The organism is Streptomyces sp. NPDC004658 (genome assembly GCF_040609555.1).
Classification (GTDB): domain Bacteria; phylum Actinomycetota; class Actinomycetes; order Streptomycetales; family Streptomycetaceae; genus Streptomyces.
The window spans coordinates 1-57,271 of record NZ_JBEXKG010000029.1 but is presented as its reverse complement, the minus strand read 5'-3'; the positions used below and the strand labels follow the sequence as shown (position 1 = coordinate 57,271).

46 protein-coding genes and 1 pseudogene (1 of these 47 cut by a window edge) are annotated in these 57,271 nt (G+C 71.6%); 30 read left to right on the top strand and 17 right to left on the bottom strand.

The genetic code is table 11. The features are described 5' to 3' along the window. The 3 genes from pcaC to ABZV94_RS13540 form a co-directional block, all read right to left on the bottom strand. A protein-coding gene (gene pcaC, locus ABZV94_RS13550; protein WP_356340388.1) for a 4-carboxymuconolactone decarboxylase crosses the window boundary here: on the bottom strand, positions 1–141 show its beginning. It extends 1,149 nt beyond the left edge of the window; the window shows 141 of its 1,290 coding nt (coding positions 1–141); its start codon is at positions 139–141; its stop codon lies off the left edge, out of view. A 344-nt stretch (positions 142–485) separates the two neighbouring features. Then, positions 486–2,924: a SpoIIE family protein phosphatase gene (locus ABZV94_RS13545; RefSeq protein WP_356340386.1), complete on the bottom strand. Its 2,439-nt coding sequence runs from the start codon at positions 2,922–2,924 to the stop codon at positions 486–488. Between the two features lie 67 nt (positions 2,925–2,991). Beyond that, entirely contained in the window at positions 2,992–5,454 is a 2,463-nt protein-coding gene (locus ABZV94_RS13540) for a SpoIIE family protein phosphatase (RefSeq protein WP_356340385.1), read from the bottom strand. Between the two features lie 470 nt (positions 5,455–5,924). On the opposite strand from ABZV94_RS13540, the gene ABZV94_RS13535 reads away from it, so the two are divergent. The 3 genes from ABZV94_RS13535 to ABZV94_RS13525 all read left to right on the top strand — a co-directional run bounded on the left by ABZV94_RS13535 (position 5,925) and on the right by ABZV94_RS13525 (position 7,375). After that, on the top strand, positions 5,925–6,338 hold the full coding sequence (locus ABZV94_RS13535) for a hypothetical protein (RefSeq protein WP_356340384.1): 414 nt from the start codon (positions 5,925–5,927) through the stop codon (positions 6,336–6,338). A gap of 244 nt (positions 6,339–6,582) precedes the next feature. Further along, complete coding sequence (locus ABZV94_RS13530; RefSeq protein WP_356340383.1) at positions 6,583–7,005, top strand: SsgA family sporulation/cell division regulator; 423 nt, start codon at positions 6,583–6,585, stop codon at positions 7,003–7,005. Between the two features lie 40 nt (positions 7,006–7,045). Next, complete coding sequence (locus ABZV94_RS13525; RefSeq protein ID WP_356340381.1) at positions 7,046–7,375, top strand: NIPSNAP family protein; 330 nt, start codon at positions 7,046–7,048, stop codon at positions 7,373–7,375. Positions 7,376–8,015: 640 nt separating this feature from the next. On the opposite strand, the gene ABZV94_RS13520 is transcribed toward ABZV94_RS13525, so the two are convergent. Continuing rightward, positions 8,016–8,669, bottom strand: coding sequence for a TetR family transcriptional regulator (locus tag ABZV94_RS13520; RefSeq protein WP_356340379.1), 654 nt, complete (start codon positions 8,667–8,669; stop codon positions 8,016–8,018). A gap of 243 nt (positions 8,670–8,912) precedes the next feature. Here ABZV94_RS13520 and ABZV94_RS13515 point away from each other — a divergent pair, with 243 nt between their 5' ends. The 3 genes from ABZV94_RS13515 to ABZV94_RS13505 all read left to right on the top strand — a co-directional run bounded on the left by ABZV94_RS13515 (position 8,913) and on the right by ABZV94_RS13505 (position 14,098). Beyond that, on the top strand, positions 8,913–12,134 hold the full coding sequence (locus ABZV94_RS13515; RefSeq protein WP_356340377.1) for a cytochrome P450: 3,222 nt from the start codon (positions 8,913–8,915) through the stop codon (positions 12,132–12,134). A gap of 159 nt (positions 12,135–12,293) precedes the next feature. Further along, positions 12,294–13,340 (top strand): zinc-binding dehydrogenase, encoded by a 1,047-nt coding sequence (locus ABZV94_RS13510; protein WP_356340376.1) that lies wholly within the window; start codon positions 12,294–12,296, stop codon positions 13,338–13,340. Between the two features lie 107 nt (positions 13,341–13,447). Then, positions 13,448–14,098 (top strand): TetR/AcrR family transcriptional regulator, encoded by a 651-nt coding sequence (locus ABZV94_RS13505; RefSeq protein WP_356340375.1) that lies wholly within the window; start codon positions 13,448–13,450, stop codon positions 14,096–14,098. Here ABZV94_RS13505 and ABZV94_RS13500 read toward each other — a convergent pair. Continuing rightward, positions 14,064–14,702: a TetR/AcrR family transcriptional regulator gene (locus tag ABZV94_RS13500; protein ID WP_356340373.1), complete on the bottom strand. Its 639-nt coding sequence runs from the start codon at positions 14,700–14,702 to the stop codon at positions 14,064–14,066. The two genes, ABZV94_RS13505 and ABZV94_RS13500, sit on opposite strands and share 35 nt — an antisense overlap. A gap of 138 nt (positions 14,703–14,840) precedes the next feature. Here ABZV94_RS13500 and ABZV94_RS13495 point away from each other — a divergent pair, with 138 nt between their 5' ends. The 7 genes from ABZV94_RS13495 to ABZV94_RS13465 all read left to right on the top strand — a co-directional run bounded on the left by ABZV94_RS13495 (position 14,841) and on the right by ABZV94_RS13465 (position 23,011). Next, the gene (locus tag ABZV94_RS13495) at positions 14,841–15,986 is read left to right on the top strand and encodes a VOC family protein (protein ID WP_356340372.1); all 1,146 of its coding nucleotides are present in this window, start codon (positions 14,841–14,843) and stop codon (positions 15,984–15,986) included. Beyond that, on the top strand, positions 15,983–16,957 hold the full coding sequence (locus ABZV94_RS13490) for a fumarylacetoacetate hydrolase family protein (protein ID WP_356340371.1): 975 nt from the start codon (positions 15,983–15,985) through the stop codon (positions 16,955–16,957). Before ABZV94_RS13495 ends, ABZV94_RS13490 begins: the two co-directional genes overlap by 4 nt. Then, positions 16,954–18,561: a bifunctional 3-(3-hydroxy-phenyl)propionate/3-hydroxycinnamic acid hydroxylase gene (locus tag ABZV94_RS13485; RefSeq protein WP_356340370.1), complete on the top strand. Its 1,608-nt coding sequence runs from the start codon at positions 16,954–16,956 to the stop codon at positions 18,559–18,561. The genes ABZV94_RS13490 and ABZV94_RS13485 overlap by 4 nt, the downstream gene beginning before the upstream one ends. A 16-nt stretch (positions 18,562–18,577) precedes the next feature. Further along, on the top strand, positions 18,578–20,611 hold the full coding sequence (locus tag ABZV94_RS13480; RefSeq protein ID WP_356340368.1) for an acetoacetate--CoA ligase: 2,034 nt from the start codon (positions 18,578–18,580) through the stop codon (positions 20,609–20,611). Beyond that, positions 20,608–20,955, top strand: coding sequence for a DoxX family protein (locus ABZV94_RS13475; RefSeq protein WP_356340367.1), 348 nt, complete (start codon positions 20,608–20,610; stop codon positions 20,953–20,955). The genes ABZV94_RS13480 and ABZV94_RS13475 overlap by 4 nt, the downstream gene beginning before the upstream one ends. A gap of 72 nt (positions 20,956–21,027) precedes the next feature. After that, positions 21,028–21,732, top strand: a complete 705-nt coding sequence (locus ABZV94_RS13470; protein ID WP_356340366.1) for a hypothetical protein — start codon at positions 21,028–21,030, stop codon at positions 21,730–21,732. A 220-nt stretch (positions 21,733–21,952) separates the two neighbouring features. After that, positions 21,953–23,011: a zinc-dependent alcohol dehydrogenase family protein gene (locus ABZV94_RS13465; protein ID WP_356340365.1), complete on the top strand. Its 1,059-nt coding sequence runs from the start codon at positions 21,953–21,955 to the stop codon at positions 23,009–23,011. 44 nt (positions 23,012–23,055) lie between these two features. Here ABZV94_RS13465 and ABZV94_RS13460 read toward each other — a convergent pair whose 3' ends face one another. Continuing rightward, on the bottom strand, positions 23,056–23,775 hold the full coding sequence (locus ABZV94_RS13460) for a hypothetical protein (RefSeq protein WP_356340364.1): 720 nt from the start codon (positions 23,773–23,775) through the stop codon (positions 23,056–23,058). A 110-nt stretch (positions 23,776–23,885) separates the two neighbouring features. Beyond that, positions 23,886–24,182, bottom strand: a complete 297-nt coding sequence (locus ABZV94_RS13455) for a type II toxin-antitoxin system Phd/YefM family antitoxin (RefSeq protein WP_356340363.1) — start codon at positions 24,180–24,182, stop codon at positions 23,886–23,888. 109 nt (positions 24,183–24,291) lie between these two features. Between ABZV94_RS13455 and ABZV94_RS13450 the strand changes: the two genes are divergently transcribed. From ABZV94_RS13450 to ABZV94_RS13405, 10 genes are all read left to right on the top strand, one after another. Next, positions 24,292–25,083, top strand: a complete 792-nt coding sequence (locus ABZV94_RS13450; protein ID WP_356340361.1) for an alpha/beta fold hydrolase — start codon at positions 24,292–24,294, stop codon at positions 25,081–25,083. 73 nt (positions 25,084–25,156) lie between these two features. Further along, positions 25,157–25,816, top strand: coding sequence for an ATP-dependent Clp protease proteolytic subunit (locus ABZV94_RS13445; protein WP_356340360.1), 660 nt, complete (start codon positions 25,157–25,159; stop codon positions 25,814–25,816). After that, entirely contained in the window at positions 25,813–26,142 is a 330-nt protein-coding gene (locus tag ABZV94_RS13440) for a hypothetical protein (protein ID WP_356340359.1), read from the top strand. The genes ABZV94_RS13445 and ABZV94_RS13440 overlap by 4 nt, the downstream gene beginning before the upstream one ends. A 372-nt stretch (positions 26,143–26,514) precedes the next feature. Then, a complete protein-coding gene (locus ABZV94_RS13435; protein ID WP_356340358.1) occupies positions 26,515–32,895 on the top strand; it encodes an SDR family NAD(P)-dependent oxidoreductase in 6,381 nt (2,126 codons plus the stop codon). After that, a complete protein-coding gene (locus tag ABZV94_RS13430; protein ID WP_356340356.1) occupies positions 32,888–38,581 on the top strand; it encodes an SDR family NAD(P)-dependent oxidoreductase in 5,694 nt (1,897 codons plus the stop codon). Before ABZV94_RS13435 ends, ABZV94_RS13430 begins: the two co-directional genes overlap by 8 nt. Continuing rightward, positions 38,578–41,754, top strand: a complete 3,177-nt coding sequence (locus ABZV94_RS13425) for an amino acid adenylation domain-containing protein (RefSeq protein WP_356340355.1) — start codon at positions 38,578–38,580, stop codon at positions 41,752–41,754. The genes ABZV94_RS13430 and ABZV94_RS13425 overlap by 4 nt, the downstream gene beginning before the upstream one ends. Before the next feature lie 94 nt (positions 41,755–41,848). After that, positions 41,849–42,613: an alpha/beta fold hydrolase gene (locus ABZV94_RS13420; RefSeq protein ID WP_356340353.1), complete on the top strand. Its 765-nt coding sequence runs from the start codon at positions 41,849–41,851 to the stop codon at positions 42,611–42,613. Positions 42,614–42,645: 32 nt separating this feature from the next. Next, entirely contained in the window at positions 42,646–42,870 is a 225-nt protein-coding gene (locus tag ABZV94_RS13415; protein ID WP_356340352.1) for an MbtH family NRPS accessory protein, read from the top strand. Further along, positions 42,867–43,856, top strand: a complete 990-nt coding sequence (locus tag ABZV94_RS13410; protein WP_356340350.1) for a class I SAM-dependent methyltransferase — start codon at positions 42,867–42,869, stop codon at positions 43,854–43,856. The genes ABZV94_RS13415 and ABZV94_RS13410 overlap by 4 nt, the downstream gene beginning before the upstream one ends. A 255-nt stretch (positions 43,857–44,111) precedes the next feature. Continuing rightward, on the top strand, positions 44,112–45,206 hold the full coding sequence (locus tag ABZV94_RS13405; protein ID WP_356340349.1) for a glutamate--cysteine ligase: 1,095 nt from the start codon (positions 44,112–44,114) through the stop codon (positions 45,204–45,206). Positions 45,207–45,245: 39 nt separating this feature from the next. Here ABZV94_RS13405 and ABZV94_RS13400 read toward each other — a convergent pair whose 3' ends face one another. Continuing rightward, positions 45,246–46,172 (bottom strand): Rieske (2Fe-2S) protein, encoded by a 927-nt coding sequence (locus ABZV94_RS13400; protein ID WP_356340401.1) that lies wholly within the window; start codon positions 46,170–46,172, stop codon positions 45,246–45,248. 91 nt (positions 46,173–46,263) lie between these two features. Further along, positions 46,264–46,398 (bottom strand): hypothetical protein, encoded by a 135-nt coding sequence (locus ABZV94_RS13395; RefSeq protein WP_356340347.1) that lies wholly within the window; start codon positions 46,396–46,398, stop codon positions 46,264–46,266. A 117-nt stretch (positions 46,399–46,515) separates the two neighbouring features. Here ABZV94_RS13395 and ABZV94_RS13390 point away from each other — a divergent pair, with 117 nt between their 5' ends. Continuing rightward, positions 46,516–46,689 (top strand): hypothetical protein, encoded by a 174-nt coding sequence (locus tag ABZV94_RS13390; protein WP_356340346.1) that lies wholly within the window; start codon positions 46,516–46,518, stop codon positions 46,687–46,689. A gap of 78 nt (positions 46,690–46,767) precedes the next feature. On the opposite strand, the gene ABZV94_RS13385 is transcribed toward ABZV94_RS13390, so the two are convergent. Continuing rightward, a complete protein-coding gene (locus ABZV94_RS13385) occupies positions 46,768–47,310 on the bottom strand; it encodes a hypothetical protein (RefSeq protein ID WP_356340344.1) in 543 nt (180 codons plus the stop codon). Between the two features lie 140 nt (positions 47,311–47,450). Between ABZV94_RS13385 and ABZV94_RS13380 the strand changes: the two genes are divergently transcribed. Next, positions 47,451–47,645, top strand: a complete 195-nt coding sequence (locus ABZV94_RS13380) for a hypothetical protein (RefSeq protein ID WP_356340343.1) — start codon at positions 47,451–47,453, stop codon at positions 47,643–47,645. Between the two features lie 7 nt (positions 47,646–47,652). On the opposite strand, the gene ABZV94_RS13375 is transcribed toward ABZV94_RS13380, so the two are convergent. The 4 genes from ABZV94_RS13375 to ABZV94_RS13360 are packed head-to-tail and all read right to left on the bottom strand — an operon-like array spanning position 47,653 to position 50,284. Then, entirely contained in the window at positions 47,653–48,123 is a 471-nt protein-coding gene (locus ABZV94_RS13375; RefSeq protein WP_356340341.1) for a carboxymuconolactone decarboxylase family protein, read from the bottom strand. Positions 48,124–48,171: 48 nt separating this feature from the next. Beyond that, entirely contained in the window at positions 48,172–48,654 is a 483-nt protein-coding gene (locus ABZV94_RS13370; protein ID WP_356340340.1) for a cupin domain-containing protein, read from the bottom strand. Next, the gene (locus ABZV94_RS13365; RefSeq protein ID WP_356340339.1) at positions 48,651–49,589 is read right to left on the bottom strand and encodes an NADP-dependent oxidoreductase; all 939 of its coding nucleotides are present in this window, start codon (positions 49,587–49,589) and stop codon (positions 48,651–48,653) included. The genes ABZV94_RS13370 and ABZV94_RS13365 overlap by 4 nt, the downstream gene beginning before the upstream one ends. 56 nt (positions 49,590–49,645) lie before the next feature. Beyond that, entirely contained in the window at positions 49,646–50,284 is a 639-nt protein-coding gene (locus ABZV94_RS13360; protein WP_356340337.1) for an HD domain-containing protein, read from the bottom strand. A gap of 456 nt (positions 50,285–50,740) precedes the next feature. Between ABZV94_RS13360 and ABZV94_RS13355 the strand changes: the two genes are divergently transcribed. After that, positions 50,741–52,693 carry a SpoIIE family protein phosphatase gene (locus tag ABZV94_RS13355; protein ID WP_356340336.1) on the top strand — a complete coding sequence of 651 codons (1,953 nt, stop codon included), beginning with the start codon at positions 50,741–50,743 and terminating at the stop codon, positions 52,691–52,693. Between the two features lie 69 nt (positions 52,694–52,762). Here ABZV94_RS13355 and ABZV94_RS13350 read toward each other — a convergent pair whose 3' ends face one another. After that, on the bottom strand, positions 52,763–53,515 hold the full coding sequence (locus ABZV94_RS13350) for a helix-turn-helix domain-containing protein (protein WP_356340335.1): 753 nt from the start codon (positions 53,513–53,515) through the stop codon (positions 52,763–52,765). A 122-nt stretch (positions 53,516–53,637) separates the two neighbouring features. Between ABZV94_RS13350 and ABZV94_RS13345 the strand changes: the two genes are divergently transcribed. The 4 genes from ABZV94_RS13345 (at position 53,638) to ABZV94_RS13330 (ending at position 56,014) form a co-directional block, all read left to right on the top strand. Further along, positions 53,638–54,180 carry a DUF2231 domain-containing protein gene (locus ABZV94_RS13345; protein ID WP_356340334.1) on the top strand — a complete coding sequence of 181 codons (543 nt, stop codon included), beginning with the start codon at positions 53,638–53,640 and terminating at the stop codon, positions 54,178–54,180. Between the two features lie 98 nt (positions 54,181–54,278). Further along, positions 54,279–54,734: a hypothetical protein gene (locus ABZV94_RS13340; RefSeq protein WP_356340333.1), complete on the top strand. Its 456-nt coding sequence runs from the start codon at positions 54,279–54,281 to the stop codon at positions 54,732–54,734. Position 54,735: 1 nt separating this feature from the next. Next, complete coding sequence (gene folE, locus ABZV94_RS13335; RefSeq protein WP_356340332.1) at positions 54,736–55,392, top strand: GTP cyclohydrolase I FolE; 657 nt, start codon at positions 54,736–54,738, stop codon at positions 55,390–55,392. Between the two features lie 133 nt (positions 55,393–55,525). Continuing rightward, positions 55,526–56,014, top strand: coding sequence for an SPW repeat protein (locus ABZV94_RS13330; RefSeq protein WP_356340331.1), 489 nt, complete (start codon positions 55,526–55,528; stop codon positions 56,012–56,014). A gap of 266 nt (positions 56,015–56,280) precedes the next feature. Here ABZV94_RS13330 and ABZV94_RS13325 read toward each other — a convergent pair. Together ABZV94_RS13325 and ABZV94_RS13320 are read right to left on the bottom strand one after the other, a co-directional pair. Then, positions 56,281–56,970, bottom strand: a pseudogene (locus ABZV94_RS13325) (DEAD/DEAH box helicase); the annotation flags it as partial. 116 nt (positions 56,971–57,086) lie between these two features. After that, positions 57,087–57,271: hypothetical protein (locus tag ABZV94_RS13320; RefSeq protein ID WP_356340329.1), on the bottom strand; the 185-nt coding region annotated here is incomplete at its 5' end.

Genomic DNA, 57,271 nt, shown 5'->3' with positions numbered 1-57,271 from the left:
CCGCCACTGCTTGGCCAGCTCCGGAACCTGGCGGTCCCACATGTGCCATGTGGTACCCAGTGAGGGACCCAGGATCAGGACCGGTGCGTCTTCTGGCCCGTCGAAGCGGTATTGCAAGGTGTTCGGGGGTGTCTCACTCACGCCCAGACCCTCTCACGACTCACGACTGCCCCTCCAACGAGGGTTGCGAGTGCACAGGTGCGACCAGGTGGAAGACCTCCCGGGCCGGGTCTTGCCCTCCTTGCTGCGGCGTTCGCGGTACTCCTGGGCGCGCGGGTCGACGCGCAACGCCCTGGGCCGGCAGGTGGCGGGACAGGGCCGCCCCGAAGGAACCGGTCCCTTCCACTCCGGCCGCCGCACCGCGAAGAGCAGCTCGCCAAGATCGCGCAGGAGGTCGGCCTGCCGAAATACGGCGGCAGCGCGCCTGCCACCGTAATCAGCGGCGCGGGAACCCAGCCGAATTCTGAGACGGCCACAGGGCGTGATCAGTGGGCGCGCGTGATCGGCTGTTCGGACCAGATGGTCTTGTGGTTCCGGCCGTGGCGGCAGCCCCAGCGCTCCGCGAGTTGGGCGACGAGGAACAGTCCGCGTCCACCCTCGTCGGTGGTGCGAGCGCGGCGCAGACGGGGTTGGGCGGTGTTGGAGTCGGTGACCTCGCAGACCAGGACGTGGTGCCGAATCAGTCGCAGCTCCGCAGGCGGACGACCGTGGCGGATCGCGTTGGTGACCAGTTCACTGACGATGAGCTCGGTGGAGAGGAGGAGGTCGTCCAGGCCCCACGCGGTGAGTTGGCGGGTCGCCCATCCCCGGGCGTCCGAGACGGCAGCCGGATCGGCCGGTATCTGCCAGTGAGCGGTGTCCTCGGCCGGTACGGCGCGGGTGCGTGCCAGCAGCAGGGTCGCATCGTCCCGTGGCGCTTCGTCCACCAGATGGTCGAGGAGGGTCCTGCCGGTCTCCTCCAGCGCGCGGTCCGGGCGGCAGGAGGCGGCGAGGGCATCGGTCAGCCGCTGGAGCCCGTCGCAGCCGTCGTGTGTGGCTTGCTGGACCAGGCCGTCGGTGTAGAGCACGAGGACGCTGCCCGGCTCGAGGTCGATCGTGGTTGTCTCGTACGGCATGCCGGAGACGGCGAGGGGCGGCCCCGGGAGTATGCCGACGGCTTCGGCACTCCCGTCGGGCCGCACGAGCACGGGCGGCGGGTGCCCGGCACTGGCCATGGCGCAGCGTCGGGTGACCGGGTCGTAGACCGCGTACAGACAGGTGGCGCCCATGACGTCGTGGTCGCCAGGGGGTGCTTCCGCCGCGAGGCGCTGGACCAGGTCGGCGAGACGCGTGAGCAGTTCGTCCGGCTCCAGTTCGAGGTCGGCGAGGGTCTGGATGGCAGCGCGCAGACGGCCCATGGTGGCACTGGCGGGTATGCCGCGGCCGATCACGTCTCCGGCGACGAGGGCCAGCCGGAGAGCCGGCAGGGGTATGGCGTCGTACCAGTCGCCGCTGGTGCCGCCCCCACGGTTTGTGGGCAGGTAGACGCCGGCGGTCTCGGCTGCCGGAGTGTCCGTCGTGGCCGGGGGAAGGAGTCTTTGCTGCAGGGCCATGGCCGCTCTGTGCTCGCGTGCGTAGCGGCGGGCGTTGTCGATGGCGAGTGCTCCCCGTGAGGCGATCTGCCTCATGAGATCCACCTCGTCCCCGGTGAACGGTTCGGAGGGGCCGGTTCGCCAGACCACGATCGCTCCGAGGGTGAGGCCGCGGGCGTGCAGCGGTGCCACCATCACCGCCTGGACGTCGTACGGGAGGAACTGCTCGGCCGCACGTGGGCCGCCGATCAGGGCGATGTAGTCGTCCCGGTCGTAGACGACCGTCTCGCCGTGCTGGAAGCGGCGCAGGAGGGGGTGGTCGGACAGGGATGGGACGAGGTTGCCGCGCTGGATGCCGGGCGGCCAGTCCGCGGTGGCCGGCGCCAGGGCGGCGTTGCGCAGATGCGGATCTCCGCCACCCAGCCGCTCTGCGGGTTCGCCACCGTCGAAGACGGCGTCCGCAAGGTCGACTGCTGCGAGATCACCGAAGGCGGGTACAAGGGCGTCCGCGAGGTCGTGGGCGGTCCGCACGGCATCCAGGGAGCCCCCCACCCGCTCGGCGACCGCGTGGGCAAGATCCAGCTGTCGGCGGGCACGCAGTTGGCCGGTGTCGTCTATGTACAGGGCTGCGACTCCCGCAGGGCGTCCTCGCGCGTCCTCCAGACGGAAGGCGGACAGCGACAGCGGGTGTCGCCGCGCCGGATGGTGTCGCCGGCTCACTCGCTGGTGCCTGTGGATCACCGGGACGCCCGTCTCGAGCACCTGCCGCAGTACCGCTTCGATGGTCTCGGCGTCCTCGGCGCACAGCACGTCGCTCAGTCGGGCGCCGGGCTGTACGGGACGGCCCTCGGGAGTGTCCGGCATGGCGTTCGTCTGCACAGTGGTGAGATCCGTGTCGTGCAGGGCGATCGTGATCCTGTTCTGCGCGGTCAGTGCGCGCAGGAGGGCTGCGCCGTGCCGGTGGTCGGCGACGTGAGGAGTGGGGGCCGCGAGCACGAGGAAGTCCGCCGAGCCGCTCACCCGTGTGGTCCGGAATGTGACGTCGATCGTGTTCCCGCGCTGGTGACGCAGTCGTACCCGACCGGTCGCCGGCACGTGTGCGGCCCCGCGCGGGTCGTGCGGGAGGTCTGCCACGAGCTCCCGCACGGGGCGGCCGTGGACCTCGTCGGCGCAGAACCCGGTCAGGTCCTGTGCTGTGTCGGTCCACCCCACCACCGTGCCCCGATCGTCGAGCACTGCCGCGGCCAGACCGTCGAAGGCGTGCGGCCGGCCGCCGGGGTCGGCGCCGAAGACGCTCGTCGCACCTCGAAAGGCGCCTGCCGGGTCGGCGTTTTCAACATCCGATGGGCCCATGTCTCTGGCTTTCATTACTAGGTGCCGCGACTACGGCAGATGGGGATCCTGTGGCGGCTGTCGGCGCTCAGCGGGCACCTGTTGGGGATCGCAGGTCCTGTTCGGCCCAGACGACCTTGCCGTCTGCCACGGAGCGGAAACCGCACCTGCGCGACAGCCGACCGACCAGGTGAAGGCCGCGGCCGTGCTCGTCGAGATTGCCGGGATGGCGGGAGCGTGGCTGACCGGTGTTGGTGTCGGAGACTTCGCAGGTAAGCACCCGGTGCTGGATGAGCCGTAGGCCGATCGGGCCGTCGCCGTGGCGGATCGCGTTGGTGACCAGTTCACTGACGAGCGACTCCACGTCCGTCACCAGCGGCTCCAGACCCCATTCACGGAGTTGACGGGCAGCCAGACGCCGGGCGGTCGGGACGGTGACGAGTTCGTTCGGCAGATCCCAGGACGCGACTTGGGCGGGTGGCAGGGCGCGCGTCCGCGCAAGGAGCAGGGTGACGTCGTCGGCCGGTGCCTGCGCCGACAAGGTCTCCATCGCCCGCGAGCACAGGTCCTCCAGGGCGGCACCGGGCTGTGCCAGGGCGGCGCCCAGACGCCGCAGGCCGACGTCGATGTCCTCGCCGCGGGACTCCACCAGGCCGTCGGAGTAGAGGGCGAGCACGCTTCCTTCGGGCAGTTCCAGTTCCACGGACTCGAAAGGCACCAGGCCGAGACCGAGGCCCAGCGGGGCTCCGGCCGGCAGGTCGGGGACGGTGACCCGGCCCTGTGCGTCGACGACCAGGGGCGGTGGATGCCCGGCCCGTGCCAGCGTGCACCGTCGGGACACCGGGTCGTAGACGGCGTACAGGCAGGTGGCACCGACGACCGAGGGAAGCCGGTCTGTGTCGTCGGCGTCCTCGTCGTTCAGTCGCCGGACCGTGTCGTCGAGGCGCGCCAGCAGTTCGTCCGGGGGCAGGTCGAGGTCCGCGAGCGTGCGCACGGCGGTGCGCAACCTGCCCATGGTCGCCGCGGCGTTGATGCCGTGTCCCACCACGTCGCCGACGACCAGGGCCACCCGTGCGCCGGACAGCTCGACCACATCGAACCAGTCGCCCCCCACACCGTGGTCCATGTCGGCGGGCACATAGCGCGAGGCGACCTCGACGGCAGCACCGCCCTGCACCCGGTGAGGGAGCAGGTCGCGCTGCAGCGCGAGAGCGGCGGTGCGCTCGCGCGCGTACTGGAGCGCGTTGTCCAAACAGAGCGCGGCCCTGGTGACCAGCTCCTCGGCGAGGAGCAGGTCGTCCTCCTGGAACGGCGTCTGTTCCGTGGAACGGCCGAACAGCGCCAGTCCCAGCACGCGGCGCCGGGCACGGATGGGTACGACCATCAAGGAGTGGACGCCGCTGTCGCGTACTTTCTGCGCCCTCACCGCGTCATGGTCGACCCATGGGCCGGAACGGGTGTCCAGCATCGGCTCCAGGTACGACCGTCCCGTGCGCATGGCAGCGGAGAACGGCGAGTCGGGGTGGGGGTGGACCACTTCTTCACGTACCCACGGCAACTCGAGGAGACCCAGGTCGACGGAGGCCAGACCGGCACGGCGCAGCAGCGGCGGTCGGCCACTGGTCGTGCCGGTTCGTGCAGGCGGCTCGACGCCGAACGGAACGAACTCCACGAGATCGACCAGCGCGTGGTCGGCCAGCAGGGGCACGGTGAGCTCTGCCAGTTCCTGGGCGGTCTGCATCACGTCGAGGGTGCTGCCGATGTGCGTGCTGGCCTCGCTGAGGATGGCGAGGCGCTCGCGCGCCCGCTTGTTTCCGGTGACGTCCACGGTCATGGAGCACACGCCCAACGGGGTGCCGTCCGCGCCCTGCAGACAGAAGAAGGAGGCGGAGAACGCATGTTCACGGGGCCGGTCCGCAGGCGGCCACGCACGGTACTCGTGCACCGTCGTCGTGCCGCTCTCCAGCACCTGTCGCATCACGACCTTGAGCGCTTCGGCCTCGACGGCGGGCAGTGAGTCTTTCAGACAGCGCCCGAAGCGTCGGTGACGAGGCACGCCGTCGTGCCGCTCCATGGCGTCGTTCACCCAGACACAGCGCAGCTGCGCGTCATAAACGACGATGCCGATCGGGGCTCGGGCAAGGAGCGACTCCCGCACCGGTCCCCCGGTCGCCCCCGAGGACAGGGAACCTATGTCCGTCACGGACGCCAGCCACCGGGTGTCGTCGCCCTGTCCCCGTAGCAGCGAGACCCGCAGCGTCATCCTGAGCGTGTGGCCGTCGCGGTGGCCTATCGCGACGGTGCCGGACCAGCCGCCCCGCGCACGGCACTGCTCGGCGAACGCCAACGCCCTCCGGGCGTCCTCGGGAGGCGGCAGCACGTGTGCGGCGGACCGGCCCACCACTTCCCCGGCCGCATAACCGACGAGCTGCTGAGCGGCGTGCGTCCAGCCCACGACGATGCCCTCGGCATCCATCATCGCTATCGCCGCATCGGGCGCCTCCGGGAGGCTCACCGGCTCGGCGAGGAGGGTGTGGTCAGTGTTGGTCATCGCGGTCCATCCCATCGGTGCGGAAGTAGGAGCGTCGGCGTGTGGTCCGGCGACCCTGTGTGCAGCGGTGGTGAACAGCGATGTCCCGGTGAGCGGCACACGGTGCGATATGTGTCCATATCAGAGCAATTCGCCTCTTCTGATGAAATCATCAGATGTAATGGCTTGGGCGTCAAGACCCTCATAGGTGATGGAACAGTCAGATACAGGCGCACACGCCTGCCGAGTCCGGCGCGCCAACAGATGTCGCTCTTCCGCGCGAGCCGCCACCCGTACCAAGCGGATGACCCCTATGCCAGCCGGTCCACGGTCGCCTTCGTCACTTCGACATTTCCATACGACGTATGGTAACAATGAAAACGCGCTTCCATACGACGTATGGAACCGCTCGCTCGGACCACACCGGGCGTCATGCATCGCCTGGCAGAACCGCCGTTGGCCCAGATCACCCCCCTCGGGAAGGAAAGATCATGAACAAGCTTGCGAAGCGCATCGCCCTCACTGTCTCCTCCGTCGCGGTCGCCGGTGCCGCCTGCCTCGGTACCGGTGGCACCGCTTCGGCCGCACCCCTTGCGTCCACGCACGCCCAGCACCCGACCGGCGGGGCCGTGGCCGCCGATCACAGCTGGGACCACGGTGTCGGCTACCTGCTCGAGCGGGGCTACTCCTGCGACGAGACCCGCGGCTGGCACCAGGACCGCCACGGCAGCGATGCGACCCGGCACGACTGCGACGGGCTCTACTACCGCGATGGCGACTTCTACCGCTGGGAGGACGAGGGACACGGCTGGACGTCCGACAGGTCCTACCGCCACGACGCAGACCGCTGCGAGCACGCCGGCGGGGGCAGGCATTACGACGACCTGGGCCGCGACGACCGGTGAGACGGGTATCGGCCATGTGCGCAAGCAGTTCCCCTCGGCGCTGTCCCTGCCGACGGCGGAGATCCGTCTGGCGGTCCGGGGGCGGCGTCCCCGACCGCCGGCCGGGTGAGTGCAGCGCCACTCCTCATGCGGTGCGCCGGTGCCGTCCGGCGCCCGCGCCCCGCTGTACCGCCTCCGCCCGCGCTGCCTCTTCGCCGCAGCCCGGTGTGAGGCACCGCCGAGCCCTGCCCGGGAGCGGAAGCCGATGAAGAAGTCCTTGAGGGTCGTGGAGCGGCGGGTGGCCGTACGGCTGGTCGTCTCGCACGTCTCCTCGTTGCCCCTGTGCGTACGTCTGCGCTACGAGCCCGCTGATCCCTATGTCGTCCGTGCCGCCTTCTTCGTCGACTGTGACAAGCCGGTCGAATGGGTCCTGGGGCGCGACCTTCTGGCTGACGGTCTGGAGGGTGCCGCAGGCCACGCGGACGTCCGGATCTGGCCGGCCGCGGGGCGGGGTGACGAGTCGATCCACATCGCCCTCGGTTCTTCCGCAGGCACCGCCTTGCTCGAGGTCCCCGTGCAGGACGTCTCGTCCTTCCTCCAGGACACCCAGGCTCTGGTGCCACGGGGGACCGAGTCCGGACTCATCGACTGGGATGCCGAACTGGCACACCTCCTCCCCCGAGGCTGACCGCCGACCATCCATGTTCAGAAGTGAAGGAACCACTGTCATGTCCCAGTACCAGCTTCGCGTCTACACCCTGCGCAGCTCCGACGCGCTCACCGCCTACGAGAAGATCTGGGCCCGGCACGTTCCCGGTATGGCCGAACACCGGATCACCACCCACGGCGTGTGGACGGTGCCCGCGGCGCCTGGAAGCGACACTCCCCGGCTGTACGCCCTCGTTTCCTACAAGGACACCGACGACGTGCGGGAGCGGCTGGAGGCGTATCTGGCGAGTCCTGAATTCCGCGCGGACATGGAGGGCTTCGACATCAGCCAGATCGTCGGCCTCGACGAGACCCTCCTGACGCCCACCGTGGACTCACCCTTGCGCTGACGGCCGGCCTGCGACGAGTGACGCGGCCAGATGGGCCGGTAGCCGGCAACCGTTGGCCACATCTCCCTGATGGCCCCGGCCGGCAGTGGTGGCCTCGCCTGCTCCCGTCGGCCGGACGCCCTTGCGACGGCGCGAAGAACCGCTCCTGCGGGTGTCCTCGTGCTGGCCGTCCCCGGTCCTCGCAGTAACCGCGTCTCTGTACAGTCTTTTTGAATCCGACGACGCCCTTCCGGTGGCCCTCCCCGGATGACTCGAAGCACCAGGAGTAAGAGGTGCGACCTGAGGCAGGAACACGGACGTCTGCGCCTCGGTGTTCACCACCGTGGTGAGTGGATGCCCGCAGCCGTGGCGTCGAGGGCGGCCGGGTCGATGCCGGCCTCGGTCGGGATGTTCGCCGCGACTCCGCGGCCGACGGGCGCCACCTCGCGCTCACGGCGGTAGTACCGGGCGGCATCGCCGCCTCGGACGTGGTCATTTCATGGGTCAGCGTCACGCGGCTGCCGTGCAGAGGCTGCGGAACCACCCCGCCGGGTGGTGTGCCCCGATGTGACGGGGGTGGCTCCCGCATGTCGCAGCCTGAGATCACCCGACTGCGGGCGCGGCTCAGGGCCAGTGCCTGCGGCGCCTCAGTAGGTGTTGCTCAAAGGCCGGCGCCTCGGCCGTCACGATCGCCGGTGAGCCGGCTTTCCAGACCTGTGATCAGCGTGTCCATCACGAGGCGGAACATGCGGTCCTGGTCAGGGCCTTCAGGAACGGCGTCCGCGGCATCAGGGTCAGCACCCCCGTCACCGTCCTCGCCCTCGTCGAAGCCGGGGGGCTTGAGGGTGGACCACTGGTGGAGCGAACCGTTGAGTTCGGCGGTGAGGACACCTGTGACGACGGCGACCATCAGCGCCGCGATCTCCGACACCTCTGACCGCGGAACCCCGGCGGCCTCCACGATCGCGGTGAGCGCGGTCCAGAACGGGTCGTCGGCCTGGATGAAGTCGGGCTGGTGGCTGAACGAGTAGGCCATCAGCTCGGGGTGACGGTGCGCCAGGGTCCGGAAGTCCGTGGCGAGCAGGCGGATGCGCTCCTGCCAGGGGGCGTCCTCAAGCGTCACGGTGCGGAACCGGGCGCCGACCATTCTCGTCACGCCACGCAGCACCGCTTCCTTGTTCGGCACGTGGTGGTACAGCGACATCGGGTTCGCGTCGAGCTCGGTGGCGAGTTTGCGCATGGTGAGCGCCTCGACACCGTCCGCGTCGATCAGCCGCAGGGCGGCGGCGTAGATCCCGGCCTCGGTCAGAGGCACGTCCCTCTTCCTCGTTCCCCGCGGGGGACGCCTCACCTTCTTTTCCATACCTCGTACGGTATCAGTTTCGTACGCCGTATGGAAATGACCCGGATCACAGCACTCACCGGGACGGCGGGGCTTGCTTCACATTTCCATACGTCGTACGGTACCAATTCCATACGGCGTATGTTTCCGTACGGCGCCACGGCATCGACCTACGCGGCGCGCCCTTGCCCATCCCCCTCCGCAGAGGAGCAAGACATGACCACGCACTCCGCGAACGACCTTCGCCCCATCCGGTCCCCGCGCGGGATCCCCCTCCTCGGCAACACGCCGCAGATCCCCGACACCAATCCGGTGGAGTACTTCGGTGAGCTGTCCAAGCAGTTCCCCGAGGGCATCTACGGCATGGACATCGCCGGCATCGAGCAGGTCTTCGTCTACGACCCGGACCTGGTGGCCGAGGTCTGCGACGAGACGCGGTTCTTCAAGCAGATCGACAAGACGCCGCTGAGCCATGTGCGGGACTACACGGGGGCGGGCCTGTTCACGGCCCACCAGCACGAAGAGGAATGGGCCATGGCCCACCGGATCCTGCTGCCGGCCTTCAGCCAGCGGGCCATGAAGACCTACTTCGGTCAGATGCTGGAGATCGCCCAGAACCTCGTCGGCAAGTGGGAGAGCCGGGAGGGTCAGCCGGTCGCCATCACCGACGACTACACCCGGCTCACCCTGGACACCATCGCCCTGTCCGGCTTCGGCTACCGGTTCAAGTCCTTCGACAAGGAGGAACTGCACCCCTTCCTCAACTCGCTGCTGGAGGCGCTGATCGAGTCGATGCGGCGCTCCCAGGAGCTGCCGGTGATGACCAAGCTCCGCAAGGCGGACGACAGGAAGTACCGCCAGAACATCCAGCTGATGCGCGACCTGGTCGAGAGCGTGATCAAGGAGCGCCGCGAGGGGAAGGGCACCGGCGAGGAGGACCTGCTCGGCCTGATGCTTCAGGCCACCGACCCTGAGACCGGCAAGCTGCTGGCGGACGACAACGTCCGCGACCAGGTGGTGACCTTCCTGATCGCCGGTCACGAGACCACCAGTGGCCTGCTGTCGTTCGCCACGTACTCGCTGATGCGCAACCCGCACGTCCTGGCGCAGGCGTACGCCGAGGTCGACCGCCTGCTGCCCGGTGACACGGTCCCGGACTACGACACGATCATGCGGCTCGACGTGATCCCGCGGATCCTGGAGGAGACCCTGCGCCTGTGGGCTCCCATCCCGCTGATCGCCAAGGCGCCCATCGACGACACCGTCATCGGCGACCGGTACGAGCTGAAGAAGGGAACCAGGGCCAACATCCTCATGGGCGCGCTGCACTCCCACCCCAAGGCGTGGGACCGGCCGGAGGAGTTCGACATCGACCGGTGGCTGCCGGAGAACCGCGCCCAGCAGCACCCGCACGCCTACAAGCCGTTCGGCAACGGTGTGCGTGCCTGTATCGGCCGGCAGTTCGCGCTCACCGAGGCCCGCCTGGCGCTTGCGCTCGTGCTGCAGAAGTTCAGGTTCTCCGACACCACCGACTACAAGATGGACGTCCGCGAGGCGCTGACGCGCAAGCCCGGCGACTTCCAGTTGGTCGTCCGTAAGCGTCAGGACCACCAGCGGACCGTCTTCGGCGCCGCGGACCTGCAGACCGGCCACACACAGGCGCAGGCAGCGGTCAGCGGTGTCGGGGTGAACCTGACCGTCGCCTACGGCTCCAGCCTCGGCTCGTGCGAGGACCTGGCCCGCACCATCGCCGACCGCGGCGAGCGCTCCGGCTTCGGCACCACCCTCGTCAGCCTGGACGAGCTGGGTGACAACCTGCCCACCGAGGGCCTGCTCGCCGTCGTCGCCGCCAGCTACAACGGCAAGGCCCCCGACAACGCCCAGCGCTTCGACGACCTGCTCGCCGCCGGACTGCCCGAGGGCTCACTGTCCAACGTGCGGTACGCCCTGCTCGGCGCGGGCAACACCCAGTGGGTGGCCACCTACCAGGCATTCCCCAAGCGGATCGAGGAAGGACTGCTCGCCGCCGGCGCCACCCCCGTCGTCGAGCGCGGCATCGCGGACGCCGCCGGTGACTTCGACGGCATGGCCACCCGCTGGATGGACAACCTGTGGGCCACCCTGGCCGAGGAGTACGCCGCCGACACCTCCCAGGCGAGCGGCCCCCGCTACGAGGTCCAGCTGCTCACCGAGTCCGACGTACGCCCCGCCATCGTCTCCGAGCAGGCGTACCCGCTCACCGTGGTGACCAACGACGAACTCGTGGCCGACGCGACCGGCCTGTGGGACTTCCAGATCGAGCCGCCGCGCCCGTCCGCGAAGTCCATCACCTTCGAGCTGCCCGAGGGCGTCACCTACGACACCGGCAACCACCTGGCCGTCTTCGCCAAGAACGAACTCGCCCTGGTGGAGCGCGCGCTGAGGCGGCTCGGCGTCGACTACGACCAGGTGCTCCGGCTCGACCAGCCGGCCGGTGGCCGCACCCACCTGCCGGTAGGCACCCCGGTCACCGCCGGCATCCTGCTCACCGAGTTCCTGGAGCTGCAGGACGTGGCCACCCGCTCCCAGATCCAGACGCTCGCCGAGCACACCGAGTGCCCGTGGACCCGGCCGCAGCTCCAGGCGTACACCGCCGACACCGAGGAGGCCGAGGAGCGCTACCAGAAGGAGATCCTCGGCAAGCGCGTCTCGGTGCTGGGCCTGCTGGAGCGCTTCGAGGCGGTCGAGCTGCCGCTGGCGGTCTTCCTGGAGATGATGGGCCCGATCCGGCCGCGCTTCTACTCCATCTCCTCCGCCCCGTCCGCCAACCCGCGCCACGTCCGGCTGACCGTCGGCCTGCTGGAGGGGCCGGCCCTGTCCGGCGACGGCCAGTACCGCGGCACCTGCTCCTCCTACATCGCGGCCCTTGAGCCCGGTGACGTCGTCTACGGCTACGTCCGCGTGCCCTCCCCCACCTTCGCACCGCCCGCCGACCCCGCCACGCCGCTGATCCTCATCGGCCCCGGCACCGGCATCGCGCCGCTGCGCGGCTTCCTGGAGGAGCGGGCGACACAGCACGCGAGCGGCACCCAGGTGGGCCTGTCCCAGGTGTTCGTCGGCTGCCGTCACCCGGAGCACGACTACTTCTACCGCCAGGAGATGCGGGACTGGGAGCAGTCCGGCATCGCCCAGGTGCACACCGCCTACTCGGCGGTGACCGGCCACCCGGCCCGGTTCGTGCAGAACGCCATCGCCAACGCCGCCGACACGGTGTGGCAGGCCATCGAGGACGGCGCGTACATCTACGTCTGCGGTGACGGCCGCCGCATGGCCCCCGCCGTCCGCGAGGCACTCGCCGCCATCCACCGCCAGAAGACCGGCAGCGACGACGAGACCGCCCAGCAGTGGCTCGCCCGGCTCGAAGCGGACGAGCGCTACCAGCAGGACGTCTTCGCCTGACCGTCGCCCGCCGTCAAGGCGCGCTGCCCCCAGCCGCCGGGAGGCGTGCGGACGTCCTGCCTCCCCCGCACGCCTCCCGGCCCCACCAGCCGTTCAGACACCCCATGGCACCCCTGGCCCGGACCACCGGGCCGTGCCGCTCACAGAAAGCAGATCACCATGGACACCATGCTCGCCGGACGCTTCCACCTGGACAGCAAGAAGTTCGCCGTGGAGGAAGTCCCCATCCCCGTGCCGGGGCCGGGCGAGGTCCTCATCGAGGTGAAGGCCGCCGGCGTCTGCCTCTCCGACGTCCACCTGCTCGACGGCTCCCTGGTCCCGCTGTTCGCCACCTCCGACACGGTCACCGTCGGCCACGAGGTCTCCGGTGTGATCCACACACTCGGCCCCGGCCTCAAGCGCGGCCTGCCCGTCGGCACCCGCGTGACCCTGGAGGCCGGCAAGACCTGCGGCACCTGCGCCGGATGCGTGCGCCACCGCCCCTGCACCCGGATGCTCACCGCCGGCATCGACTACGACGGCGGCTGGGCCGAGTACGTCGTCGCCCGCGAGGACACCCTCATCCCCATCCCCGACAGCCTCCCCTTCGACCAGGCCGCGATCATTCCCGACGCGGTCTCCACCCCCTACGCCGCCGTCGTCGCCACCGCGGGCGTCCGGGCCGCCCAGTCCGTCGGCGTCTGGGGCGTGGGCGGAGTCGGCGCCCACAACGTACGCCTCGCCCGCCTGGTCGGCGCCGCCCCGATCATCGCCGTCGACCCGCTGCCCGGCGCCCGCGAGCGCGCCCTCGCCTTCGGCGCGGACCTCGCGCTCGACCCGGCCGCCCCCGACTTCGCCGACCAGGTCCGCGCAGCCACCGGCGGACGCGGCCTCGACTTCGCCTTCGACTGCGCCGGCGTACCCGCCGTCCGCGACCAGGCAGCCTCCGTGCTCGGCCTGGGCGGCTCCCTGATCCTGGTCGGCATCACCCCCCGGCCACTGACCATCACCGAGGGCCTGACCTTCAACTACCTGCAGAAGCAGGTGCGCGGCCACTACGGCGGCTTCCCCGAGTCCGTCTCCGAGCTGGTGCGGCTGACCGCCGCCGGACGCCTGGACCTGGCTCCCTCGATCACCGACCACATCCCGCTCGTCGAGGCCGCCGACGCCGTCCACCGGCTGGAGCACAAGATCGGGGACCCGATCCGCCTCGTCCTCGTCCCCTGACGCCCTCAGCGGGACGACAAGCCACCCTGGGCAGGGGTGAGTGGGCGCCGGTGCGTGAGGGAGCACCGGTGCCCACGGCTTTCCGGCAACCGTGGAGAGAAAGACCCATGCAGACGACCGACACCCCGGGACGTGCTTCGCGACGCAAGGACGCTCACTCCAACCGCCGACGCATCCTCGCGACCGCCCGGCGGACACTGCGGGAGGACCCGGACGCGAGCCTCGACAGCATCGCTCAGGCGGCCGGCGTCGCCCGGCGCACCCTCTACGGACACTTCCCCAGCCGGCAGGCGCTGATCGCCGACCTGGCGCGGGAAGCGGGCCATGAGCTCCGGCAGGCGTTCGCCGCGGCGCGGACCACGGATGCCGACCCGACGGAAACGATGACACGGATGGTGCTGGCGGCATGGACGGTGGGCGACCACTACCGGACGCTCATCACCTTGGGACGGCGCCATCTGGGAGAGGACGAGATCCGCGCCACCCTCGCACCGGCCCGCGCCGAGGCCGTCGCAACCCTACGGCGCGGTCAGCGCGAAGGCGTCTTCGCGGACCACCTTCCCGCACCCGTGCTCGCCCAAGCTCTGGAGGCACTGATGCTGGCCCTCGCCGAGGAGAACGCCGCATGCCGGTGGGCGGACCCCCTCGGTGAGGCGGCGGCAACCGCGTTCCTCGTCGCCGCCGGCGTAGCACCGCGCAGGGCCGCGCTTCAGGTGCGGCAGGTCATCGGGCGAGGTCGGGCAGCGGCCGACGGGTGACCTCGTGGGCGTCGTCGGCAGGGAGGCCGAGCATGCGCAGGACCATCTCGGCCAGGTCGGAGGCGGCCTGGTCGCCGTCGAGGTCCGGGCGGTCCAGCCGCAGAGCCACCAGGGACAGCAGGGTGCCGCCCAGGGCGGACAGGGCGGTGGTGGCGTTGCCGCAGGTGAAGCGGCCTGAGGCGATGCCGATCTCCAGGTCGCGCAGGGCGCGTGGGGCGAGGCCGCTGTCGGAGTGGATGTGGGCCAGGCCGCGGTCGCGCAGGATGCGCATGAGTTCCGGGTGGGAGTCGGCCATCCGGGCGGTGAGCCGGAAGCCGGCCGCGACCAGCTCGGCCGGGTCGTCGATGCCTTCCACGCGCTCGTCGATGACCTGCCCGAACTCCTCCAGGGCGTCCGACACCGCCGCGTCGAACAGCTCCGTCTTCGACTCGAAGTGGTTGTAGAAGGACCCGAAGCCGACGTCGGCGCGCTCCGCGATGGCCTGGATGCTCGCGCTGGTGTCCCCGGTCTCCGCGAGGATCTGCCGGGCCGCGCGGACGAGCGCCTGGCGGGTCTCGGCACGGCGTCGCTCGAAGCGGTTCTTGGGCGGGGCTGACGTCGGCATGCGACCCAGTGTAACCGTCGCCACGATGACTCTGCCATTACTGATGAGATCCTCAATTATTTGGGCTGCACCCATTGACGATGAGAAACCGCAGAGTTGATGATTTCCTCATTACGGCAGCGTTACTTGGAGGACACCATGTCCCACATCCCCGTTGACAAGGGCGGTCCTCTGACGCCCCACCAAGACCTCCACAGTGAGCAGGGCGCCCTGCGCGGTGAACACCCCGGACGAGCCCGGAATCCCGTGATCAAAGTGGCGGATCTGGCCTGGCTGGAGTTCGAGAAGCCGGACCTGGACCGGGCCGAGGTGTTCGCCCGCGACTTCGGCTTCGCGACCGCCGCCCGCACCGATCAGGAGCTGTGGCTGCGCGGCACGTTCGCGGGCTCGCCCTGCATGGTCATCCGGCGTGGTCGCGCCTCCCGCTTCCTCGGGCCGGCGTTCCGCGCGGCCGAGCGGACCGATGTGGACCGGCTCGCCGCCGCCGTCGGACACACCGTCCGGGACATCGACGTCCCCGGCGGCGGCCGGTCGGTCGCCCTGTTCGATCCCTCGGGACTCCCGGTCCGGGTGGTGCACTGCGCCGAACCGCTTCCCGCGCTGCCCGGGCAGCAGCCGCTCATCCTCAACACCGGCATCGAAGGCCGTCGTACGAACACCACCCAGCGCCCGCCCCGTGAGCCGTCCCGCATCCAGCGCCTCGGCCATGTGGTGCTGGAGACACGGACGTTCACCCGCACCCTGGACTGGTACCTGGACACCCTTGGCATGATCGTGTCCGACTTCCTGTTCCTGGACGGGCAGCGCGAGCGCGGGCCGACCATGGCGTTCATCCGCTGCGACCAGGGCAGCGTGCCCGTGGACCACCACACCCTCGCCCTGCACCTCGGGCCGGGAACCGGCTACGTCCACTCCGCCTACCAGGTCACCGACCTCGACGCGATCGCCGCCGGCGGCGAGTACCTGGCCGAGCGCGGCTACCAGCGCAGCTGGGGCATCGGCCGGCACATCCAGGGCAGCCAGCTCTTCGACTACTGGCGCGACCCCGACCGCTTCATGCTGGAGCACTTCGCCGACGGCGACCTGTTCTCCTGCGACCTCGAACCCGGCTGGGCGCCGATGTCGGCGAGCGGCCTGGCCCAGTGGGGCCCGCCCGTCACCCGCGACTTCCTGGGCGCCAACCCCTCCCCCGCCAAGCTGCGCGAGGTCATGACGGCCCTGCGCGACGACAACGAACTCGACCCCGCCCGCCTGCTGGGCCTGATGAAAGCGATGAACTCATGAGCATCAACGTGCTGCGCGCCCGTGGGGGCACCTCCCGCTCGAGCGGAGCCGAGAGTGGGGGAGGCTGGTGGGCCGTCCGGGACGACCGCGCCGTCCGCATCGAGACCAAGGCGGTCACGACCGCCGAACTGCTCGCCGACCGGGCCGCCGTCCGGGAGGCCGCCGCCTCCGGCGAGCGCGGCACGCCCGTCGCCGACCTGGTGGCGCTGCCCCCGGTCACCACCCCCTGCCGGGTGGTCGCCCAGATGGTCAACTACCGCAGCCACGCCAAGGACTCGGGCTTCACCGGTGACATACCGCCCACCTTCTTCCGCAAGGCGTCCGGCTCGGTCAGCGGCCCGCACGACACGATCGTCCGCCCCACGCACGTGAACTTCCTCGACTACGAGGTCGAACTCGGCCTCGTCATGGGCGCGACGCTCCCGGTGGGCACGGTTGTGGAGGAGCAGGACCTTCCTTCGTACGTCGCCGGGCTCGTCCTCACCAACGACGTCAGCGCCCGCGACGTCCAGCTGACCAAGACCCAGTTCTACGAGAGCAAGTCCTACCCGACCTTCACGCCGACGGGTCCGTACCTGGCCCTGCTGGAGCCGGAGGACTTCGACCGTCTGATCGACCTGCGACTGCGGCTGTCGGTGAACGGCGTGACGCGTCAGGACCGCACCCTGGCCGACATGATCGTGCGGCCAGCGCAGGCGCTCACCCTGCTCGCCCGTTTCCAGACCCTCGACCCGGGCGACCTGCTGCTGACCGGTACGCCCGGCGGCACCGCCCTGAAGGCCCCGCCCAAGCCGGTCGAGAAGATCGCCGCGCTGCTGCCGCCCGCGCTGAAGTGGAAGGCGTTCTTCAACGGCCAGGCCAAGAACCCCCGGTATCTGCGCGACGGCGACCTCGTCACCGCCACCATCGCCACCCCCGACGGGCGGATCGACCTGGGCGAGCAGCGGACCGCCGTGGCGGACGCGACGTGAGCGCCACCACCCGCAGACCGGTAGTGATCATCGGCGCGGGACCCGTCGGCGTCACGGCCGCGCTCCTGCTCGCCCGGCACGGAGTGCCCAGCCTGCTCCTCGAACGCCACCGGGACCCTTACCCCCTGCCGCGCGCCGTCGTCGTGGACGACGAGGTTCGCCGGATCCTGCAGAGCGTCGGCGTCCACGAGGAGTTCGCCACCATCGCCCGGCCGGCGCCCGGGTTGCGGCTGCTGGACGCCCGGCGCCGCGTGATCGCCGAGTTCCCACGGTCCCTGCACGGCCACCACGGCTTCCCGCAGACCAGCATGTTCGACCAGCCACAGCTGGAACGGCTGCTGCGCGACGCCCTGGCCCGTCGCCCCGAGTGCGAGCTGCGAGGCGGGGTGGAGGTCGTGTCCGTCAGCCAGGACACCGACCGAACGGCTCCGGTCCGGGTCACCTTCCGCCGCGACGGCAGCGACGAGGACGAGCACGTGTGGGCCGACGCCGTCCTCGGCTGCGACGGCGCGGGCGGCATCACCCGCGACGCCATCGGCGCCGTATGGGAGGACCTGCATTTCGAGGAGAGCTGGCGGGTCATCGACGTGCGCACCAGCCTCCCGGTGCGCACCTGGGAAGGCGCCGAGCAGATCTGCAGCCCCACCCGCCCGGCCACCTTCATGCGAGTCGGCGAGGACCGCTACCGCTGGGAGTTCCGGCTGGCCGAGGGTGAGCCCTTGGACGGCCCGGAAGGACTGGAGCGGCTGCACGAGCTGGTGGCCCCCTGGGTCGACCTGCCGTCCGCCGCCCACGGGGGCGGGGACGACGACTTCGAGGTGATCCGGCAGGCGCAGTACACCTTCCGGGCCCGCCTCGCCGACCGGTGGCGCCGTGGACGCGTCTTCCTGCTGGGCGACGCGGCCCACCTCACCCCGCCCTTCATCGGGCAGGGCCTGTGCGCGGGCCTGCGCGACGCCCGCAACCTCACCTGGAAACTCGCCCGCGTCCTTCGGCAGGGCGCGGACGACCGACTGCTGGACACCTACCAGCAGGAGCGCAAGCCGCACGCCCGCCACGTGATCCGTGTCGCGGTCGCCGTCGGCTGGGCCATGACCGGCGGACAGGACCGCGGTGCGGCCCTCCGCCGGGCCGTGGTGGGCGCGGCCTGCCGCATCCCCGGTGTGGCCGCGGCGGTGAGCCGCGACCTCAGCCCCGCACTGACCGCCAATCCGCTGGTACGACGCCGCCCCCGGCTGACCGGCCGCTCACTGGCCGGCACCTTCTGCCCGCAACCGTGGGTGACCGTCGACGGCAGGCGAGAGCGCCTCGACGACATCCTCGGGGACTCCTTCACCGTGCTGACCGCCCTGCCGCCCACGGCACGGATGACGGGCGTGGGCGCGGCCCTGGGCGCGTCCGTGATCCATGTCGGCGACCTGGACGACGACGGCACGCTGGCCGCCTGGCTGTCACGCGGCCGGGCGGACGCCGTCCTGCTGCGCCCCGACCGCGTCGTGATGGACACCGTCCCCACCGGCACCGGCGACTTCACCGACGCCGCCGCCTGGGCTCGCCTGCTGCACACGGCCCGCCGCCCCGCCGAAGCCCGGCCCGCACCCTGACGAGGAACACAACACCATGACCACCCCGCACTCCACGCCCCGTCCGGAGCCCTTCCTGCCGCCCGACCCGAAAGCGGCCGCCGGCAGCCGCATCGTGGACTTCGCCCGCTGGGCCACCCGGCACCAGGGCGCCGAAGGGATATCGGACCCGACCGACTACCAGGCCCTGCACCACTGGTCCGTCACGGACCTGGAAGGATTCTGGGCGGCGGTGTGGGAGTACTTCGGCATCGACGCCACCACTCCGTACGAGCGGGTGCTGGCCGAGGAGACCATGCCCGGCGCCCGCTGGTTCCCCGGCGCCACCCTCAACTACGCCCACCACGCACTGCGCAACCTGCACCCGGACTCCCCCGCGATCACCGCACTGGACGAGACCGGAGCCGCCTACGAGATCACGGGCCGGCAGCTGCGCGCCCAGGTCGCCTCCGTCGCGGCCACCCTGCGCGACCTGGGCGTCGGACAGGGCGACCGGGTGGTCGGCTACCTGCCCAACACCCCCCACGCCGTCATCGCCTTCCTCGCCACCGTCAGCCTGGGCGCGGTGTGGTCCGTGTGCGGCCAGGACTACGCGCCCAAGGCCGCCGCCGACCGCTTCGCCCAGCTCGAACCCACGGTGCTCATCACCGCGGACGGCTACCTCTTCAACGGCGCCCGCCACGACCGCCGCGCCGCCTCCCTCGACCTGGCCGCCGCCCTTCCCACGCTCAAGGCCACGGTCCTCGTGGATCACCTGGGCCTCGCGTGGCCCGCGACCCGGGCCGCGAGGCTGACGGTTCCCTGGGAGGACGCGGCCGGCCGCGCCGAGTACCTCGCCATCGCCCCGGTTCCGTTCGACCACCCGCTGTGGATCGTCTTCTCCTCCGGCACCACCGGGCTGCCCAAAGGCATCGTCCACGGTCACGGAGGAGTCCTGCTGGAACACCTCAAGATCCTCGGCCTGCACTGCGACCTGGGCGTCGGTGACCGCCTGCTGTGGTACACCACCACCCACTGGATGATGTGGAACCTGGTCGTCTCCACCCTGCTGACCGGTGCCGCCACCTGCACCTACGACGGCAGCCCCGCGCCGGTGGCGCGCCCGGACGTCCTGTGGGAGCTGGCGGCCCGCCACAAGGTCACCGTCTTCGGCACCAGTCCCCAGTACCTGCTGGCCATGGCCAAGCTCGGCGTCGAACCCCGCACGCACGACCTGTCGGCGATCCGCGTCATCGGCTGCACCGGCTCCACCCTGCCCGCCTCCGCCTACCCCTGGGTCCGCGACCACGTCGGGGCAGCCGTCCAGCTGGCCTCCACCAGCGGCGGCACGGACGTCGTCTCCGGCTTCGCCGGCAGCGCCCCCACCACCCCGGTGTGGGCGGGTGAACTGTCGGCTCCCAACCTCGGCGTGGCGCTCGCGGCGTACGACGGCGCGGGACAGCCGGTCGTCGACCAGGTCGGCGAACTGGTCGTCACCCGGCCCATGCCGTCGATGCCGCTGTACTTCTGGAACGACCCCGACGGCAGCCGCTACCGCGACGCCTATTTCTCCGCCTACCCCGGCGTGTGGCGGCACGGCGACTGGATCACCCTCACCTCGCACGGCTCGGTGATCGTCCACGGCCGCTCCGACGCCACCCTCAACCGCAACGGCGTGCGCCTGGGCAGCGCCGACATCCACGACATCGTCGAACGCCTCCCCGAGATCGCCGAGGCCCTCGTCATCGGCGCGGAGGAACCCGACGGCGGCTACTGGATGCCGCTCTTCGTGGTCCTCGCCGACGGGGTCGGTCTGGACGAGTCCCTGTGCGAGAAGATCCGCGACGCGATCCGCACCGGCGCCTCACCCCGCCACGTCCCCGACGAGATCCTCGCCGTGCCGGCCATCCCGCACACGAAGACCGGCAAGAAGCTCGAGGTCCCGGTCAAGCGCCTCCTTCAGGGCGCGCCCGCCGAGCAGGTCGTCAATCCCTCCGCGGTCGACGACCCCGACCTGATCGCCCACTTCGCCGGCCTGGGAGCCGAACGCCGCCAGGCCCGTCGTCCGCACACCCCCGAAGGCGCCTCGTGATCCTCTCCGCCTCGCTGACCTGCCTCCTCGCGCTGATCTTCGCCCTGCTGGGCGTGGCCAAGATCCTGGCCCTGGGTCCGATGCCCGAGCTGGCCGCCCACGCCGGCTTCACCACCGCGGCCTACCGGGTCATCGGCGGGCTGGAGCTGGCGGGCGCCATCGGCGTGGCCCTCGGCCCGGTCGTACCGCTGTGCGGCGGCCTGGCCGGTATCGGGCTGCTACTGCTGCTCGCCGGTGCCGTGACCACGCACGTACGCAAGGGCGACGGGCTGACGAAACTCCTCCCCGCGGTGACATGCGCGGCCCTGGTCGCCTGGTGTCTCGTCCTCCTCGCCGGCCTCTGACCCGTTCCGGGGGGCTGCCGGCGGCCACTCGTCCTGTTAGCGAGCCCACGGCGGGGCTGGCAGACTGACTGTGTGGTTCCGCTGATGGTCGCGGCGGATCAGATCGCGTCCTCATCGCTTACCGGCGCCAGTGTGGTATCAGTCTGCGCACTGCTCTTCACCGTCGCGTCGTTCTGGTGGCTCAACGCCCGACAGGGACGCCTGAAGGCGTGGGAACCTCACGCCTTCGCGGCCATCATCCACGGTTCCACGGCACGCCTACGACTGCCGCTCGTCCTGCACAACACCGGTCCCCAACCGATCGTCGTGCAAGACCTCGTCCTGACCTTCCCCGATGAGCCCGCCTCTCATCTGCCCCTCCTGTGGGTGTCCTCCCCGTCCCGGCTCCAACCGGCGCCGGACGAGGAGACGAAGCTGCCCGCCGGATTCGTCGTGCCCGGCAGAGAAGCGCAACAGCTCTTCCTTGAGTTCGAGGCACCGTTCTCCGGATTCCTCCCGGAGGCCCGTGACTACAAGGCCCAGATACAGGTGCGGGTCGGCCACCGCAAGGGCTGGCGCCCCTTGCTGACGTTCAGCTTGAGGGCCGCCAACATCATCGATCCGGATCACTACACCGTCTACAACAACGCACCGGTCGAGCTGACGAAGGAAGACCAGAAAAGAGCGGATGCCGCGCTCCTCGAACTGCTGGAAGAGCACGGGGACGACTCCCCTCCGGGCGGCAGGAGACAGGGAGACCCTCCGCAGGGCGAAGGAGACGCCGACACCAGCCGCTGACATCGCCGTCCGTCCTCTGACGTGGACGGGTCCGACTTGCCGCGAAGGCCGCTCATGACATGACAGCGCTGGGGAGGGAGCGCAAGCTGGGAGAAGTGCGGGGTGACACCCGGCGATGAGTCAGGCCAGGCGAGCCGTATACAGGGCGGCGACGCCCGCCGGAGGGTGCGTCGCTTCTGCCGAGAGAGTGAGAGACGAAAGGTCGCTCATGCCGCAATCCATGCGCGCGCTCGTGGCCGGAGCGGTCGGCGAACCGAACGGTGTCCTGCGGCTGGAGTCCCGGCCTGTTCCCACGCCGGAAGCGGGCCAGGCGCTGATCCGTGTGAAGGCGACTCCGATTCACGCCAGCGATCTGCACGTGGTGCGTGGTCGCTACGGCTTTTCTCCCGAGTTTCCGGATGTCGGGGGGCACATGGAATGCGTGGGCCGTATCGAGGCCCTGGGTCCGGGTACCGAGGGCCTGAAGATCGGCGAGCGCGTGGTGGTCGCCGCCGTTCCTGCCGTACCCGGCCCTCAGATGGCGGGCACCTGGCAGGAATACCTTGTCGCCGCTACGCACCGGCTTCTGCCGGTCCCCCACCATCTGAGCGACTCCAGCGCCTGCCAACTCGCTGTCAACCCGTTGACCGCGCTGCTCCTGGTGGCGCGCGAACTCGACGTACGGCCGGGGGAATGGTTGGTGCAGACGGCGGCGGGCTCCACCGTCGGCCGGCTCGTCATTCAGCTGGCCGGGCATCTGGGCATTCGAACGATCAATGTGGTGCGGCGGCGCTCGGCCGTTGACGAGATCAAGGCGCTCGGTGGTGACGAGGTCATCTGCACCGAGGACGAGGACCTGTTGCGGCGTGTGACCGAAATCGCCGGACCGGCCGGCGTGCGCAAGGCCATCGACTGTGTCGCCGGCCCCGTCGGCGCCCAGGTGTCCCAGGCACTGGCTCCAGGAGGAGAGGTCGCGGTCTACGGCGCGCTCTCCACCCATCGGCAGACCGACCCGGCGGCGCTGACGATTCCGCTGTCGGCACGCTCGGTCATCTACGAAACCAAAGTGGTCCGCGGCTTCTGGCTGAACCGCTGGTTCGGCACCGCCTCACCCGCGGACGTGCTGGACGCGCTGTCCGAGGTTCGCACGCTCGTCACGGATGGAGTGCTGAGCATCCCCCCGGGCCGGCCGTTCCCACTCGAACGCTTCACTGAAGCCATCTCGTTCGCCGAAACACCCGCTCATGGCGCCAAACCACTCTTCGTCTTCGACGACGACCGGGACGAAGACGAGGAGTAGAGGCGAGACTTCGCTGCCGTACCGCCACCGGCGGCGCGTTGCTGTCAGTCGAAGCGGATGTCGCTGAGGTCGATCGAGACCATGACCTGATCGAGCATGGGATGGCCATCGGCGTCGCGGCGGTATGCCCGGCGCTTCGTGGGCAGCGTGATGCCGTCCGCTTCCACACAGTCGTAGACGTACTGCGCGGCGGCGAATCCGCCTGCCACATCGACGTGATAGTCGTGTCGGCGCAGCAGGCGGTCGGCACCGAAGTAGAAGTCCTGGTGGCTGCTGTGGCTGACGATCTCGGGTGGGAGCGTGGCGCGCAGTCCTCGCCACAGTTCGTCCCCTTCCTGCCACGGCGCGATCTCGGTGACCGTGACGCCGGGCATGGCCAGCAGGAACGGCGTGGTGAGGTAGGTCCACAGGGCGTAACCGTTGAAGTAGGCGCGGTCCAGTGCGTCCCAGGGCGTCTCCAGAGTGTGGCCACGGAAGGACGACCGCGGGTCCTCGCGTTCGGCCACCACCCGCCCGTCGAGCTTGTCGATGCTCACCCGTCCGGGCGTGAAGTCCGTCTTCTGGTCCGGGGCGCCGAAGGGTCTGACCGAGGCGTGTTCCTCGTGGAGGAGAACGGTCATCTCGCGCGGCGCGGGATCCTGCGGCAAGCCTTTCACGGCGAACAGATGACCGCCGCTGACAAGGGTGGCTCGCGCCCGGGTCAGCCGGCGCCAGCGTGTGGTCCCGCCGTGCGCTTCGATCGCCTCGCTGAGCAACTCGTTCATGTAGGTCTCCAGAGGCGCGGCGCCCGACGGAACGCCCGGGATGGATATGCAGCCGCTGAGGGTCCGAGCCGGGAGTCACCGGGTGAGCGCGCCCTGGCGACTCCCGTGTTTCAGCGGCCGTAGGGGCCCCGCGGTGAACCGTACTCCGCGACGAGGCCCAACTGGCCCGGTTCGCTGATGGAGGACGGGACCTCCGAGACGATCGACACCGTGCCGATGACCCGTTCCGACGCGTTCTCCGCCTCCTCGGCGGCGGTCTCCAGCCGCTCCAGATCCGCGGCCGCCACGAGGGCGACGAGCGGCTTGCCGTGACGGGTCAGGACCACCTGTTCGCCGCCGTAGACCACGCGGTTGATCAGTTCCGCGAGCTCCGCTCGGGCTTGCGTCACCGGAATCTCATAAGCCATGCTACTGATTCTACGGCCTGTACATCCTGTACATTTGGATCACGTGCCTGAGCCGCTGCTCGGACTCGTCCGGCCGCGTGCGGTGCTGGACCGATCGACAAGGAGATGTGTGACGTTGGGCGGCAACCTGATCCGCTTGAAGGTGTCCAGTGGGCCGCATGCCCTGGTCTTCATCCATCCGGCGAGCGGCTCGGCCGCGTCGTTCCGCGCCCTCCAGCCGCACCTGAGATCGGACTGCTCCGTCTACGCCTTCCACTCACCGGGCATCAACCCCGACCACCCCCGGTCCATCGAGGGCATCGCGGACGCTTATCTGACGCAGTATCTGGAAGCGGACTCCCGCTCCGTCCCCGTCTTCGTCGGCTGGTCCTTCAGCGGGCCGGTGGCTGTGGAGATGGCGCGCCTCGCCGAGGAGCGGGGTGTCGCCCCGGCCGGTGTCATCCTGCTGGACAGCGGGACGCACGAGGTGTTGGGAGCCCGGACCTTCGATCTCGCGACGGAGGTGGGGGGGCTCTTCGGCATCGACCTGTCCGACGCTCCCGACGTCTCCTCCGTGGAGGCGCTTCTCGACCACGCGGCCGCCCTGATCGCCGTTTCCAGCGAGACGCCGGGGCTCACGGGTCAGGACCTGCGCCCGTTCTGGGACACGTACACCTGGTACCAGGGCATCTTCGACGACGGGTGGCGGGCCAAGCCGTGCGCGGCGCCGCTCCTGGTGATCCGGGCGCGCGACGAGAACGGCTGGAACGCGGCACCGGACTGCCTCGGCTGGTCGGAGGTGGTCGGCCGGCCGGTCTCCGTCGCCTGGGCCGGAGGCACGCACTACACGCTGATGGACAACAGCAGACTGGGTGAGATCGCCCTCCTCATCGAGGAGACCGTCCAGAAGTGGACGGCGTGACAGGGCCCCTCCCCGGCTCGCACCGGCTCGTCGGTCCGACCGTCATCACCTCTCATAACGACAGGACGATATTGTGAATTCTGGCAACTTCCATGACTTTCGTGCGCACACGGACCGGTCCGCGGCGGCGCGCTACGTGGTTCCGCGTTTCGTGGAGCGCACCTCCCAGGGCGTCCGCGAGTACGACCCGTACGCGAAGCTCTTCGAGGAGCGCATCATCTTCCTCGGCGTCCAGATCGACGACGCCTCCGCCAACGACATCATGGCCCAGTTGGTGTGCCTGGAGGGCATGGACCCGGACCGGGACATCTCGATCTACATCAACAGCCCCGGTGGCGACATGACCGCCCTCACGGCGATCTACGACACGATGCAGTTCGTGAAGCCCGACATCCAGACGGTCTGCATGGGCCAGGCGGCCTCCGCCGCGGCCATCCTGCTCGCCGCCGGCACCCCCGGCAAGCGCATGGCGCTGCCGAACTCCCGGGTGCTGATCCACCAGCCGGCCGGCTCCACCGGCCGCGGTCAGCTCTCCGACCTGGAGATCATCGCCAACGAGTTCACCCGGATGCGCGAGCAGCTGGAGAACATGCTGGCCAAGCACTCGAACCAGCCGCTCGAGAAGGTCCGCGAGGACATCGAGCGCGACAAGATCCTCACCGCCCAACAGGCCCTGGAGTACGGGATCGTGGACCAGGTCGTGACGCCGCGCAACAGCCACGTGACCCCGTGATGTTCCCGGAGGAGCCCAGGATCCCGGCTCTCACCGAAGCGGAGAGCCAGGTCATCGACAGTTATCTCGCTGTTCTGAAACGCCTCCACAGCGTCAATCCGACGCAGACGACGGGGACGTACACGGCACTCAGGGCCGCGCAGGCGCTCGTGGGCGAGGCGCGGGCGCTGCGGGACGCGCTGGCCACGATGTTCGAGCGCCGGGAGAGCGAGATCCACGTGCGCACCATGGCGAAAGCCCTGCGCTCCCTCGACGGTGACCGCTTCCTCCCGCGCCTGGGACCCGCCGGCGAGGGGGCACCTCCCGGCGGTCCCGACTCCTTGTAAGCCTCGCGCGCCCCCACCCCCGGCGGCTCCCACGTCGGGCCGCCGGGAGTGGTGTGCCCGCATGCCACTCCGATTCCACGAAGCCGTGCCCCCGCACCCTGTCCGTCTGTGCGTGGTGAATGTTCGGGTTGTGGAAGTTTTGCAAATTTCGCGCCCCGCCGGTTAATCGGCCGGCGCCCATTCGTCATGCCTCCAGGCCTGTTCGAAGAAGATTCTCCTGGCCCGGTTGACTCTTTACCCCCGCCGGGCTAGAAATGAGTTGATCTTCGTCGGTGGTTGCGACAAACTCGTACCCGACTGCGGCAGGCTAATTCACGACCGAGTCGCTCTCATGGGCAGCCTCTGCCCAATTCACGAAACGGGGATGCGGACATGAACACCGCCAGCGACATTGCGCACTGGCTGAGGCGAAAAATCGGTGAACAGCTCGGGGTGACAATCCATGACACTGACATGGAGACCCAATACCGCGACCTGGGCATCGACTCCGCCGCGATGACCGCCCTTACCGCAGAGCTGGCGACGGAACTCGGGAAGTCCCTTTCTCCCACGCTCGCCTGGCACTTCCCCACCATCGCCCGCCTCGCCGAGGCCCTCGCCGGCGGCACGGACGGACCCGGCCCCGCAGCGGCACCGGCGGACCTGACCGACGCCGCACCCTCCGACGAGCCCATTGCCGTCGTGGGACTTGCCTGCCGCTTTCCGGGGGCGCCGAATGCCGAGGCGTACTGGAACCTGCTGCGTTCCGGCGGTGACGCCGTCACCGGCATACCCCCGGAGCGCTGGAACGCCGAAGCGCTGTACGACGCCGACCCCGCCACCGCCGGAAAGATGAGCACAAGGCGTGGCGGTTTTCTGGCCGACGTGGACGCATTCGATCCGCAGTTCTTCGGAATATCCCCGCGCGAAGCCGTCCAGATGGATCCGCAGCAGCGCATCGCCCTCGAACTCGCATGGAGTTCGCTCCAGGACGCCGGAATACCGCCCTCGTCCCTTCGGGCGGGCAGCACAGGCGTATTTCTGGGGACTTTGTGGAGTGATTACGCGCGGCTTTTCGGGCGCAATCTGGAATCGATAGAGCAGCACACCGCCACGGGCCAGGAACCGAGCATCGTGCCGGCTCGCGTGTCCTACACGCTGGGCCTCCAGGGACCCAGCATCGGCGTCAACACCGCCTGCTCGTCGTCCCTCGTCGCCGTACACCTGGCGTGTCAGAGCCTGCGCTCCGGAGAGAGCGCGCTGGCCCTCGCCGGCGGCGTGAACCTGGTGCTCGCGCCGGAGAGCAGCGCCGCGATGTCGAAGCTCGGGGCGATGAGCCCGCGCGGCCGTTCGGCCGCGTTCGACGCGTCCGCCGACGGATACGTCCGCGGCGAGGGCGGCGGGATCGTGGTGCTGAAGCGGCTCTCGGCAGCCCTGGCCGACGGGGACCGCATCCACTGCGTGATCCGGGGCAGCGCGGTCAACAACGACGGCCCCAGCAACGGCCTCACCGCCCCGAACCCCTCCGCGCAGCAAGCCATGCTCCGCACCGCCTACGAGCGTGCCGGTGTCGACGTCCACGACGTCCAGTACATCGAGACACACGGCACCGGAACGCCGCTCGGCGACCCCATCGAGGCACACGCGCTCGGCACGGTGCTGGGCGACGGACGGCCCGCCGAATCGCCCCTGCTCATCGGTTCCGTGAAGACCAACATCGGTCATCTGGAGGCCGCGGCGGGCATCGCGGGGCTCATCAAGGTGGCCTTGTCGATGCGCCACCGGTCCATCCCCGCCACGCTTCACCACACCCGGCCCAACCCCGACATCGCCTTCGACGCGCTGCGTCTCGCCGTGCCGACCGCCCTCACCGCCTGGCCGGGCGACGGCGACAGGATGCTGGCGGGCGTCAGCTCCTTCGGCTTCGGCGGCACCAACGCGCACGTGGTCGTGGAGGGGCCGCCCGCCAGCCCCGTACAGCTGCTGCCGCTCTCCGCCCCCAGCGAGGAGGAGCTGCGGGAGGCCGCGGACGCGCTGCTCGACGAGGTCGACAAGGATCCGTCGGAATCCGTCCCGGCCTGGTGCGCCACCGCCGGCCTGCGCCTGACCGCACACCCGTACCGAGCCGCGGTGACCGTTCGCGACCGGGCCGGCCTGCGCAGAGCGCTGAAGGACATCGCGTCCGGCGCCGGTGCCGGTGCCGCGGTCGAGGGCCCCCGTCTCGCCTTCGTGTTCTCCGGGCAGGGCTCGCAGTGGTGCGGCATGGGCCTCGAACTGCTGCACACCGAACCCGCCTTCCGCGAGACGCTGCTGGAGTGCGACCGCCTCGTCCGCGCCCACGCCGGCATCTCGGTCGTCGAGGAGCTGAGGCGTGACGCCGACGCGTCCCGGCTGGACGCCACCACCGTGATGCAGCCGGCCGTCTTCGCCATCCAGGTCGCCCTCGCGGCGCTGTGGCGCTCCTGGGGCATCGAGCCGGACGCCGTCGTGGGGCACAGCCTCGGCGAAGTGGCGGCCGCGCACGTGGCGGGCGCTCTGCGCCTGGAGGACGCGGTGCGCGTGGTGTGCGAGCGCAGCCGCCTCATGGAGCGCATCGAGGGCCAGGGCGCCGTGGCGGTCGTGGACCTCTCCTTCGCCGAGGTACGCGACCTCCTCGCCGACCACCCCGGCCTCTTCCCCGCCGGGGCGAACAGCACCAGGAGCTCCGTGATCTCGGGAGACGCCAGGGCGCTCGACGAGTTCCTGGCGGAGCTGCACCGGCGCGGTGTCCGCTGCCGCCGGGTGAACATGGGCGTCGCCTCCCACAGCGGTCAGTGCGACCCTCTCCTGCCGGAACTGCGCGAGGCTCTGTCCGGTGTACGGCCGTCGCAGGCCGGTGTCCCGGTCATGTCGTCGGTGACCGCCGACTTCATCGAGGGAGGCCGGCTCGACGCCGCCTACTGGGTGCGCAACCTGCGCGAACCCGTGCTCTTCGCACCGGCGGTCGAGCAGCTCCTCGAGGCGGGTTACGAGCACTTCCTGGAGGTCAGCCCGCACGCCGTGCTCACCGGCTCGGTGGACGTCATCGCCGAGGACCTCGGCAGGCCGGCCCGTTCCCTGGCGTCCCAGCGCCGTGGACAGGACGCGCGTGAAGTCATGCTGAGCACCCTCGGCGCGCTGTACCGCGCGGGCCGCGCCGTGGCCTGGCGCCCCGTCTACCCGGCGGACCTGACGCTCGTCGGCCTTCCGCCGGCGGCGGAGCGGCTCGCCGTACCGGTGGCGGAGGAGCCACTCGTCCGCACCCTCGCACTGAGCGCCCACTCGCTGCCTGCCCTGCGGCAGCTGGCCCGTGAGACCGGAGAGCTGCTGACCGGACCGGCGGCGCGCGTCGACCTCGACGACCTGTGCCACACCGCGGCGCTCGGCCGCGACCACCACGCGCACCGTGCGGCGGTGGTGTTCGCCTCCTCCGGTGAACTCCGCGACCGGCTCCGGGAACTCGCCGCGGGGCGCGCGACCGACGGCCTGGTCATGGGCAGGGCCCGGCGCGCCACCTCCGGACCCGTGTTCCTCTTCTCGGGCCAGGGAGCCCAGGCCGCCCGTATGGGCTGTGAGCTGTTCGCCCGCGAGGCGGTCTTCCGGGACGTCGTCGAGCGGTGCGACCGGTGGCTGGCGGAGACGGCGGGCTGGTCGCTCATCGACGAACTCCGGAAACCCGAGACCTCCTCCAGGATCGACGAGACCGAGATCACCCAGCCCGCGCTGTTCGCCCTCCAGGCGGGCCTCGCCGCACTCCTGCGCTCCTGGGGCATCCACCCGGCCGCCGTCGTCGGACACAGCGCCGGCGAGATCGCGGCCGCCCACTGCGCCGGAGCCCTCACTCTGGAGGACGCGCTCGGCGTCGCGCTCCACCGGGGCCGCATCCTGCAACGGGCCACCGGAACCGGCCGCATGGCGGCGGTGGGCCTCGGAGCGCGCGAGGTGGCGGAACTCCTGGCCGGCCGACCGGGCGAGGTGTCCGTCGCAGCCGTCAACGGCCCCCGTACGACGCTGGTGAGCGGCGACACCGAGGCCCTGCGGGCGCTGCTCGACGACCTCCCGCCCGCCGTCTTCCGGCGGATGCTCCGCGTCGGCTACCCCTCGCACAGCCCCCGGATGCGCGCGTACCAGGAGGAACTCGGCCGTCTGCTGGCGGACATCCGGCCCCGGGCGGGCGATGTCCCGGTGTTCTCGACCATCGACGCCGGCTTCTTCCCGGGCGAGCACTTCGACGCCGCGTACTGGGTCCGGACGATCAGCGAGCCCGTACGGTTCTCGGAGGCCGTTGACGCGCTCGCAGCCGAAGGACACCGCGCCTTCGTGGAGCTCGGACCCCATCCGGTCCTGGTCGCCCCGGCGACCCAGTGCCTGGAGGAGGCGGGCCACGACCCCCTCGTCGTCCCCACGATGCGCCGGGGAAGCGGGGAGTGCCAGGCGCTCCGGGAAACGGCCGCCACCCTCTGGGCCCATGGGCAAGGCGTGGACCGCAAGGCCCTGCGGTCCCGGCCCGGTCGCCTGGTCACCACACCGGAGCACCCCTGGCAACGGGACAGGTACTGGATCGACCCCGCGCCGATCGGTACGGCGGCGGCACCGCACGGAGCCGCACGGGAGCTGCCGGAGCTGCTGGAGCGACTGGCCCACGGCGACGTGGAGCGCGTCACCGACGAGCTCGCTCGGCGGGGCGTGTTGTCGCCGGACGAGATGCGGCTCCTGCCCAGGATCCTCGAGCGCCTGGCGTCGTCGCCGGCGGAGGACGACACCGGCGACTGGCTGCACGAAGTCGTCTGGCACGACAAGCCGCTGTCGGCCCCGGCGAAGGCCGCCGGCCCGGGCAGCTGGGTCGTCCTCACCGACGACCCCGAGGGTGCGTTCGCCGGCTCGGTGGCGCGCGCGCTCCGCTCGGCCGGGCAGGAATGTGCCCTGGCACGGACCCCGGCGGAGCTGCCGCGGGCCCTGAGGGAGGCGACCGCCCCCTGCCGCGGCGTGGTCCACCTCGCCGGTCCCGAGGAGACGTCCGCGCTCCAGGAGGCGTCCGCGCTCGAGGAGGCGCTGGAGCGCTCGCTGCGTCCGGCTCTGGCCACCGTGCGGACGCTCGCTTCCTGGGAGGGACGCTCGGCGCCGCTCCTGTGGCTCGTCACGTCGGGCGCCCAGCCCGCGGGCGAGCAGCCGGGCGAGGGCCGGGCAGCCGACGGGAGAAACGTTTCTCATGGTGCGCTGTGGGGCTTCGGCCGAGTGGTCGCGCTCGAGCACCCCGAGGTGTGGGGCGGACTCGTGGACCTCGACCCGGCGCCGGCCGACCCCGCACGGGCGGCGGACGCGCTGGTGCGGGAACTCCTCGCCGGAGACGGCGAGGATCAGATCGCCTTCCGTGACGGCTCGCGCCGCGTGGCGAGGGTGGCTCGGACGGCGAGCGCGGCACAGGACGAGTCCGGCAGCCGCGCACGGCGGTCCCGGATCCGCCCGGACGGCTCCTACCTGATCACCGGAGGTCTCGGCGGCATCGGCCTCGTGGTCGCCCGCCGACTGGTCGCCGCCGGAGCCCGCCACCTGGTGCTGCTGGGCCGTCGGGCACCGGACGCGGACGCCCGCGCCGCGCTCGCCGAGCTGACCGCGTCCGGCGCGACCGTGGATGTCGTGCAGGCCGACGTCACCCGCGCCGATGACGTGCGGAGCGTCATCGGCACCTTCGGACGGCACCGTCCCGTGCTGCGCGGCGTCTTCCACGCGGCCGGTGTCCTCGACGACGGGACACTTCTCCAGCAGGACTGGGACCGGTACCGGGCGGTGCTGGCCCCCAAGGTGATCGGCGCGCACCACCTGGACCTGTGGACGCGAGACCTGCCGCTCGACTATTTCGTGCTCTTCTCGTCGTTCGTCGCCGTCCTCGGTTCCCCGGGGCAGGGCGGCTACGCGGCGGCGAATGCCGCACTGGACAGCCTGGCCGACCGCCGCGTCGCGCTGGGCCTTCCCGCCACGAGCGTCAACTGGGGGCCGTGGGAAGGCGTCGGCATGACGGACTCGGCCGCCGCGGCTCGGTACCGCTGGAGCGAACGCGGGGCCCGAACGATCACCCGCGCCAAGGGTGCCCGTCTGCTGGACCGGATCCTGGAGCACCCCGCACCCGGGACGGGCGTGTACGCGGTCGACTGGGCGACGTACGCCGACTGGCTGCCCGCCACGGCCAACCGCGGCCTGCTCGCTCTCGTACACGCGCCCTCGGCCGAAACGGCTGCCGGAAGCAGCGCGGGCAGCACAGGAAGCGCCGCATGCGCCGGGAGCGCCGCCGTGGGAGACGAGCACGCCGACGCCGGACACCCGCTGCCGGACCGGCTCGGCTCGCTCGAACCCGCGGACCGGCTGGAACACCTGGTCGCGCACCTGGCCGCCCACGTGGCCGACATCGCGGGCTTTCCCGCGCACCACGCCGTGGACCCCGACACGGGCTTCTTCCAGCTCGGCATGGACTCACTCATGAACCTGAAGCTGGTGAGTCGCCTGCGCGAGGACCTGGGCGACCGGATCACCGTGACCGGGACGCTGCCCTTCGACCACCCGACCTGCGCCTCCCTCGCCGCCCACCTCCTCGACGAGCTGGGACTCACCCCCAAGGACGAGACGGAGCCGGACGCGGAGGACGCCGGCGTCGAGGAGCTGCTGGCCGAAGTGGAGCGCCTCTCCGCTGACGAGGCGGCCCGCTACCTGGACGAACTCACCTTGGGAAACGAGCCCGGAAGGGACCAGACGCATGAGTAGCATCACCGAGCGCATCGCGGCGCTCCCGGCGTCCCAGCGGGCCCTGCTGGAGGAACGCCTCCGGCGGCAGCGGAACGCCGCGGAACCCACCTCCGCCCCCGAGCCGGCCGACCGCACGCCCCTCGTTCCCGAACCGATCGCCGTCGTGGGCATGGGGTGCCGCTTCCCCGGCGGGGCGCGCGACCCGGAGTCCTTCTGGAAGCTGCTGAAGTCCGGGACGGACGCCACCTCGACCGTCCCCGCAGGGCGCTGGGACGCCGACGCCCTGCACGACCCGGAAGGAGCCCGGCCCGGCACCGTACGGTCGAAGCGCGGCGGCTTCCTCGACGCGATCGACACCTTCGACGCCGAGTTCTTCGGCATCCCGCCGCGCGAGGCGGAAACCCTCGACCCCCAGCACCGGCTGCTGCTGGAGGTCACCTGGGAGGCCCTCGAGAACATGGGGCAGCCGCCCACGGCGCTCCGGAACACCGCGACAGGAGTCTTCGTCGGCATCGGCATCGACGACTACAAGCTTCTGCAGACCGCCGACCTGTCACGCATCGACGGGCACATGGGCACGGGCAACCTCTTCTGCGCGGCCGCCGGACGTCTGTCGTACCTGCTCGGTGTGCGCGGCCCGTCCCTCGCCATCGACACCGGCTGCTCGTCCTCGCTGGTGACGGTCCATCTGGCGATGCAGAGCCTGCGGTCGGGCGAGTGCGACCTGGCCCTCGCCGGTGGCGTCCACCTCATGATCGCGCCGGAGATGAACGTCTATCTCTCCCAGGCCGGCGTCCTGTCGCCGGAGGGCCGCAGCCGCGCGTTCGACGCGTCGGCCGACGGATACTCCCGGGGGGAGGGCGCCGGGATGGTCGTCCTCAAGCGGCTGTCGGACGCCCGGGCAGCGGGGGACACGGTGCTGGCCGTGCTCCGCGGCTCCGCCGTCAACCACGGGGGCCGCGGCAGCGGCCTCACCGTCCCCAACGGCAGCGCCCAGCAGGAGCTGGTCGAGACCGCCCTGAAGGCGGCCGCCGTGGAGCCCGCGGAGGTCGACTACGTCGAGACCCACGGCACCGGCACCCCGATCGGTGATCCCATCGAAGCCAACGCCCTCGGTGCCGTCCTCAGGCGTGGCCGGACCCCCGACCGCCCTCTCCTCATGGGCACGGTCAAGACGAACATCGGCCACCTGGAGGCGGCGGCGGGCATAGCGGGCCTCATGAAGGTCGTCCTCTCGCTGCGTCACGAGGAGATACCGGCCCACCTCCACCTGCGGGACCGCAACGACCGCATCGCCTGGGACGACCTGCTGCTGGACGTGGTCACCGAAGCACGGCCGTGGCCCCGTACCGGCCGCCCCCGCAGGGCGGGAGTGAGCTCCTTCGGGATCGGCGGCACCAACGCCCATGTGATCGTGGAAGAGGCTCCGCCCGCCCCGGCGCCGCCTTCCGCGGCCGGTGCCCGGGAACGGTCGCACCACCCCGTGGCACTGTCCGCCCGCGACGGGGCCGCTCTGCACCGCTTGGTCGAGCGTTACCGCGACCACTTGGAACGGCACCCGGACCTGCCGTGCGCGGACGTGGCGTATGCGGCCAACACCGGACGCGCTCATTTCGCCCCGCCGCACCGCGCCCTCTTCGTCGCGTCGGACACCGAGGACCTCAGGGCCCAGCTGTCGTCGTGGCAGGCGCAGGCGGCGAGCACGCCGGGCGCGAGCCCTGACCAACCGGGCGCCGCCGGCCGCGACTTCCGCACCGCGTTCCTCTTCACCGGGCAGGCGTCGCAGTACTTCGGCATGGGCGCGGGGCTGTACGACAGCCAGCCGGTCTTCCGCGAAGCCCTCGACACCTGCGCCGAACTGCTGCGCGACCGCTTCGGGTGGTCCCTGACCGATGTGCTGTACGCGCCGGACGGTGACCGGTCGCTGATCGACCGCACGCGGTACGCGCAGCCTGCTCTCTTCTCCGTCGCCTACGCCCTGGTGTCCCTGTGGAAGGCGTGGGGCATCACCCCGTCCGTCGTTCTCGGGCACAGTGTCGGCGAGTTCGCGGCCGCCTGCGCCGCCGGAGTCCTGCGGGTCGAGGACGCGCTGACGCTGGTCGCCGAACGCGGCCGGCTCATGGCCGAACTGCCGGGGCACGGGGCGATGGCCGTCGTCATGGCGGACGAGCCGACGGTGGCCGGGATGCTCGCGCCCTACGCGGGACGGCTGAGTGTCGCGGCCGTCAACGGTCCGCTCCAGACGGTGGTCTCGGGCCCCGTCGACGACGTGGACGCCCTCCTCGGGGCGCTGCGCGCCCGGGAGGTGACCGCTCGTCGGCTCACCGCCTCGCACGCCTTCCACTCCGCGCTCATGGAGCCCATGCTGGAGCCGTTCGGCGCCCTGGCCGCGGGCGTGCCCCACAGGCAGGGCGGAACCCCGCTCATCTCCACCGTCACGGGCGGGCGGGTCGACGGCGCCGACATGGCCGGGAACGACTACTGGCGGCGCAACGCCCGCGACACGGTCCGGTTCCTTCCCGCCGTCCGGGCGCTGCTGGAGCGGCGGTTCGACGCGGCCCTGGAGATCGGTCCCGAACCCGTCCTGACCCGTCTGGTCACCCGGCAGGGCCTGGACCCCCGCGCGGACCGGCTCTGGCTGCCGTCCCTGTCCCGCCACACCGACGACTGGCAGCAGATCCTCCAGACCCTCGGGAGCCTGTACGAGGCCGGCGCCGACGTCGACTGGCACGCCGTCGACGCCGGGTTCCACCGGAACAGGGTGCCGCTGCCGACCTATCCGTTCGCCCGGACGCGTTACTGGAGGGACACGCGCGACTCGGGGAGCAGGGGAGCCGCACGAACCGCCGGCGTGGGGCGTCCGGCCGCTTCCGACTCTTCGGCCGGTACGCCGGTCTTCCCGGGTACGCGGCTGAACTCGCCCGCGCTGCGCGACACGGTGTTCCACAACCGGTTCACCGCCGGCTCCCCGGCCTTCCTCGCCGACCACGTGCTCTTCGGCGAGGTGGTCGTCCCGGCGGCGTCCCACCTGGCCATGACCGTCGCCGCCGTGGTGCGGGGCGGCCCTAAGGGCGCGGGCGTCCTGCTGGAAGGGGTCTCCTTCCCGCACGCCATGACCGCCGACGACGCCGGCCGGGACGTACAGCTGATCATCGAGGGCGACGACGGGCCGGACGCCCGGGCCTTCAGCGTGGTCAGCGCCCCCGCCGGGGAAACGGGCGGGCAGAGCTGGACCACGCACGCCAGCGGCACGGCGCGCGTGTCCTCGGGACCCGGCACGGCGGACCGCGCGCGGGCACTCGGTGAGCTGTTCGGCGAGCGGGGCCGACGCCTCGACGGCACCGACTTCTACGCCGCGATGCGCGCGAGCGGCGCCGAGCTGGGGCCCGGCTTCCGGTACATCGACGAGGTGAGGTGCCGTCCCGGAGAGGTCCTGATCCGGATGCTCCCGCCCGAGCGGCACGACCCGGACGGTGACTTCCTCCTGCCTCCGGGGCTGGTCGACTCCTGCGTCCAGGCCGTGGTGGCTCTGGTGTGGGCCGCTCGGCCGGACGAGGAGCTGGGCGTGCGGGTGCCCATCCGCCTGGACGGTCTGAGGTATCGGCAGGCACCGCCGCACGCGCCCCTGTGGTGCCACGTGCGGGAGCGGGCGGACCAGAGCCCCGGCGGCGACACGGTGGTGGCGGACCTGCTGCTGGCCGACGAGGACGGCAACGTCCTTCTGGAGATGGAGGGTATGTGGCTGCGCCGGGTGTCGGCGGAGACACTGCTGCGTCGGGACGCCGCCATCGTCCGGCAGCCCGCGTGGGAGGCCGCGGAGGCCCCCGACGTCTCCCCGGCCGGTACGCCGCCCGCGGACTGGCTGGTGCTGGGCGAGCGCCGGGGCGTCGGAGCCGCGCTGGCCGCACGACTGCGCGCCCACGCGCGGCGGGTCACCCTCGTCGAGGCCGGCGCCCGCGAGGACGCGGACATCGCCGCGCTCGTACGCGAGGGGGAACAGGCGGCCGGGGAGCGGCCGTTGAACGTCGCCTTCCTGTGGGGGCTGGACGAGCCGGGGGAACTGGGCCACGAGCTCACGGCCGACCACGTCGACGACGCCCAGGCCCGGGGATCCGCCGCGCTGCTGTCCGTCCTGCGGGAGCTGGGCAGCACCGGGCGCGAGGCGCGGGTCCTCGTGGCGACCCGCGGCGCGCAGTCACCGTCCGTGCACCCGGCCGGCGTCGTCCACGCTCCGCTGTGGGGCTTGGCGGCCATCGCGAACGCCGAGAACCCCGACGTACGCTGCGTGCTCGTCGACCTGGACCCGCACGGGGAAGCGACGGCCGAGCGCGAGGCCGAGGCGCTCCTCGCGGAGGCGCTGCGGTCTGTCCCCGACGACCGTGTCGCCTGGCGGGACGGGCGGCGCCACATCGCCGTGACGACGGACGTACCGCCCGCGTCGTACGACAGCGCCGGCGTACCGGAGCCGGTCCGGGCGGACGGTACGTACCTGGTGACCGGCGGGCTCGGGGCGCTGGGCCTGCACACGGCGGACTGGCTCGTCCGGCGCGGGGCCCGGCACCTCGTCCTGGTCGGGCGCCGGGCACCCTCCGAGGGCGCGCGGTCCGCCATCGGCCGGTGGCGGCGGGCGGGAGCCCAGGTGCTGGTCCGCCAGGCCGATGTCGCCGATTTCGACGCGGTCGAGAGGATCCTCGCCGAGCTGGAGGGCTCCATGCCGCCGCTGCGCGGGGTGGTTCACGCGGCTGGGGTGCTGGACGACGGGAGCCTCCAGCGGCAGACCGCGGACCGCCTGCGCGCCGTGATGGCTCCGAAGGCGCGCGGCGCGTGGAACCTGCACCTGCTGACCCGCGACACCAAGCTGGACTTCTTCGTCCTCTACTCCTCCGTGGCCGCGCTCATGGGCTCACGCGGCCAGAGCGGGTACGCCGCCGCCAACGCCTTCCTCGACGCTCTCGCCCACCACCGGCGGTCCCTCGGACTGCCCGGCACGAGCGTGGCGTGGGGGCCGTGGAGCGGCGCCGGCATGGTGGCGACCCTCGACGAGCCCGCCGGCCGGCGAGTGCGGGAGAGCGGCTTCGGCATGCTCCGACCGGGACCCGCGATGCGGGCCCTGGAGGACCTGCTGCGGTCGGGGATCCCGCACGCGTACGTCCATGCCGGCGACGCGACCGGTGAGCGCCCTGATGAGCGGCCCGCGGCCGCGCGGCCGGCCGGGACGGGTGCCGCGGCCGGGCAGACCGTCTACGACCGCCCCGCCACGCTCGGGCCCGCGCTCCCGCCGCGGAACGCGACCGAGGCGGAGCTGGTGGCGATCTGGGAATCACTGCTCGGCATCCACCCCATCGGCGTCGAGGACGACTATTTCCGGCTCGGCGGCGACTCCATCACCAGCCTGCGGATCATCAGCAAGGCCAAGCAGGCCGGGATCCGTCTCAGCGAGGCCGACTTCTTCGCCCACCCGACGGTGGCCGGGCTGGCGAGGCTCGCGGCCGCTTCGGCGAGTACCGCTTCGGCACAGGCCGGGGCACCTGAGGGCACCGGCGTCCCGCAGAGCCATCTGGCCGAGGACGACCTGCGGCGGCTGCTGTCCCGTATCGGTGCCACCGGGGCCGGCGACGGCGGCGGGGATGCCGGCCGCGGTGATGACAGCACCGGCGACGACAGCCCCAGAGACCACAGCGACACAGAAAGGCGAAGCCGGTGACGGCGAGCATCGAGGGCGTACACCCCCTCTCCCCCTTGCAGCAGGGCCTCCTGTACCACACCGTCCGCGACCCGGGGACGTCCTTCTACGTCGACCAGATCATCCAGACACTCGACGGCGACCTGGACACCGACGCCCTGGAACGGGCCTGGCAGCGGGCGGTCGACCGGCACACCATCCTGCGGTCCTCGTACCACTGGGAGGAGATCGCCGAGCCCGCGCAGGTCGTCCACGCCCGTGGTACGGCGCGTATCGAGCGGCACGACTGGCGGGACACAGGGCAGGCCCGTGGCGTCGAGGAGCGCCTGGAGGAGTTCCTGCGCCGTGACCGGCGCCAGGGGTTCAGCCTGGACCGGGCGCCCCTCTTCCGGCTGCACCTGATCCGAGTCGCCGACCGGCGGCACGTGTTCGTCTTCCGCTACCACCACATCCTGCTGGACGCCTGGTCGGCTCTGATGCTGCTGGAGGAAGTGCTCTCCGCGTACGACCACTTGGTGCGGGACCTGCCCCTGGCCTCCCCGGCCGTACGGCCGTACCACGACTACGTCGCCTGGGTACGCGGTCAGGACATGAGCCGGGCGGAGGAGTTCTGGCGCGGGGAGCTGGCCGGGTTCCGGCCCGCCCCGCTCCCGGTGGCCGAGCCCGTGGCCGGGCCCGCCCGGGAGGACACCGGCCGGGAGAATCCCGAGCTGTCGCTGGTGCTCGCACGGGAGACGGGCGACGCCCTGCGACGGCTCGCCCGCGAGCACCGGCTGACTCTCAGCACCGTGCTCCAGACCGCCTGGGGCCTGCTGCTGAGCCGGTACACCGCCCAGCAGGACGCGGTGTTCGGGATGACCATGACGCACCGGCCGGCCGAGCTGGACGGAATCGAGGACACCCTCGGTCTGTTCATCAACACGCTGCCGTTGCGGACACGAGTCGCTCCGCACCGTCCGTTCGCCGAGTCATGCGCGCGGGTCCAGGCGGCGCAGGCGAGGGTGAAGGGCTTCCTGGCCAGCCCGCTGGCGGACGTCCAGCAGTGGAGCGACGCCGCACCGGGCGAGCCGCTGTTCGAGAGCATCATGACGATCCTGAACGTCCCCCGGATCACCAGCCTGGGCAGCCGCACCGGCGAACTGGAGGTCCGGCGCGGCGAGTACCGGTACCACACCAACTACCCGTTGGCCGTCCTCGTCATCCCCGACGAGGAGATCACCCTGCGCATCGGGTACGACCCGGCCCGCTTCGAGGCAGCCGTCGTCGAGCGCATGCTGGGACACTTCGCCACCATCCTGGAGACGGTCGCCGCCGATCTCACCATCCCGGCCGGCCGGATTCCCCTGCTGACCGCCGGGGAGCGGGAGCTCATCGAGCAGTGGGGCGACGGCGGGCCTGTCGAGCCGCGGCCCGGCCTGTGCGCCCACCACCTGATCGAGCGGCAGGCGCGGCGGTCACCGGACGCGCCGGCGGTCGCCTTCGGGGAAGAGGTCCTGACCTACCGGCAGCTCGACGAGAGGGCCAACCAGCTGGCGCGTCTGCTGCGCGAACACGGCATCGGGCCGGAAACCCGGGTCGGGCTCTGCCTGGACCGCTCGGTCGGCCTCGTGGTGGCGTTGCTCGCCGTCCTGAAGGCGGGCGGCGCATTCGTACCGCTCGACCCCGCCTACCCGGCGGAACGCCTCGACTTCATGAGCCGGGACGCGGAGCTCTCCCTCCTGCTGACCAGCAGTACGGCACGAGGGCACCTTCCCGCGACGCTCGGTGTGCCCGCCGTCCTGCTGGACGAGCAGGCCGAGGAGATCGAGCGGTACGGCACGGAACCGCTCTCCGCCGGCATCAGGCCCGGCAACCTCGCGTACGTCCTCTACACCTCGGGATCGACCGGGCGGCCCAAGGGCGCCCTCATCCCTCACGAGGGGTTGGTGAACAGCTGCCTCGCACAGCACGACGCGTTCGGCGTCACGCCCGAGGACCGGGTACTGCAGTGGGCCTCCCCGAGTTTCGACGCGTCGGTGTTCGAAATTTTCCTCGCCCTGGGGACGGGAGCGGTCCTCCTGCTGGCCTCCCGGGAGGACGTCATACCGGGCCCGGGCCTCGTCGACCTGCTGGAGCGTGAGCGCGTCACCTGCCTGGTCATGCCCCCTTCCGCGCTCGCCGCCCTCCCGCTGGAGGCACCCGAGCGGTTGCCCCTGCTGCGCACCATCGTGCTCGGCGGCGAATCGATCTCCCCGGCCCTGCTGAGCCGGTGGTGTCCGGGGCGACGGGTCTTCAACGTGTACGGACACACGGAGACGAGCATCTGGGCCACGGTGGAGGAGTGCTCGGCCGACGGGCGTCCGCCGTCGGTCGGCCGGCCGATCCCCGGCATCCGGCTCCACCTGCTGGACAGCGCCGGCCAGCCCGTTCCCGTCGGCGTCCCCGGTGAGCTGTGCCTGGGTGGCGTCGGTGTCGGCCGCGGCTTCCTCAACCGCCCCGGCCTCACCGCCGAGCGCTTCCAGCCCGATCCCTTCTCCGGTGTCCCCGGGGCCCGCCTCTACCGGAGCGGGGACCTGCTGTGCCGGCGTCCCGACGGGCGTCTCGACTTCGTCGGCAGGGCCGACGGGCAGGCCAAGATCCGGGGCCTGCGCATCGAGACGGGAGAGGTGGAGAGCGCCCTGCTGGAGCACTCGGCCGTGAAGGACGCCGCCGTCCTGGTGCGCGACAGCGCCACCGGCGGGGACGGAGGAACGGGAGCGGACCAGCGGCTCATCGCGTACCTCGTCCTGCGGCCGGGAGAGGCACCGGTGGAGGACGAGTGGCGCCTCTTCCTGCGCCGGACCCTGCCGGACTACATGGTGCCCAACTCCTTCGTCGTCCTGGACTCCCTGCCCCTGACCGCCAACGGCAAGCTGGACCACGCGGCCCTGCCGGCGCCCGAGCGCCGGGTGCCGGACAACCGGCGGGCGGAGCCCCTCACCCCGCTGGAGAGGCGGGTGGCCGAACTCTGGGCGCAGGTACTCGGCCTGGACGGTGTCGGCGCGCACGAGGACTTCTTCGCTCTGGGCGGCAACTCCATCAAGGCCACCCGTATCGCCTCCCGCGTACGCCAGGAATGGCAGGTCGACTTCTCCGTGCGCGCGGTACTGGAGGGCGGAACCGTCGCTGCCTGTGCGGCCGCGATCGAGCAGGCGCGGGAACCGGCGCGGCCCTGAGCCTTGGCCGGCCGTCGCCCCGCACCCCCACGCCTCACCGAAGCGCACCCGCGCACCAGTACTCCCATGCTTCCGCACTTCCCGAAAGGACCGTATGAGCACCAAGGCTGACGATCCAGGTGTGCTGTTTCCCTTCGGCGCCCCCGACCCCGAGGCCCCGGTCCGGGTCTTCTGCCTCCCGTACGCGGGCGGTGGCGCCGGTCTCTACCGGGCGTGGAGCGGCCGGAGCGTCCCGGAGGCGGTGTTCGTACCCGTACAGCTGCCGGGACGCGAGAACAGGTTCCACGAGCCGCCGGAGCAGGATTTCGACGCGCTCGCCGAGCGTCTTGCCCGAGCCATCGCTCCGTGGACGGGCGAGCGCTACGCCCTCTTCGGGCACAGCATGGGCGGCCTGCTCGCCCACGAACTCACGCACCGCCTGCACGAGATGACCGGGCACCACGCCGAGCTGCTCGCCGTGTCGGCCTGCGCGGCGCCCGACCTGGAACGTCCCGACTGGCGCATCCACGATCTGCCGAGGGACGAGTTCGTCAGGGAAATGCGGCGGCTCGGCGGCACCCCGCAGGAGGTGTTCGAGGACGAGGACCTCCTCGACCTCTGCCTCCCGCGCATCCGCGCCGACTTCTCGGTGCTGGCGAGCTACCGCCACCGCCCCCGGGCGCCGCTGCCCGTGCCGGTCACGGCCCTGTGCGGTACGCGCGATCCCCAGGTTCCCGTGTGGTCGGCGGAGAAGTGGCGCGACCACACGGCGCGCGACTTCACCCTGCACCTCGTGGACGACGACCACTTCTTCGTGCACCGGCACGAGCGGGTCGTCTTCGAGCACATCACCGACGGGCTGCGCAACGTGCGCGTCTGACGACACCCCCGTACCGACAACGGAAAACGGATATGAGCAGACCCCTGGACGAGCCGGAGCCGAGCTCCTCCTTCGTCGTTCTGCGGAACGACGAGGACCAGTACGCGCTGTGGCCGGCTTTCACGGAGATCCCCGGCGGATGGACGGTCGCGCACGCGGAAAGCGACCGGCGGACCTGCCTGGAGCACATCGAACAGCAATGGACCGACATGCGTCCGAAGAGCTTGGTGAACACGACGAAGAGGGATGTGGCATGAGCAGGGCGACTGTGACGATGACCGAGGTCTACAACCACGCCTTGGCGGCTTCGGCGATCAGCGCGGCATGGGAGGTCGGGATCTTCGACGCGCTGCGGGAGGCGGGCTCCTTGGACGCCGACGCCTTCGCCGCGAAGCGAGAGCTGGACGCGGGCTCGGTGCGTGAGCTGTTCCGGGCGCTGGCCGCCGCCGAAGTGGTCCGCCGGGAGGGCGGCACAGTGCTGCCAGGCCCGAACTTCGAGGAGGCGGACCACTCCAAGTCGCTGTTCCACTGGATGACCCGGGGCTGCGGCGAGTTGTTCAGCACGCTCCCGGACCTGATACGAATCGAGAACAGGAGCGGCGCCTTCTACCGGCGTGACGCCGCGGCGATCAGCGTCGCCTGCCGCGAGATCAACGCCGAGTGGTGGGACCCGGTGTTCTGGCCGGTGGTGAGCGAACTCGACTACACCTGCGTGGCCGACCTCGGCTGCGGCAGCGGTGAGAGGCTGATCAAGCTGGCCCAGGCCAGGCCGGGCGTGCGCGGTCTCGGCATCGACGCCGCCGACGGGGCCATAGAGGTCGCCACCAAGGCGGTGGCGGAGGCCGGTCTCGCGGACCGCATCAGCATCACGCGGGGAGATGCCACCGCGCTCGAACCGCGCGCCGAGTACGCCGGAGTCGACCTGCTCACCTCGTTCATGATGGGCCACGACTTCTGGCCCCGCGCCGAGGCGGTCGCGTCGTTGCGGCGCATCCGGGAGGTGTTCCCCGACCTGAAGCACTTCCTGCTCGCGGACGCGACGCGGACGACGACGTACGCGGACACCGACATGCCCGTCTTCAGTATGGCGTTCGAGTTCGCCCACGCCGTGATGGGCGACTACCTGCCGACGCTGGAGGAGTGGGGGCCCGTCTTCGAGGAGGCGGGCTGGCGTCTGGCGGGGCAGCACCCCATCTCCGTACCGGCGGAGAGCGTGATGTTCCACCTGGTGCCCGCCGTCTGACGCGTGCATGAGAATGGGCCGCCCCGCGGGATCTCCCCGGGGCGGCCCGTCTCGTGTCATCGCCGGGGGGTCACTGAGACGCATGGGTGTCCGGGCCGGGCCCCGCCCGGCGAGGTCGCGTGTTTACGGCGGAGCGGGATGCGGCACTCGGAGGACGCGAGTGACTCTTCCGACGAGTCCCCGCCGTGCGATGCACCGGCCCGGCGCATCGGGAGCCAGTCCGGCAGCACGGCCGGGCGGAACAGAAGGCGATCGATGACGACGATCGGTGTGGAGGAGGAGTACCTGCTGGTCGACCCGGTCACGGGCCTGCCGGTACCCCTGGCGGACAAGGTGCGTGCCGAGGCCGGCGTGGGGCGTCTGGTGGCCGACCAGGAGGTGCACTGCGAGCTGCTGCAGGCGCAGGTGGAGGTGGCCACTCCGGTCTGCGCGACGCTGGAGGAGGTCGGCGGACACCTGCTGCGGCTGCGGCACGCCGTCGGAGCGGCCGCCGAGGCGCACGGCTGCCGGATCGTCGCCTGCGCGACACCGCCGCTGCGCCACGGCCACCCCGTGGCCGTCACCGACCGCGCCCGGTACCGGGCCATGCTCACGCAGGCGCCGCAGCTGGTGGCGGAGCAGCTGGTCAACGGCATGCACGTCCACGTCGGCGTGCCCAGCCGGGAGACCGGCGTGCAGATCCTGAACCGGATCCGGGTGTGGCTGCCGGCCCTCACCGCCCTGTCCGCGAACTCCCCGCTGTGGGACGGCCACGACACCGGGTTCGCCAGCTGGCGCACCGTGATCTTCAGCCGGTGGCCGGTCAGCGGGATGCCCCCGCGCTTCGCCGACATCGCCGACCACGACCGGCGCGTGCAGCGCCTGCTGGACTGCGGTCTGATCTCGGACACCGGACAGCTGTACTGGCAGGCCCGGCTCTCGGCGCGGTACCCCACCATCGAGGTGCGGTGCCTGGACGTGCAGCTGCGCGCGGACGACGCGGTGATGCTCACGGGCCTGGTCCGGGCCCTCGTGGAGACCACGCTGGCGGAGGTCGCCGCCGGCGCCCCCGCGCTGGACTGCGACCAGGAACTGCTGCAGGCGAGCATGTGGCACGCCGCCCGCCACGGACTGAGCACCACCCTGATCGATCCCGGTGGCCAGCAGCGCCGGGCCGGGGAGATGCTGTACGAGCTGCTGCGCTACGTCGCTCCCGCGCTGGACGCGTCCGGCGACACCCGGGAGGTGACGTCCCTCGTCCACCGGCTGCTGCGGGGCGGCACCGGCGCCGATCGGCAGCGCGCGGCCCTGGCCCAGGGCGGCCTCCCCGCCGTCACCGACCTGATCACCGGCAGGAGCGGCACGCCCTGACCCGTACGGACGTACGGACGCCGTCGTGCGAGGCCGCCGTCAGCGTCGTCGTGCGAGGTGGCCGTCGGCCGCCGTGTCCGCGGGCTCCCGTTCTGGTGCGCCTCCGTCCTGCCGGCGCAGGCGGATCTCGACGTGGCCGTCGGCGATGCGGGTGTCGAAGGAAGGCTGGGGCGCGGTGGCCGGGCCGCGGACGTTCCAGCCGTCGGAGAGCCGGAAGACACTTCCGTGCCAGGGGCACTGGACGCATCCGTCGCTGACCGTGCCCTCCGAGAGGGGTCCGGCGAGGTGGCTGCACCGCTCGGCCAGGGCGTGAATCGTCCCTCCGGCCTCCCGGACGACCAGGACCGGGACGTCGTCCACGCTGCGCCGCACCGGCCGGTCGACCGGGAACTCCGCCACGGCCCCGATCCGGTGCCAGCCCTCGGTGACGACGTGCGGGACCTCTTCGGCGTGGTTCGCGCCGGATGCCTGGCGGTAGGCCAGGTGGCCGCCCAGCATGCCGCCGAGCGCGACCGCCGTCAGCCCCAGGAAGCCGCAGGCCCGGCCGGCTGCGCGCCGGCCCTTGACGCGGTGGGCGAGCGAGGCGGCGTACAGGCCGACGGCCGCCGAGTTCATCAGGGCGTGCACCGCCCCGACCCGCTGCTGCTGGCGGTGCAGCTCCGCCCAGTCGACCCAGCCCGCCAGTGCCGCGGGCGCGGCGGAGGCCAGGCCGACCCCGACCAGGAGGCCCGCCTCGCGGGAGCGGCCGGGCCAAAGGTCCAGTACCGCCGCCGACAGCCAGCTGCCGATCGGCACCTGCACCATCAGCGGATGCACCGGGTGCCCCAGCCACCTGCCGTGCAGGGCGTCGCGTCCGTCGCCGAGCGGCAGCGCCTGCACCCCCTTGCGGACCGCGTCGATCAGCGCGTCGGCCCTGGGTTCACGCTCCAGGCGGTCCAGCAGCCGCAGGGCGCGGTTCTGCCGCATCTGTCGGCGGCCTGGCGTCATCCTCATGGTCGTCTGGGTCCCCACCCGCGCGGACGGCAAACGGCCCGGGGGCGCCCGGGGCGGAGCACGGTCATCGGGCGCCCGCTGCGGAGCCGGTCCGGGTGCGCTTCCTCGGCCGGCCCGTCAGGTGGGCGATCACCGCGACGAGGCCGACGATCCACACGGTCGCCGCGGTGCACGGTCCGGGCACGGACGCGAGAGGCATGCCGACTCCGTCGCCGACGTGAGGCGCCGACGTGAGGGTGAGCGTCGCCCCTGCCGCGTTGTGCGCCATGGTCCGGGGAACCCGGTACGTCCCAGCGGCGCCCCGAGGGAGGCAGCCATGAGTGGTCCTCGAGAAGGCAAGCGCGAGCACTCGTCGCCTCTGGAGCAGGTGACCGAGGAGCGGGACGTCCGCCCGGAGGAGGAGGGAAGCCCCCGGCCCGACACGTCCGGCGAGGCCACCGACAAGTCCCTGAAGGGACGAGCGGAGTCGGAGGAGGAGGGCCCCGGCTGAGGCCCGTCCGCGTGGCCGGACCGGCGCGGGGCCGCGTCGCCGCGCGCGTGTGAGCGCGGGGCGCGGCCCGGTCCGCACTCAGCCCGATGTCCGGGCCAGCGCTTCCTCGACCTGGCGGACCCGCCACTCCTCGATCCGTTCCTGCTGCCGCCGGGCTCGTTCGAGCAGGGTGTCGAGCCGGGAACGGTCCAGGCGCCCGTCCGTCGCGCTGAGCCGGAGCAGGGCCTGCCAGACGGCCGCCTTTCCCTCGATCCCCAGCCGCAGGGCTTCGAGATCCAGCACGGTGCCCAGCGGGGACGGGCTCACCAGGTGACCGTTGGGCTTCAGGCGCCCCAGCTTCTCGCCCGCCCAGCCCGCCCACACCTTGTAGCGGCGGACGGGGACGCCGAGGTCTCGCATGATGTCCAGCAGCGCTTCCCGGTCCTCGGCGATCTCGGCCGCCACGGGGCCGATCGCGCGGCCGAGCGCGGAAGCTCCGGCGGTGCGCGCCAGGCGGGTGACGCGTTCGGTGCCGGCGGTGGCGCCGGCAAGATGGTCGTTGAGATAGATGCCGAGCAGTTTCATGTCGGCACCTCGTCCGGTCGGGCGTTGGGTGGCGCCGGAATGCGGAAGGGCGTTCATGTGCGGCCTCCGTAGGTTGCCGGGATCTGCCGGCACGAGCGGCGGATCGAGCGAGGGGTCAGCGCGGAGCAGGGGCGTCACGGGTACCACGGCAGGCCCGAAATACCCGAGCCGGCCGAGCGCCCCGGTTGCTGGAGTCGATGACCACGGCCCGGCTCCGCACCCTCGGCACCACCTGGGCGGCGGTACGGCGGACCGCCCCGACGCAGCCGCACCCCGTCATCCCCCGGCGGCCCCCGGGGAACGCCCCGCTGGGCGTACCGCTGAGCGTCCACGACCGCCTGCGAGACGCCCTCGGCGTGGGCGGCGTTCCGCCCCGCGGCGGGGGAAGGTGACCGGCGGTCACCGCCCGGGCCGGCTGCCGACGGCGTACCGGCTGGTGATCGCGACGCGGTTGAAGGCGTTCATCACGGTGGCCAGCCAGGCGATCGCCGAGATCTGGTCCGGGGTGAGTACGGCCGCCGCGGCGGCGTAGTCGTCGTCCCCGACGTGTCCGTCCGGCACCCGGGTGATCGCCTCGGTGAGGCGGAGGGCGGCGCGGTCGGTCTCGGAGAAGTAGCCGGTCTCCGCCCATGCGGGCAGCACGGCGATCCGGTCGGGGTTCTCGCCCTTCCGGAGGGCGTCGCGGGTGTGGGTGCGCAGGCAGAACGCGCAGCCGTTGATCTGGGAGGCGCGGATCCTCAGCAGCTCGATCAGGAGCGGGTCGAGGCCCGCCGCGTCGGCGGCCTCCCCCACCTCCGACGACAGGGCGATGAGGGCCTTGTAGGCGGCCGGGTGCTGCTCGCCGATGTTGACGCGCCGGGTGTCGGTCATGGTTCCTTCGTCTCGTCGCTGTGCTGTGTGCCTCGCCCCTCGGGCCGGCTATGACCGCGGGTCGTCGACCTTGAGCTTCGCTCCGGTGTCGGAGACGAAGACGACCAGGAGCCTGGCCCGCCTGGTGGGGCTGGTGTTCTCGGTGAGGACGTGGTGGGCGCCCGGTTCCTCGACCCAGTTCTCGCCCTGGTGGTAGGTGCGCACGGGCCGGCCACCGAGCCGGCTGCGCACGGTGCCTTCGAGGACGTACGCGTAGACGAACGCCCGGCCGTGCCGGTGCGGCATCGCACGCGCGTTGGGCGGGAAGTCGACGATCACCGAGGTGAACGTCTTGCCCTTCACGTTCGGCAGTGCTTGCTGGAGCAGCGGCTGGAGGGTTTCGGTGGGGCGCGTCGATGCCATGGCCGCGGGCGTGGCCACGGCCGCGTCGGGCCTCTTGGCGTGGGCGGGCTGGTTCGTGGCCGAGCAGGCCGTGGCCGTGGCCAGTGTCGCGACGGCCAGCAGGCCGCCGGCGATCCGCGTTCCCCTCATGATCGGTCTCCTGTCGGGTCGTCCGTGACGCGGATGATCGTTTTGCCGGGCGTCCGCCGGCCGGGGGCGAACGCGGAGGGTGCTTCGGCGAGCGGAAGCACGGCACCGACGACCGGCCTGAGCCGGCCGTCCCTCAGCCGCGCGGCGAGATCGGTGAGCCGGGCGCGGTCGGGTTCGACGACGAAGAAGACCGCCCGCCCGTCCGGGGGCCGGACCTCGGGCGGCATGGCGATGGTGACGAGCGTGCCGCCGGGGCGGACCAGGGCGGCCGAGCGGTCGAGGATCTCTCCGCCGATCACGTCGAACACGAGGTCGGCCGCGCCGGCCTCCTCCAGCTGCTGGGTCTGCAGGTCGATGAAGGTGTCGACGCCCAGGGCGAGCGCCCTTTCCCGGGCGGAGGACCGGCCGGTGCCGATGACGCGGGCGCCGGCCTCGCGGGCGAGCTGCACCGCGATCGAGCCGACGCCGCCCGCGGCACCGTGGATCAGGACGGTCTGGCCCGGGGTGAGCCGACCGTGGTCGAACAGCCCTTGCCAGGCGGTGAGCCCGGAGATCGGCAGTGCGGCGGCCACGGTGTGGTCGATGTCGGCGGGCAGCGGGGCGAGGTTGCGGGCCTCCACCGCGGTGTACTCGGCGAGGGTGCCGTCGCGGGCCCAGTCGGCCAGGCCGAACACCCGTTGTCCGACGCTCAGTCCGGTGGTGCCGTACCCCAGCTCCGCGACGACGCCCGAGAGCTCGTGCCCGGGCACGCTCGGCGTCCGGTCGCGGCCGGCGCGATCGGTCCACGTGGCCGGCCAGTCCAGCTCTCCGGGGGTGAAGCCCGCGGCGTGCACCCGTACGACGACGTCGTTCTCGGCCGCATGGGGGTAGGGCATGTCCGTCAGGGACATTCCGGCGGGACCGGCGTCGCGGTCCCGCACTGTGATGGCTTGCATACAGGTCCTTACGGGGAGGGTTGGGGCGGCCGGGCCGCTGCGGCCCGGCGCGCTGATCAGCTCGGCCAGGGAGCGCCGAGGATGCGCTCGACCGTGGTGGTACGACGGAAGCCGGGGACGAAGTGCTCCAGCACATCGGAATTCACCGTCCCGTTCGTGGTGTCCGGGCGGTACTTGAGTCCGTCGACGAATGCCTGCAGGAACTCGTTCTTGAAGTCGCCCCGCGGGTGGACGGCGGTGGTCTCGTCCACCTGGCCGGGATCCAGCTCGCGCAGACCCACGCCCAGCACGTCGGTCAGGACACCGAGGTTCGTGAGGGCGATCTCCGGGCCCATCCGACCGGGGATCTCCGGGGTCGTGTGCAGCGCGATCGCCGTCCAGACCACGTCGGCGGCCGTGGCGGGGAAACCGCGGTCGAGCATGAACTTGCGCGCGTGGTCGGCCCCGTCGACCTCGAAGCGCTGCTCCATGTCGGAGAACGGCGTCATGAGGCCGGTGTCATGGAACATGGCGGACAGGTAGAGCAGCTCCGGGTCGGGCTCCATGCCGAGCCTGCGCGCGTGCAGGACGCCGAAGACGAAAACGCGCCGGGAGTGGTGATAGAGGAGGGGGCTGGTCATCTCCCGCATGACGCGGGTGGCTTCCGCGACCGCCGCCGTCTCAGGAATCTCGACCCCCGCGATGATCTCGTTCATGACCTGTGAACCTTCCGATGTCAGTGCGCTGCGAACGGACGGTGCGTCCGTCGTCCACAGTGCCGACCCCTAGGTGTCCGGCGCCGCCTCGGTCCGGCCATGAGTCACCCGCATCGGGACAGGCGGGGCAGCGGGGACACGGGTTCCGCCCCGCACGGGGTCGCGTCCCCTGGTCCATGGCGGAGCCGGACTCCTCGATGCGGCCGGGCGGTGCGGCCCGGCACAGCGCGCCGGGCCGGCGCGGCACGGCGGTGAGGCGCGTCGTGGGTCCCACGCTACTCGGGAGCCCCCGCTTCAGCGCGCCGGGCGGTCCACGGGCGGCCCGTGCCCGCACCGTGGCAGGGACCGGTGGATACGCGGCATAGTTGCAGTATGTCCACTGATCGCGCCGGGAGTTCCCCGGCTGGAGAGCGGGCTGTGGAACCAAGTGACGTCCTGGCAGTGCTCGATGCCGACATGACGGTCTCCGTGTGGACCGGGGCCGCCGAGCGCCTGTGGGGCTATCCGGCCGGCCAAGCGCTCCGCAGTCCCGTCGAGAGGCTGCTGGGATCCAGCGCCTCGGACATGCCCCGTGTCTTCACCGGCAGCCCCTGGTCCGGCCGGGTGCGGATCCGCCGCCGCGACGGCCAGGAGACACCTGCCCACCTGCGGGTCACTCCCCTGGACACCGGCGGCGGCGCGGGGTGGATCGTGTGGGGGGCGAACGCCTGCGGCCGGCCGGGTCTGGACCCGGCAGCGGTGGACGCGCTCCTTCACCACGCGCCGATCAGTCTGGCCGTCTGGGACCGGGAGCTGCGCTGTGTCTGGCGCAACGACAGCGTGCACGACCAGGACCTCTACGCGTCCGGGCCGGAGCTGGGCGGTCATGTCACCGACGTGGTCCGTGCCCGTCACCCGGAGTTCCTGGAACGAGCCATGGCGCGTGTCCTGCGCAGCGGCGAGCCGCTCCTCGGGCACGAACTCCGGCCGGCCGGCACCCGGGCTCCCGACGGTGGCTACCGTGTCGCCCTGATCCGTCTCGAAGGGTCGGACGGGCGGCCACTGGGCGTCTGTTCTGTGGCGGTACAGGCCGGCACCGCGCAGGAGAGCGGACGGCTACGGCTGCTCAACGAGGCGAAGAGCCGCATCGGCACGGATCTGGACCCGTTGGTGACCAGTCAGGCCCTGGCGGAGACGGCGGTACCGGACCTCGCCGACTACGTCACCATCGACCTCGTCCAGGCGGTGCCGCTGGACAAGGAGCCCTTGAGACGACTGAAGTCCACCGACATGAGCATCCCCGGCTTCTACCGCGCCGGCGCCGCGTCCCTCCACGACGATCTCCGCGAGTCCCTCTGGGCACGCGGCACGCCGGTCTACGTTCCGCCGGACTCCCCCTTCACCACCGTACTCGCGACGCGCAGGTCGTACTTCGAGCCCGTCCTCGACACCTCCCCCGGCACATGGCTCGACAACGACCCGGACCGGGCCCGGGTCATCCGGCGGACCGGAATGCACTCCCTCATGATCGTGCCCCTCCAGGCCCGCGGTGCGATGCTCGGCATCTCCGTCTTCGTGCGCAGTGAGAACCCGCTCCCGTTCAGCAGGGCGGACCTCGCCCTCGCGGAGGAACTCGCGGCCCGGGCCGCCCTGGTCATCGACAACGCCCTGCGCTACGCGCGCGGGCGAACGGCGGCGCTCGCCATCCAACGCGACCTGATGCCGCGCCACTTGTCGGGGGGCAGCACCGTGGAGGTGGCCACCCGCTACCTGCCCGCGGACACGCACGGCGGCGTCGGCGGCGACTGGTTCGACGTCATGCAACTGTCCGACGCCCGTGTGGCGTTGGTCGTGGGGGACGTCGTCGGTCACGGCATCCACGCTGCCGTGACCATGGGACGGCTGCGCGCCAAGACCCGCGCGCTCAGCAAGCTGGAGCTGCCGCCCGACGAACTGCTCCGCCTCCTGGACGAACTCACCCTCGACGTCACCCGGGACCGCTGGGACGACGACCCCTCCACCGCACCGGCCTTCGGAGCCACCTGCCTCTACGGTGTGTACGACCCGAGGTCTCAGCGGTGCACCATGTCCAGTGCCGGTCACCCCCCGCCCGCGATCATCTCCCCGGACGGATCGGTCGACTTCGCCGCGGTGCCTCCGGGCGCGCCCGTCGGCGTGGGACTGGGCTCCTACGAATCGACCGAGGTGGAGCTGCCGGAGAACAGCGTGATCGGGCTGTACAGCGACGGCCTGATCGAGACGGACCACGATGTCGACCGCGGACTTCAGCGGCTGCGCACCGCTCTCGCCGGCCCGGTCTCCAGTCTGGAGGACCGCTGCGCATCGGTCATCGACACCCTGGTCCCGGACGGACCGGTGGACGACGACATCGCCCTCCTCCTGGCCCGCACCCACCGCGCCGCCGACTGAGGACGGCGGGGAGGTCGGCCTGGTGCGCGGGACCGGGCACCCGCCCGGCGGTCCCGGCCCCGGCCCCGGTCAGTGGTCCTGTGTCCCCCCGGCCTCCTGGTGGGGCTCGCTCGGGCCCAGTCGGACACAGCACTCCCCCGGCTCCGGAGCCAGGACGGCCTGGACCCCGCTGACCTCCAGGCCGTGGAGGTAGCCGGAGAGGAAGGCCTGGTTCATGCCGCACACCAGCTCCGGCGCCTTCGCGGCCAGCGGGTGGAAGGGGCAGTTGCGGAGCCGGAGCCGGGTGGGGGTGTCCCGGACGGGTTCGTAGCCGTACTGGTCCAGCAGCCGCTCGCAGGCGGTCAGCCCGCGTTCGGGGCCCAGGCGTCCGGGGCGGGAGTCGTCCCGCGCGGCCTCGCCCAGCTGCCGGCCGCGCTGCTCGGCGGTCCGCATCGCCGCCTGCGCGGCGTTCTCGTCGGCGCCCTCGGTGAGGACGGCGTCGAGGAGCAGGTCGGCCAGGAGTTCGTGGCGCCGGTCGGGGATGTTCACGGTGATCTGGGCGTCGGCGGGCTCGTAGACCTTCGGCTGCCTGCCGACCTTGCGGATCCCGCCGGGCGTTTCGTAGCGCGCGCGCAGCAGGCCGGCGTCGACGAGCTTGTCGAGGTGGAAGGCGGCGAGCTTGCGCGAGATGCCGACGCTGGCGGCGGCCTCGTCGCGGGTGACGGCGCGGCGGGCGCGGCGGATGAAGGTGAACATGCGCCGGCGGGAGTCCTCGCTCAGGACGCTGACGGAGTCGATGGCGCGGTCGGCCGCGTCGGCCCGCGCGCTCGGATCGGAAGCCACAGGACCACGGTAACGCCCATCCGCGTGGGCACAAGCGTTCCGTCCTCCCTCATGTGCTGCGCGTCTTGACGCCCTCCGGGAATAAGACCAATGTTTATTGGTGAAACCAGTGGGAGGTTGCGATGGCCAGTGAGTCACAGATGCAGGCGAAGCGCCCGGTCAGCGCCTCGCTCGCCGGCCCGTACGGCCACCCGTTCCATCCGATCCTGGTGACCGTGCCGATCGGCGCCTGGGTGACCAGCCTGGTGTTCGACATCGCGTCCCACGTCGTGCACCGCCCGGGGTTCCTGACCCAGTCCTCGGAGTGGCTGATCGCGGTCGGTGTGATCGGCGCCCTGCCGGCGGCCATGGTCGGATTCCTCGACCTGTTCGCGATGGGGGCCGGCACCCCGGCCTTTCGCACCGCCTTGGTCCACATGACGCTGAACCTGCTGGTGACCGCCGCCTACGTCGTCAACTTCCTGTGGCGCCAGGGCGACTACGCCGACGGCGCGAGCGTCGGCCTCGGCCGGCTCGTCCTGTCCGCGGTCAGCGTCGCGGCCCTCGCGATCTCGGGATTCCTCGGCGGCAAGCTCGCCTACCGCTACGGCGTACGCGTCGCCGACGAGAACACCCAGGCCGAGGGATACACGCCCGGCCACGGCCGCACCCGCCCGGCCGGGTGACCCCGTCCCCCGTCCCCCGTCCCCGTCCCCGTCCCCCGCTCACCGTGCCGGCCGGTGCCCTCCGGCCGCCTTCACCACCGTCCCCCTCGGGAGTTCCCATGGACATCGCCGCACTGATCACCTGGGTGATCACCGCTCTCGGCGGTTTCTACATGCTCGGCACCTGGATCCAACGCGGCGGAGTCCGCCAGCAGCAGACCGGCACCAGCCGCCTGCCGGCACCCGTCGTCTTCGGCCACTTCGCCCTGGCCGCGATCGGGCTCGTCGTATGGATCGTCTACGTCGTGACGGACAGGGGTGCACCGGCCTGGACGGCGTTCGGCCTGCTGCTGCCCGTCGCCCTGCTGGGCTTCGTGATGCTGGCCCGCTGGATCCCCGTCCACCGCGAGCACGCCACGGTCGGCGCGGCAGCGGCAGCGGGCGGTCCGGGAGCCGAAGGATCCGTCCCCGCGGAGCGCCACTTCCCGGTGCCGGTCGTGGTGGCCCACGGGCTGTTCGCCGTGGCCACCCTCGTCCTGGTGCTGCTCACCGCGCTGGGCATCGGGGGCAGCTGACATGACCGAGCCCCTGAACCGCACCGGCGTGAGAAGAGACCCCCTCGACGAGGAAGAGGCGATACCCGGGCGGCCCGCTCTGCGGGTCGTCCACGAACCCGACGGGATCGACCTGGCCGCCGCGGAGGCGGCGGCCGGCCGGTTCCTCGCCGCGCTCGGCATCTCCACCGCCTCGGAGAGCCTGCGCGGCACACCGGGCCGGATGGCCCGCGCCTACGCCGAACTCTTCACCCCGCGCCCCTTCGACCTGACCACCTTCCCCAACGACGAGGGCTACGACGAACTCGTCCTGGCCCGCCGCATACCGGTCCGGTCCGTGTGCGAGCACCACCTGCTGCCGTTCGTGGGTACCGCCCACGTCGGCTACCTGCCCGGCGCCCGGATTCTGGGCCTGTCCAAGCTGGCGCGCGTCGTCGAACACTTCGCCTGCCGCCCGCAGGTGCAGGAACGCCTCACCAAGCAGGTCGCCGACTGGCTCCAGGAACATCTGGAGCCCAAGGGTGTCGGCGTGGTGATCGAAGCCGAACACTCCTGTATGACCCTGCGCGGGGTGCAGGCGACCGGCTCCAGCACCATGACCTCCACCCTCCTCGGGCTGCTGCGCTCCGACGCCCGCTCCCGCGGCGAGTTCCTCGCTCTGACGGGAGCCGCCACGTGACCGCGTCGCCGCCGGACGCCTTGGAAGGAAACGACCACCTTGCGTAGCATCGCCCCTTTTACCCAAGGTTGCGCGCGCGGATCGGGGTACTCGCGGAAGTCAGGACGTACTACACCCCCCGAAGGTGAAGACCATGACCACTTCCCCCAGGCCGTCCATGGAGACGCACCCCGACATCGTCGACATGCGCCTTCGGCACGAGATGGCCGAGCGTGCCACCAGCACGCCCCAAGGCCAGGCCATCGAGACCATGGCGCTGCTCACCGGCCTGTACCTCGCGGCATCGCCGTGGATCACGGGCTTCAACAATCTGTCCACCCTGGCCGTCACCAACCTGCTCACCGGCATCGCCTACGCGGTCCTGATGAGCGGCGGGTTCGGCCGTGCCTACGAACGCACTCACAGCATGGCGTGGGCGTCCTGTGCTCTGGGCGTGTGGGCGATCATCGCGCCGTGGGTCGTCGCCGGCAACGTCAGCACGACCAAGACGATCGTGAACAACGTCATCGTCGGCGCGCTGGCCCTCCTGCTGGCCCTGGCCGCCAGCGCGGCCGCCCGGGCGGCGGAGTCGTCCGAGGCACGGCGGGGCATGTCGGCGTCGTACGCGCCCGGTCGCGGCTGAGCCGGTCCGCGACCGGACGTGAGCCCGCGGGATCGCCGGCACGGAGCCGGCGATCCCGCGCGTCCGCGCCGACCGGCGTCCACTCTCTCGCTGGCTTGACGTCGGCCTCCACCTGGATCCCGTTCATCGTGCGGTTCCCCCTGGCCGCGCTGTCAGGTGTCCGGGGTGTCCGGCCGTTCCTCGCCGGGCCGGCGCAGGACGGTGAGCAGGTCGCCGTGGTCCGCCACGGCTTCCAGGGAGAGCGTGTGGTATCCGGCCCGGTCGAACTCGTCGAGGAAGCGGCGGACCTCCAGGCGGATGTTCGGCCGGTCGAATCCGGTGACCATCAGCCGGGGCCGGCGCATGCCCAGACGCTCGGTGATCTCCCGGCGCACGGGCGGGGCGGCGGTCGCGGTCAGGGCCAGCACGGGCGGTCTGCCCACCCGGTGCGCGGCCTGCTCCAGGCGCAGGTAGTCGGGGCGGAAGTCGTGGCCCCACGAGGAGACGCACTGGGCCTCGTCCACCACGAACAGGGCCGGGCCCACCCCGGCCAGCGCGTCCACGACGTCGTCCCGGGCGAGCTGCTCCGGTGCCAGATGGACGAGACGGGCCCGGCCCGACCGTACGTCCTCCCAGGCCGCCTCCGTCTCCGCCGCGCCCAGGTCCGAGTTGACCGCGACGGCACCCGGGGCGTCGTCGCCCTCGGGTAGACCGGCGATCTGGTCCCGCTGGAGCGCCAGCAGCGGTGACACCACGACGACCGGGCCGCACAGCAGCAGCGCCGGCACCTGGTAGACGGCCGACTTGCCGGAGCCCGTGGGCATGACGACCAGGGTGTCGTGGCCCTCCAGCACCCACTCCATGGCCGTGAGCTGCTCCGGCAGGAGCTGCTCCCAGCCGAAGACGTCCGCCGCCGTGCGGCGCAGACGCTCCGCCCTGGCCCGGCCGTCGGCTCCCTCTGCCGCCTTCCTCGCCATGTGCATCGCTCCCTGGCTCCGTGGGCCCGCCGGGTACCCGGCGGGCCTGGGCGTACCACCGCGTCGGGGGTGGGCCGAGCGGTGCCCTCAGCGAACGCCGGCCGGTCTCGGCGGACTCAGGCGGCCTGGTCGGTCAGCCCGGCCAGGGTGGTGCGCGCCTGCCTCTCCGCCTCGGCGGGGGTGAGCCGCTCGCCGCGCTCGAACGCCTCCGTGAAGGCGCGCGGGCCCAGGACCGCCTGGGCCGCGGCGGTGACACGGTCGACGTCGCCGCGCTCGGCGGGCGGCAGGGGCGCGCCCACGC

What these genes read in the sequence shown, in the direction of transcription:
- ABZV94_RS13545 (WP_356340386.1), bottom strand. Translation starts at nt 2,924, where the DNA reads ATGGGCCCATCGGATGTTGAAAACGCCGACCCGGCAGGCGCCTTTCGA.
- ABZV94_RS13540 (WP_356340385.1), bottom strand. Translation starts at nt 5,454, where the DNA reads ATGACCAACACTGACCACACCCTCCTCGCCGAGCCGGTGAGCCTCCCG.
- ABZV94_RS13535 (WP_356340384.1), top strand. Translation starts at nt 5,925, where the DNA reads ATGAACAAGCTTGCGAAGCGCATCGCCCTCACTGTCTCCTCCGTCGCG.
- ABZV94_RS13530 (WP_356340383.1), top strand. Translation starts at nt 6,583, where the DNA reads ATGAAGAAGTCCTTGAGGGTCGTGGAGCGGCGGGTGGCCGTACGGCTG.
- ABZV94_RS13525 (WP_356340381.1), top strand. Translation starts at nt 7,046, where the DNA reads ATGTCCCAGTACCAGCTTCGCGTCTACACCCTGCGCAGCTCCGACGCG.
- ABZV94_RS13515 (WP_356340377.1), top strand. Translation starts at nt 8,913, where the DNA reads ATGACCACGCACTCCGCGAACGACCTTCGCCCCATCCGGTCCCCGCGC.
- ABZV94_RS13510 (WP_356340376.1), top strand. Translation starts at nt 12,294, where the DNA reads ATGGACACCATGCTCGCCGGACGCTTCCACCTGGACAGCAAGAAGTTC.
- ABZV94_RS13505 (WP_356340375.1), top strand. Translation starts at nt 13,448, where the DNA reads ATGCAGACGACCGACACCCCGGGACGTGCTTCGCGACGCAAGGACGCT.
- ABZV94_RS13500 (WP_356340373.1), bottom strand. Translation starts at nt 14,702, where the DNA reads ATGCCGACGTCAGCCCCGCCCAAGAACCGCTTCGAGCGACGCCGTGCC.
- ABZV94_RS13495 (WP_356340372.1), top strand. Translation starts at nt 14,841, where the DNA reads ATGTCCCACATCCCCGTTGACAAGGGCGGTCCTCTGACGCCCCACCAA.
- ABZV94_RS13490 (WP_356340371.1), top strand. Translation starts at nt 15,983, where the DNA reads ATGAGCATCAACGTGCTGCGCGCCCGTGGGGGCACCTCCCGCTCGAGC.
- ABZV94_RS13480 (WP_356340368.1), top strand. Translation starts at nt 18,578, where the DNA reads ATGACCACCCCGCACTCCACGCCCCGTCCGGAGCCCTTCCTGCCGCCC.
- ABZV94_RS13465 (WP_356340365.1), top strand. Translation starts at nt 21,953, where the DNA reads ATGCGCGCGCTCGTGGCCGGAGCGGTCGGCGAACCGAACGGTGTCCTG.
- ABZV94_RS13460 (WP_356340364.1), bottom strand. Translation starts at nt 23,775, where the DNA reads ATGAACGAGTTGCTCAGCGAGGCGATCGAAGCGCACGGCGGGACCACA.
- ABZV94_RS13455 (WP_356340363.1), bottom strand. Translation starts at nt 24,182, where the DNA reads ATGGCTTATGAGATTCCGGTGACGCAAGCCCGAGCGGAGCTCGCGGAA.
- ABZV94_RS13435 (WP_356340358.1), top strand. Translation starts at nt 26,515, where the DNA reads ATGAACACCGCCAGCGACATTGCGCACTGGCTGAGGCGAAAAATCGGT.
- ABZV94_RS13430 (WP_356340356.1), top strand. Translation starts at nt 32,888, where the DNA reads ATGAGTAGCATCACCGAGCGCATCGCGGCGCTCCCGGCGTCCCAGCGG.
- ABZV94_RS13420 (WP_356340353.1), top strand. Translation starts at nt 41,849, where the DNA reads ATGAGCACCAAGGCTGACGATCCAGGTGTGCTGTTTCCCTTCGGCGCC.
- ABZV94_RS13415 (WP_356340352.1), top strand. Translation starts at nt 42,646, where the DNA reads ATGAGCAGACCCCTGGACGAGCCGGAGCCGAGCTCCTCCTTCGTCGTT.
- ABZV94_RS13410 (WP_356340350.1), top strand. Translation starts at nt 42,867, where the DNA reads ATGAGCAGGGCGACTGTGACGATGACCGAGGTCTACAACCACGCCTTG.
- ABZV94_RS13405 (WP_356340349.1), top strand. Translation starts at nt 44,112, where the DNA reads ATGACGACGATCGGTGTGGAGGAGGAGTACCTGCTGGTCGACCCGGTC.
- ABZV94_RS13400 (WP_356340401.1), bottom strand. Translation starts at nt 46,172, where the DNA reads ATGCGGCAGAACCGCGCCCTGCGGCTGCTGGACCGCCTGGAGCGTGAA.
- ABZV94_RS13395 (WP_356340347.1), bottom strand. Translation starts at nt 46,398, where the DNA reads ATGCCTCTCGCGTCCGTGCCCGGACCGTGCACCGCGGCGACCGTGTGG.
- ABZV94_RS13390 (WP_356340346.1), top strand. Translation starts at nt 46,516, where the DNA reads ATGAGTGGTCCTCGAGAAGGCAAGCGCGAGCACTCGTCGCCTCTGGAG.
- ABZV94_RS13385 (WP_356340344.1), bottom strand. Translation starts at nt 47,310, where the DNA reads ATGAACGCCCTTCCGCATTCCGGCGCCACCCAACGCCCGACCGGACGA.
- ABZV94_RS13380 (WP_356340343.1), top strand. Translation starts at nt 47,451, where the DNA reads ATGACCACGGCCCGGCTCCGCACCCTCGGCACCACCTGGGCGGCGGTA.
- ABZV94_RS13375 (WP_356340341.1), bottom strand. Translation starts at nt 48,123, where the DNA reads ATGACCGACACCCGGCGCGTCAACATCGGCGAGCAGCACCCGGCCGCC.
- ABZV94_RS13370 (WP_356340340.1), bottom strand. Translation starts at nt 48,654, where the DNA reads ATGAGGGGAACGCGGATCGCCGGCGGCCTGCTGGCCGTCGCGACACTG.
- ABZV94_RS13365 (WP_356340339.1), bottom strand. Translation starts at nt 49,589, where the DNA reads ATGCAAGCCATCACAGTGCGGGACCGCGACGCCGGTCCCGCCGGAATG.
- ABZV94_RS13360 (WP_356340337.1), bottom strand. Translation starts at nt 50,284, where the DNA reads ATGAACGAGATCATCGCGGGGGTCGAGATTCCTGAGACGGCGGCGGTC.
- ABZV94_RS13355 (WP_356340336.1), top strand. Translation starts at nt 50,741, where the DNA reads ATGACGGTCTCCGTGTGGACCGGGGCCGCCGAGCGCCTGTGGGGCTAT.
- ABZV94_RS13345 (WP_356340334.1), top strand. Translation starts at nt 53,638, where the DNA reads ATGGCCAGTGAGTCACAGATGCAGGCGAAGCGCCCGGTCAGCGCCTCG.
- ABZV94_RS13340 (WP_356340333.1), top strand. Translation starts at nt 54,279, where the DNA reads ATGGACATCGCCGCACTGATCACCTGGGTGATCACCGCTCTCGGCGGT.
- folE (WP_356340332.1), top strand. Translation starts at nt 54,736, where the DNA reads ATGACCGAGCCCCTGAACCGCACCGGCGTGAGAAGAGACCCCCTCGAC.
- ABZV94_RS13330 (WP_356340331.1), top strand. Translation starts at nt 55,526, where the DNA reads ATGACCACTTCCCCCAGGCCGTCCATGGAGACGCACCCCGACATCGTC.